Origin of the sequence: Flavobacterium gilvum (assembly GCF_001761465.1) — a bacterium.
Classification (GTDB): Bacteria; Bacteroidota; Bacteroidia; order Flavobacteriales; family Flavobacteriaceae; genus Flavobacterium; species Flavobacterium gilvum.
In genome coordinates this window covers 1,209,939-1,267,609 of sequence record NZ_CP017479.1, presented here as the reverse complement: position 1 = coordinate 1,267,609, position 57,671 = coordinate 1,209,939, and the positions used below count along the sequence as shown (strand labels likewise).

The 57,671-nt window shown below is 35.9% G+C and carries 48 protein-coding genes, 1 tRNA gene and 1 pseudogene (2 of these 50 cut by a window edge); 28 read left to right on the top strand and 22 right to left on the bottom strand.

The genetic code is table 11. The annotated features are described in order from the left end of the window. From nuoL to EM308_RS05305, 9 genes are all read left to right on the top strand, one after another. Window positions 1–914: the final stretch of an NADH-quinone oxidoreductase subunit L gene (gene nuoL / locus EM308_RS05345; RefSeq protein ID WP_035634411.1), read on the top strand. It extends 970 nt beyond the left edge of the window; only the last 914 of its 1,884 coding nucleotides appear in the window; its start codon lies beyond the left edge, outside the window; the stop codon is at window positions 912–914. 9 nt (window positions 915–923) lie between these two features. Beyond that, complete coding sequence (locus EM308_RS05340; RefSeq protein ID WP_035634081.1) at window positions 924–2,363, top strand: complex I subunit 4 family protein; 1,440 nt, start codon at window positions 924–926, stop codon at window positions 2,361–2,363. Window positions 2,364–2,550: 187 nt separating this feature from the next. After that, window positions 2,551–3,921, top strand: a complete 1,371-nt coding sequence (locus EM308_RS05335) for an NADH-quinone oxidoreductase subunit N (protein ID WP_035640325.1) — start codon at window positions 2,551–2,553, stop codon at window positions 3,919–3,921. Between the two features lie 373 nt (window positions 3,922–4,294). Continuing rightward, on the top strand, window positions 4,295–5,140 hold the full coding sequence (gene dinD, locus EM308_RS05330; RefSeq protein WP_035640322.1) for a DNA damage-inducible protein D: 846 nt from the start codon (window positions 4,295–4,297) through the stop codon (window positions 5,138–5,140). Window positions 5,141–5,253: 113 nt separating this feature from the next. Beyond that, entirely contained in the window at window positions 5,254–5,706 is a 453-nt protein-coding gene (locus EM308_RS05325; protein ID WP_051877900.1) for an ArsR/SmtB family transcription factor, read from the top strand. Window positions 5,707–5,785: 79 nt separating this feature from the next. Then, complete coding sequence (locus EM308_RS05320; protein ID WP_035640319.1) at window positions 5,786–6,502, top strand: DsbA family oxidoreductase; 717 nt, start codon at window positions 5,786–5,788, stop codon at window positions 6,500–6,502. Window positions 6,503–6,509: 7 nt separating this feature from the next. After that, complete coding sequence (locus EM308_RS05315; RefSeq protein WP_035640316.1) at window positions 6,510–7,490, top strand: Gfo/Idh/MocA family protein; 981 nt, start codon at window positions 6,510–6,512, stop codon at window positions 7,488–7,490. Between the two features lie 275 nt (window positions 7,491–7,765). Continuing rightward, window positions 7,766–9,040 carry a Y-family DNA polymerase gene (locus tag EM308_RS05310; protein ID WP_035640314.1) on the top strand — a complete coding sequence of 425 codons (1,275 nt, stop codon included), beginning with the start codon at window positions 7,766–7,768 and terminating at the stop codon, window positions 9,038–9,040. After that, complete coding sequence (locus EM308_RS05305; RefSeq protein ID WP_035640312.1) at window positions 9,031–9,471, top strand: LexA family protein; 441 nt, start codon at window positions 9,031–9,033, stop codon at window positions 9,469–9,471. The genes EM308_RS05310 and EM308_RS05305 overlap by 10 nt, the downstream gene beginning before the upstream one ends. A 264-nt stretch (window positions 9,472–9,735) precedes the next feature. Here the strand turns inward: EM308_RS05305 and EM308_RS05300 are convergent, their stop codons facing one another. From EM308_RS05300 to EM308_RS05280, 5 genes are all read right to left on the bottom strand, one after another. Next, complete coding sequence (locus EM308_RS05300) at window positions 9,736–11,424, bottom strand: sodium/sugar symporter (protein ID WP_035640309.1); 1,689 nt, start codon at window positions 11,422–11,424, stop codon at window positions 9,736–9,738. A gap of 293 nt (window positions 11,425–11,717) precedes the next feature. After that, window positions 11,718–12,761: a UDP-glucose 4-epimerase GalE gene (galE, locus tag EM308_RS05295; RefSeq protein WP_035640306.1), complete on the bottom strand. Its 1,044-nt coding sequence runs from the start codon at window positions 12,759–12,761 to the stop codon at window positions 11,718–11,720. 2 nt (window positions 12,762–12,763) lie between these two features. Then, window positions 12,764–13,813, bottom strand: coding sequence for a UDP-glucose--hexose-1-phosphate uridylyltransferase (locus EM308_RS05290; protein ID WP_035640303.1), 1,050 nt, complete (start codon window positions 13,811–13,813; stop codon window positions 12,764–12,766). An 8-nt stretch (window positions 13,814–13,821) separates the two neighbouring features. Next, window positions 13,822–14,985 carry a galactokinase gene (galK, locus tag EM308_RS05285; RefSeq protein WP_035640300.1) on the bottom strand — a complete coding sequence of 388 codons (1,164 nt, stop codon included), beginning with the start codon at window positions 14,983–14,985 and terminating at the stop codon, window positions 13,822–13,824. Between the two features lie 11 nt (window positions 14,986–14,996). Next, window positions 14,997–16,007, bottom strand: a complete 1,011-nt coding sequence (locus EM308_RS05280; protein WP_035640330.1) for an aldose epimerase family protein — start codon at window positions 16,005–16,007, stop codon at window positions 14,997–14,999. 146 nt (window positions 16,008–16,153) lie between these two features. Here EM308_RS05280 and EM308_RS05275 point away from each other — a divergent pair, with 146 nt between their 5' ends. From EM308_RS05275 to EM308_RS05265, 3 genes are all read left to right on the top strand, one after another. Then, the gene (locus EM308_RS05275) at window positions 16,154–17,152 is read left to right on the top strand and encodes a GntR family transcriptional regulator (RefSeq protein WP_035640297.1); all 999 of its coding nucleotides are present in this window, start codon (window positions 16,154–16,156) and stop codon (window positions 17,150–17,152) included. A gap of 134 nt (window positions 17,153–17,286) precedes the next feature. Next, the gene (locus EM308_RS05270; RefSeq protein ID WP_051877899.1) at window positions 17,287–18,345 is read left to right on the top strand and encodes a glycoside hydrolase family 43 protein; all 1,059 of its coding nucleotides are present in this window, start codon (window positions 17,287–17,289) and stop codon (window positions 18,343–18,345) included. A 285-nt stretch (window positions 18,346–18,630) separates the two neighbouring features. After that, entirely contained in the window at window positions 18,631–21,246 is a 2,616-nt protein-coding gene (locus EM308_RS05265; protein WP_035640294.1) for an alpha-L-arabinofuranosidase C-terminal domain-containing protein, read from the top strand. A 114-nt stretch (window positions 21,247–21,360) separates the two neighbouring features. Here EM308_RS05265 and EM308_RS05260 read toward each other — a convergent pair whose 3' ends face one another. Next, window positions 21,361–22,053, bottom strand: a complete 693-nt coding sequence (locus tag EM308_RS05260) for an NUDIX hydrolase (protein ID WP_035640292.1) — start codon at window positions 22,051–22,053, stop codon at window positions 21,361–21,363. Window positions 22,054–22,500: 447 nt separating this feature from the next. On the opposite strand from EM308_RS05260, the gene EM308_RS05255 reads away from it, so the two are divergent. The 6 genes from EM308_RS05255 to EM308_RS05230 all read left to right on the top strand — a co-directional run bounded on the left by EM308_RS05255 (window position 22,501) and on the right by EM308_RS05230 (window position 31,671). Further along, window positions 22,501–24,048: an alpha-N-arabinofuranosidase gene (locus EM308_RS05255; RefSeq protein WP_035638616.1), complete on the top strand. Its 1,548-nt coding sequence runs from the start codon at window positions 22,501–22,503 to the stop codon at window positions 24,046–24,048. 213 nt (window positions 24,049–24,261) lie between these two features. After that, window positions 24,262–26,199 carry a glycoside hydrolase family 127 protein gene (locus EM308_RS05250; RefSeq protein WP_035638624.1) on the top strand — a complete coding sequence of 646 codons (1,938 nt, stop codon included), beginning with the start codon at window positions 24,262–24,264 and terminating at the stop codon, window positions 26,197–26,199. 165 nt (window positions 26,200–26,364) lie between these two features. Further along, window positions 26,365–28,056: a ribulokinase gene (locus EM308_RS05245; RefSeq protein ID WP_035638613.1), complete on the top strand. Its 1,692-nt coding sequence runs from the start codon at window positions 26,365–26,367 to the stop codon at window positions 28,054–28,056. Beyond that, entirely contained in the window at window positions 28,040–28,741 is a 702-nt protein-coding gene (locus EM308_RS05240; RefSeq protein ID WP_035638620.1) for an L-ribulose-5-phosphate 4-epimerase, read from the top strand. The genes EM308_RS05245 and EM308_RS05240 overlap by 17 nt, the downstream gene beginning before the upstream one ends. A 115-nt stretch (window positions 28,742–28,856) precedes the next feature. Beyond that, a complete protein-coding gene (araA, locus tag EM308_RS05235; protein ID WP_035638610.1) occupies window positions 28,857–30,368 on the top strand; it encodes an L-arabinose isomerase in 1,512 nt (503 codons plus the stop codon). 115 nt (window positions 30,369–30,483) lie between these two features. Further along, on the top strand, window positions 30,484–31,671 hold the full coding sequence (locus tag EM308_RS05230) for an aldose epimerase family protein (RefSeq protein WP_035638607.1): 1,188 nt from the start codon (window positions 30,484–30,486) through the stop codon (window positions 31,669–31,671). Window positions 31,672–31,921: 250 nt separating this feature from the next. On the opposite strand, the gene EM308_RS18020 is transcribed toward EM308_RS05230, so the two are convergent. Beyond that, window positions 31,922–32,356 (bottom strand): hypothetical protein, encoded by a 435-nt coding sequence (locus EM308_RS18020; protein ID WP_156101370.1) that lies wholly within the window; start codon window positions 32,354–32,356, stop codon window positions 31,922–31,924. Window positions 32,357–33,006: 650 nt separating this feature from the next. On the opposite strand from EM308_RS18020, the gene EM308_RS05220 reads away from it, so the two are divergent. The 6 genes from EM308_RS05220 (at window position 33,007) to EM308_RS05195 (ending at window position 38,355) form a co-directional block, all read left to right on the top strand. Beyond that, window positions 33,007–34,359: a site-specific integrase gene (locus EM308_RS05220; RefSeq protein ID WP_035633433.1), complete on the top strand. Its 1,353-nt coding sequence runs from the start codon at window positions 33,007–33,009 to the stop codon at window positions 34,357–34,359. Between the two features lie 134 nt (window positions 34,360–34,493). Beyond that, window positions 34,494–35,297: a hypothetical protein gene (locus EM308_RS05215; protein ID WP_035633436.1), complete on the top strand. Its 804-nt coding sequence runs from the start codon at window positions 34,494–34,496 to the stop codon at window positions 35,295–35,297. A gap of 109 nt (window positions 35,298–35,406) precedes the next feature. Then, entirely contained in the window at window positions 35,407–35,688 is a 282-nt protein-coding gene (locus EM308_RS05210) for a helix-turn-helix domain-containing protein (protein WP_035633439.1), read from the top strand. A gap of 5 nt (window positions 35,689–35,693) precedes the next feature. Then, entirely contained in the window at window positions 35,694–36,872 is a 1,179-nt protein-coding gene (locus EM308_RS05205; RefSeq protein WP_051877616.1) for an AAA family ATPase, read from the top strand. Window positions 36,873–37,036: 164 nt separating this feature from the next. Then, a complete protein-coding gene (locus EM308_RS05200; RefSeq protein WP_035633442.1) occupies window positions 37,037–38,080 on the top strand; it encodes a DUF6371 domain-containing protein in 1,044 nt (347 codons plus the stop codon). 47 nt (window positions 38,081–38,127) lie between these two features. Next, entirely contained in the window at window positions 38,128–38,355 is a 228-nt protein-coding gene (locus tag EM308_RS05195; RefSeq protein ID WP_035633445.1) for a helix-turn-helix domain-containing protein, read from the top strand. A gap of 176 nt (window positions 38,356–38,531) precedes the next feature. Here the strand turns inward: EM308_RS05195 and EM308_RS05190 are convergent, their stop codons facing one another. The 13 genes and pseudogenes from EM308_RS05190 to EM308_RS05135 all read right to left on the bottom strand — a co-directional run bounded on the left by EM308_RS05190 (window position 38,532) and on the right by EM308_RS05135 (window position 50,240). Continuing rightward, window positions 38,532–39,776, bottom strand: a complete 1,245-nt coding sequence (locus EM308_RS05190) for a hypothetical protein (RefSeq protein WP_035633448.1) — start codon at window positions 39,774–39,776, stop codon at window positions 38,532–38,534. A gap of 61 nt (window positions 39,777–39,837) precedes the next feature. Further along, window positions 39,838–41,103 (bottom strand): efflux RND transporter periplasmic adaptor subunit, encoded by a 1,266-nt coding sequence (locus tag EM308_RS05185; RefSeq protein WP_231926276.1) that lies wholly within the window; start codon window positions 41,101–41,103, stop codon window positions 39,838–39,840. Next, window positions 41,103–42,350 carry an efflux RND transporter periplasmic adaptor subunit gene (locus tag EM308_RS05180; protein WP_035633451.1) on the bottom strand — a complete coding sequence of 416 codons (1,248 nt, stop codon included), beginning with the start codon at window positions 42,348–42,350 and terminating at the stop codon, window positions 41,103–41,105. Before EM308_RS05180 ends, EM308_RS05185 begins: the two co-directional genes overlap by 1 nt. Window positions 42,351–42,352: 2 nt before the next feature. Further along, window positions 42,353–43,606, bottom strand: a complete 1,254-nt coding sequence (locus EM308_RS05175) for a TolC family protein (protein WP_035633452.1) — start codon at window positions 43,604–43,606, stop codon at window positions 42,353–42,355. Continuing rightward, window positions 43,593–45,530, bottom strand: coding sequence for an efflux RND transporter permease subunit (locus EM308_RS18310; protein WP_035633454.1), 1,938 nt, complete (start codon window positions 45,528–45,530; stop codon window positions 43,593–43,595). Before EM308_RS18310 ends, EM308_RS05175 begins: the two co-directional genes overlap by 14 nt. Before the next feature lies 1 nt (window position 45,531). After that, window positions 45,532–46,821 carry an efflux RND transporter permease subunit gene (locus tag EM308_RS18305; RefSeq protein ID WP_035633456.1) on the bottom strand — a complete coding sequence of 430 codons (1,290 nt, stop codon included), beginning with the start codon at window positions 46,819–46,821 and terminating at the stop codon, window positions 45,532–45,534. A gap of 14 nt (window positions 46,822–46,835) precedes the next feature. Further along, a complete protein-coding gene (locus EM308_RS18230) occupies window positions 46,836–47,081 on the bottom strand; it encodes a GDCCVxC domain-containing (seleno)protein (protein ID WP_051877621.1) in 246 nt (81 codons plus the stop codon). 24 nt (window positions 47,082–47,105) lie between these two features. Continuing rightward, window positions 47,106–47,435 (bottom strand): annotated as a pseudogene (locus EM308_RS18225) (MerC domain-containing protein); the annotation flags it as partial. A gap of 40 nt (window positions 47,436–47,475) precedes the next feature. Further along, entirely contained in the window at window positions 47,476–47,931 is a 456-nt protein-coding gene (locus tag EM308_RS05155) for a heme-binding domain-containing protein (RefSeq protein ID WP_035633459.1), read from the bottom strand. Between the two features lies 1 nt (window position 47,932). Further along, the gene (locus EM308_RS05150; protein WP_035633564.1) at window positions 47,933–48,499 is read right to left on the bottom strand and encodes a DUF3347 domain-containing protein; all 567 of its coding nucleotides are present in this window, start codon (window positions 48,497–48,499) and stop codon (window positions 47,933–47,935) included. 35 nt (window positions 48,500–48,534) lie between these two features. Next, complete coding sequence (locus EM308_RS05145) at window positions 48,535–49,149, bottom strand: heavy metal-binding domain-containing protein (RefSeq protein ID WP_035633461.1); 615 nt, start codon at window positions 49,147–49,149, stop codon at window positions 48,535–48,537. Between the two features lie 228 nt (window positions 49,150–49,377). Beyond that, window positions 49,378–49,743 (bottom strand): hypothetical protein, encoded by a 366-nt coding sequence (locus EM308_RS05140; RefSeq protein ID WP_035633463.1) that lies wholly within the window; start codon window positions 49,741–49,743, stop codon window positions 49,378–49,380. Window positions 49,744–50,006: 263 nt separating this feature from the next. Beyond that, on the bottom strand, window positions 50,007–50,240 hold the full coding sequence (locus tag EM308_RS05135; protein ID WP_035633466.1) for a helix-turn-helix domain-containing protein: 234 nt from the start codon (window positions 50,238–50,240) through the stop codon (window positions 50,007–50,009). Window positions 50,241–50,333: 93 nt separating this feature from the next. On the opposite strand from EM308_RS05135, the gene EM308_RS05130 reads away from it, so the two are divergent. Next, window positions 50,334–51,413, top strand: coding sequence for a hypothetical protein (locus EM308_RS05130; protein WP_035633469.1), 1,080 nt, complete (start codon window positions 50,334–50,336; stop codon window positions 51,411–51,413). A 1,084-nt stretch (window positions 51,414–52,497) separates the two neighbouring features. On the opposite strand, the gene EM308_RS05125 is transcribed toward EM308_RS05130, so the two are convergent. Further along, window positions 52,498–52,577 (bottom strand) — tRNA-Leu (locus EM308_RS05125). A 289-nt stretch (window positions 52,578–52,866) separates the two neighbouring features. On the opposite strand from EM308_RS05125, the gene EM308_RS05120 reads away from it, so the two are divergent. The 3 genes from EM308_RS05120 to pth all read left to right on the top strand — a co-directional run bounded on the left by EM308_RS05120 (window position 52,867) and on the right by pth (window position 55,592). Further along, a complete protein-coding gene (locus EM308_RS05120; RefSeq protein WP_035633473.1) occupies window positions 52,867–53,808 on the top strand; it encodes a ribose-phosphate pyrophosphokinase in 942 nt (313 codons plus the stop codon). A 115-nt stretch (window positions 53,809–53,923) separates the two neighbouring features. Then, window positions 53,924–54,535 (top strand): 50S ribosomal protein L25/general stress protein Ctc, encoded by a 612-nt coding sequence (locus EM308_RS05115; RefSeq protein ID WP_035633475.1) that lies wholly within the window; start codon window positions 53,924–53,926, stop codon window positions 54,533–54,535. A 382-nt stretch (window positions 54,536–54,917) separates the two neighbouring features. Beyond that, a complete protein-coding gene (pth, locus tag EM308_RS05110; protein WP_035633477.1) occupies window positions 54,918–55,592 on the top strand; it encodes an aminoacyl-tRNA hydrolase in 675 nt (224 codons plus the stop codon). Between the two features lie 52 nt (window positions 55,593–55,644). Here pth and EM308_RS05105 read toward each other — a convergent pair whose 3' ends face one another. Further along, a protein-coding gene (locus tag EM308_RS05105) for a zinc-dependent metalloprotease (RefSeq protein ID WP_035633480.1) crosses the window boundary here: on the bottom strand, window positions 55,645–57,671 show its 3' portion. 655 nt of this gene lie beyond the right edge of the window; 2,027 of the gene's 2,682 nt are visible here — the last part of the coding sequence; its start codon lies off the right edge, out of view; the stop codon is at window positions 55,645–55,647.

The following is a 57,671-nucleotide window of genomic DNA, read 5'->3' as shown; positions in this document are numbered from 1 at the left end:
TAGGTTTTGGTGCTTATGAAGTTGCCATATTTCACGTAATTACTCACGCTTTCTTCAAAGCTTGTTTATTCTTGGGATCGGGATCTGTAATACACGGTTTGCACGGCGAACAGGATATGCGTAAAATGGGTGGTTTGAAAAAAGCGATGCCTATCACTTTCTGGACAATGCTTATTTCATCATTAGCTATTTCCGGAGTTCCTTTGTTTTCGGGATTCTTTTCTAAAGACGAAATTTTGATGACCGCTTTCCACCATAACATTCCTCTTTGGGTTGTTGGCTCTGTTGCTTCTATAATGACTGCTTTTTATATGTTCCGATTGATGTTCCTGACTTTCTTCAATGATTTTAGAGGAACTGAGGAACAAAAACACCATTTACACGAAAGTCCGGCTTTAATAACATTCCCTTTGATTGTATTGGCAATTTTGGCAACCGTTGGAGGTTTAATTAGTTTACCCGGAAATAGCTGGCTTAACGAATATTTGGCTCCACTTTTTGCGAAAGCGGGAACAGAAGAACACGCATTGGGAACTACCGAATATATGCTAATGGCGATTGCTGTAGTTGGCGGATTAGTCGGAATTGGAATTGCTTATTCTAAATACATCAAACAAAACGCTGTACCAAGCGAAGATGCCGAAATAACCGGATTTTCAAAAGTATTGTACAACAAATACTATGTTGACGAATTATATGATTCCTTATTTGTAGCTCCTATAAACAGTTTGTCAAAACTATTCAGAGACTATGTAGAAACTGGAATTTCATCAGTAGTGTTTGGATTTGGAAAAATTGCCAGTGAACTTAGTTACCAAGGTAAAAAATTACAGAATGGAAGTGTCGGACTATACCTATTTGCTTTTGTTTTAGGCATGTGTGCCATTATTTCATTTTTATTTCTAGCTCAATAATTATATACCATGAATGTATCTCTAATATTAATCATCCTTTTAGTTGGCGCATTTGCAACTTATTTAGCTGGTGACAAACTCGCTTCAAAAGTGGCTTTATTTTTCGGGTTAGCGGCTACAGGTTGCTCAATTGTTTTATTAAATCATTTTAATTTAGGCGAAAACATCAGTTACAGCAGCCAATGGATAACGTTGCCAAAAGTTTCATTTGCTTTGCATGCCGATGGATTGTCATTGGCAATGATTTTGCTGACAGTTGCCTTAACTGCCGTTATAATCTTATCTTCTTTTGGCAATGAATTCAAAAATTCCAAAGCAATTTATTCCCTTATATTGTTTATGGCATTTGCAATGACAGGAACTTTCTTGGCAAGTGACGGCCTTTTATATTACATCTTTTGGGAATTATCATTGATCCCGATTTACTTTATCGCTTTGATTTGGGGTAACGGAGATGCCGAAGAACGCAAAAAAGCAGTCGTTAAATTCTTTATCTATACATTGGCAGGATCTTTATTCATGCTGGTTGCGTTTATTTATATGTACCAAAAAGCAGGTAGCTTCCTGATTGAAGATTTATATAAATTGGATCTATCCATAAATGAACAAAAATGGATTTTCACGGCTTTCTTCTTGGCGTATGCCATTAAGATTCCGTTGATTCCTTTCCATACCTGGCAAGCAAATGTGTACCAAAAAGCGCCAACCGTTGGAACCATGCTTTTATCTGGTATCATGCTAAAAATGGGATTGTACAGCCTTATCCGTTGGCAATTGCCTTTGGCGCCTTTAGCAGCCAAAGAATACATGTGGATATTCATAGGAGTGGGTATTGCCGGAGTAATTTACGGTTCGATTGTTGCTTTAAGACAAAAAGACCTGAAAAAATTATTGGCTTATTCTTCCCTTGCTCACGTTGGGTTGATTGCCGCCGGAACTTATGCTTTGAATCTTGACGGTTTTAGAGGAGCTGTTTTACAAATGATTGCTCACGGTTTTGTAGTAGTTGGATTGTTCTTCGCTGCCGAAATCATTTTCAGAAGATACGAAACACGATTAATTTCAGAAATGGGTGGAATTCGTTATCAATCTCCAAAATTCACTTCAATGTTTATGATTTTGGTGTTGGCTTCTGTGGCTTTACCAACGACTTTTAACTTTATCGGTGAATTTACGGTGTTATACAGCCTTTCGCAAGTAAATATATGGTTTGCCCTTTTGGGAGGAACAACAATCATTTTGGGGGCTTATTATATGTTGAAAATGTTCCAACATGTGATGCTTGGAGAAACAAATACTAAAGTTTTTGCTGATGTCACTTTTGCGGAAGCTTTGACATTGGTAATCATCATTGCGGTTCTGTTTTTCTTCGGATTGTATCCGAAACCAATCAATGACTTGATAACGCCAAGTCTTGAAAGTATTTTGAAGGTGATAAACAGAGTATAGAAATTTGATTTTAGAATGAAGATTAACGATTTTTGATTTAAGATCTAAAGTCTTTTTAAAAACCGAATCTTTCAATTATAAAAAGTATAGTATATAATAAAAACAAAATAGGTAGATGCAAGTTTGAAGATGACAACATTTGAAAATGTTAATCTAAAAGCTAAAATCCTAAATCAAAAATTAAAAAATGACAACATTAATAGCTATAATAGGATTAGGTGTTTTAAGCCTTATATTTGAAATCTTTGATTTTAGAAAAGCAATTATTCCAATATCAATTATTGGATTATTAGCCATTCTAGGACTTAACGTTTCCGAATTTAATTCTCCTGAAAGTTACTACAACAACATGATTGTTGTAAATAACTTTTCGGTTACTTTTTCTAGTCTATTTATCGTATTAACCTTGTTTTTGATTGCTTTAGGACATAGTTTTTACGAAAATCACCAAAGCAAGCTTTCAGATTATATAGCTATTAAAATCTTCTTATTATCTGGGGCAGTAGCCATGGTTTCTTTTGGAAATCTGGCCATGTTCTTTTTAGGAATAGAAATATTATCGATATCGCTTTATGTACTTGCTGCAAGCAACAGGGTAAATGTAAAAAGTAACGAAGCCGGTATGAAATACTTCCTGATGGGTTCATTTGCATCCGGAGTTATACTATTTGGTATTTGTATGATTTATGGCGCGATGGGATCATTCGACATTGTTGAAATTGGTGAAATGTCACAATCTGCAGAACTTCCTATTTGGTTCCCAATCGGTATTTCATTGGTTACTATCGGAATGCTATTTAAAATCGCTGCCGTACCATTCCATTTTTGGGCTCCAGACGTTTATGAAGGTTCCCCAACTTTGACTACTGCCTTGATGAGCACTTTGGCAAAAGTTGTGGCAATTGCAACACTTTATAAATTATTATCAGGTATGCATGCCGATATTAATTACTCGTTCCAACTTGTAGTGGTCGTTATTTCGATTTTGTCTATGACTGTTGGTAATATCATGGCATTAAGACAAGTCAATGTAAAACGTATGCTGGCATTTTCGGGTATTTCGCATGCCGGATTTATGCTAATGGCGTTATTGACTTTAGCCACTTCGGCCGGAAGTTTATTGTATTACACTTCGGCTTATGCATTATCTGGTATTGCCGCATTCAGCGTTATATTATATGTATGTAAGAACCGAGAAAACGAAGACATCGTAAACTTTCACGGCTTAGGAAAAACAAATCCATTGTTGGCAGCCATATTAACAGGATCATTGCTTTCGATGGCAGGTATCCCGATATTTGCAGGTTTCTTTGCCAAACTGGTTTTGTTCAGCCAAACGATTCAGGCGGGTTATTTAGTAGTGGTTATATTTGCGGTTATCAACTCTATTGTAAGTGTTGGTTATTACTTCAAATTGATTTTGGCAATGTACACCAAAGAACCAAACGAAACCCGTACTGGAAAACCATTCCTGATTTATGCAGTTGCGGTTGTTTCCATTCTCTTGAATATCATCATCGGATTATTCCCTTCACTGGTTTTGGATTTATTAGCATAAAATTAAGTTCAAAATAAAATATAGTAAGGCCGCTAACAAATTGTTAGCGGCTTTTTTGTTTCATGAAAAAGAACAAATGTTGATAACAAAATCTCACAAATACGCAGTAATTACTTATATTTATATTCTCTAAAAAAGTGTTACCAAATGCCATTATTCCGAAAACCCTTTGATTCAAATCGATAAAACTGATAAAGAAATTGATAAAATGGTGTATGAGTTGAGTGGGGAAGATGTAGGGATAGTGTCCTTGGATATAACGGTGACATAAGATTTAATAGAATTAATTATTGTAGTGGAAAACATTGCAACTAGCGTAGATGAGCAAATAAAAAAGCTTTAAGAAAGCAATCTAAAATTTAAAACAGCTATCATGAAAAACGAAATCATATATACTTTAACCAATAACTTTGAATCACATTCCAATCAAACTGAGGATGGAACAGAGTTTTGGTTAGCAAGAGATTTACAACACCTTTTGGGATATACCAAATGGGATAATTTTATAGGGGTTATATCTAAAGCAAAAACGGCATGTGAAATCTCTGGAGAGAACATTGAAGATCATTTTGCCGACGTCGGGAAAACGATACAAATGCCTAAAGGTGCTGAAAAAGAAATACAAGATATCATGCTTACGAGATATGCGTGCTATCTAATCGCACAAAATGGCGATCCGAGAAAGGAAACGATTGCTTTTGCACAGCGTTATTTTGCAATTCAAACAAGAAAAGCAGAATTAATAGAACAAAAAATATTGGAATATGAACGTGTTCAAGCCAGAAATAAACTCAAAGCAACTGAAAAAGAACTTTCTCAGGTGATTTTTGAACAAACGGGAGGCAATCAAAACTTTGCCTTAATTAGAAGCAAAGGAGACACAGCCTTGTTTAATAAAACAACACAACAAATGAAAGTAAAATGGGGACTAGCCGCTGCAAAACCCTTAGCTGATCATATGCCTACTATTTTATTAAAAGCAAAAGATTTTGCGACTGAAATAACAATTTTCAATGCAAAACAGCATAAAATGAAAACTGAAAATCAAATTTCTAAAGAACATATTACTAATAATAAATCTGTTCGAAGCACATTACTATCGCGCGGTATCGTCCCTGAAAATTTATCCCCAGAAGAAGATATTAATAAAATTGAAAGAAGATTGGCCTCTGAAGAAAAAAAGGCTTTAAAAAATCCAGACAAGTTAAATGAAAAATAAAAACAAAAAGTAAACAACTATCCAAAAAAACCATTGAAATAAAAAATTGTAGCCCCAACATGCTAATTATCAAATATAATCGTTAAATTACGATATTATTAAAATTGCAATTTATGGGAACTTCAAAGCACATAAATTTCGATGAGCAAACAAATGCAATTGCAGAAATTTGCAAAGCACTCGGGCATCCAACCCGTATGCAAATAATGACGCTGTTATGGAATAAAAACAATAGAACCTGTGGCGAAATTGTCGCTTTAATTCCATTGGCACAATCTACTATTTCCAAACATCTATCCGAATTAAAAAAAGCCAATCTTTTGAATGTAAAAAATGTTGGGAAGAAAACTATTTATTCTTTAGAAACAGATAAAATTCAATTACTTAAAAAATATTTGTCGAATTATCTTTCCAATAGATTAATTACGGCTGAAGAAAAACCAAAAGTTATTCCTGCTTCACCAAAAGTAAAGAGAGGAAACAAACCATATTTGAAACAGTACAACTACGAATTTGAACATAAAAACCCCGAAACTGACTTAGACAGCGAATCACTTCACAATTAAATCCAAAATTCAAAATCCTAAAATTTGAATTTCATACTTTTGTACTAGAAATTATTTGGCATCGCTTAACAAAACAAAGATGAAAAATCAATTAAAAGTACAAATCTGGTCAGATGTAATGTGTCCGTTTTGCTATATTGGAAAAAGAAAAATAGAAGAAGCACTCTCCCATTTTGAAAACAAAGAATCAGTCGTAATCGAATGGAAAAGTTTTCAATTGGATCCTAATTTTGTTGCAACTCCCAACGAAAATATTGTAGATCATTTGGCCGAAAAATACAGAAGAGACACTGATTGGGCTCAATCCATGATTGATAACATGACTGTAAATGCGAAAAATTCGGGCTTGGATTTTCATTTTGAAAAAGCCATTTTGGCTAATTCACAAAACGCCCATCGATTATTGCATTTAGCCAAAAAACACCAACTATCCGACGAGGTAAAAGAATTATTGTTCAAAGCCTATTTAACCGATGGTCTGAATGTGAATGATTGGAAAACATTACAGGAAATAGCCCAAATAGTTGGTTTACCCCTGGAAGAAGTCAATCAACTGATTAGTTCTGACAACTACCTAAACGAAGTAAGACAGGACCAACAAGAAGCTCAAGCTCTTGGTGTAACTGGAGTTCCCTTCTTTGTCTTTGACAATAAATATGCAATATCTGGAGCACAACCTGCTGAAACATTTTTGAAAGCACTTGAACAAACTTGGGAAGAAGGAGAATTTATTACTTCCATAAAAACGGATGTCTCTTCAGAAACCAATAGTTGTACAATAGATAGTTGTAAATAATTAAAAAATGAACAAAGAAACCAAAACTATCCGTTGGGGCATCATTGGCTGTGGCAATGTTACAGAAGTGAAAAGCGGTCCCGCCTACCAAAAAACTGAAGGATTTACTATATCGGCAGTGATGCGCAGAGATGCAGAAAAAGCCGCTGATTATGCCAAAAGACACGGTATAAACAAATATTACACAAACGCTGACGAACTGATTAACGATCCAGAAGTTGATGCCGTATATATCGCCACTCCTCCCGATTTCCATAAGTTTTATGGGCTAAAAGTTGCCGAGGCCGGAAAACCCTGCTGCATCGAAAAACCTTTGGCTCCGAATTATCAGGAAGCATTGGCAATTGCTGAAGCTTTTCAAGCAAAAGAAATTCCTTTATTTGTTGCTTACTACAGACGAAGCCTTCCAAAATTTGATCAAGTAAAAAAATGGATCGATTCAAAAACCATAGGCGAAGTAAGACACATCAGATGGCATTTAAGCAAAGCTGCAAACAACCTAGATCGTTCTGGTGAATACAACTGGAGAACTGACGCAAAAATTGCAAAAGGAGGCTATTTTGATGATTTGGCCAGTCACGGTTTGGATTTGTTCGTTCATTATCTTGGCCCAATAAAAGAAGTTTCGGGCATTAGCCTCAATCAGCAAGGTTTGTATTCTTCGAAAGATGCCGCGGTAGCCAGCTGGCTTCACGAATCTGGTGTTACCGGTAGCGGAAGTTGGAATTTTGGTTCTTTTGAAAGAGAAGATGTAGTAGAAATTTACGGAAGTAAAGGCAAAATCACTTTCTCTATTTTTGAAAATGACCCCTTGATTCTGAAAACCGCTGACGGGGAATCAAAACACATCATAGAACAGCCCGAAAACATACAATTGTATCATGTTGGACAAATGAGGGATGATCTTTTAGGGAAACAAAAACACCCTTCAAACGGATTCACAGCTGCCCATACCAACTGGGTAATGGATCAAATTATAGGCAACTAATTGTTAGCAAAATAAAGCACAAATTTCATGCTCTAGCGATTAATACCAGTAAGTTAAGAGATTTTAGATTAACGATTGTCGATTTCAGATTTGGTGTAGACAAATAGTAGATTCTCCGTTTTACAAGGTCTTTGACTTCTTAAATCAAAAATCGTTAATCTAAAATCAGCAATCTTAATTTTTTAGTTTAACCAAACCCAAACGATTTATCAACAGCACCAAAAATTAACCTACCTAATCCAAAAGCATATTCCGCTATTATGTAATTTTACATCATGTATGCTTTAGTCGATTGCAATAATTTTTATGCTTCCTGCGAACGTGTTTTTCAACCGAAACTCAACGAAAAACCTGTTGCGATATTATCCAACAACGATGGCTGCGTGATTTCTAGAAGCAACGAAGCTAAGGCTGCTGGAGTGCCAATGGGAGCTCCTGCATTTCAGATTAAGGAATTAATCAAAGAAAAAAACATTCAGATATTCTCTTCCAATTATCCGCTTTATGGTGATTTAAGCAACCGTGTGATGGCTATTTTGGGCCAGTTTACCCCCAACTTGGAAATTTACAGCATAGATGAAGCTTTTTTGAATTTTGACGGCCAAAACATTTCGGATTATCATGATTATGGTCTGCAAATGAAAAAACGTGTCCAAAAATGGGTAGGCATTCCTACATGCATTGGCTTTGCCGAAACCAAAGCATTGTCTAAAGTCGCCAATAAAATTGCCAAAAAATTCCAGGATAGAACAAAAGGTGTTTATGTAATAGACAGCGAAGAAAAACGCATCAAAGCCCTGAAATGGACCAAAATCGAAGACGTTTGGGGCATTGGTTACCGCACAATCAAAAAAGTAAAACTCCGCAAAATCAATACCGCATTCGACTTTATACAACCACAGCACGAAGCCTGGATTAAAAAAGAAATGGGTATTGTCGGCCTTCGCCTAAAATATGAATTGGAAGGAAAATCAGTTTTAGATCTAGAACCTATTACTGAACAAAAAAAGAGCATCTCCATCACCCGAAGTTTTCCCAAACAAATAGCCGATTTTGATTTGCTTCGAGAGCGCATAACTACTTTTGCCGCCGTTTGTGCCGAAAAACTGCGCAAACAACACTCCTGCTGCCACACCATCATTGTGATGCTAACAGTAGATAAACATTCGGTTAAAACGTCTCAGTACTATTTTAATATGGCGATGACACTGCCTTATTCCAGCAATTCAACTTTGACCATTTGCAATGTGGCTGTTGAAATGCTAAAAAAATTACACAAAGGCAACGAAGGAATCAAGTTCAAAAAAGCAGGTGTTATTGTGACCGAATTAATCGATGAAAACCGAAAACAGTTTCAATTATTTGAAGAAGAAAATCCAAAACACTTGGCTTTGATGAAAGTAATGGATCGACTGAACCACAAAATTGGTGATACCAAAATAAAATTGGCAAGTCAAAATTTAAGCCTGACCTGGAATATGAACCAAAATCATCTTTCGCCAAGATATACCACAAATTTCAAAGATATACTCAAGATACAATGTCTGTAAAAAAAGAACAAAAACTCACTTTTTTTCGCCCCGACTTGCAAAGCGACCTTCAAATTCCGTACATCGGCGATGGAGTTTCGGCAGGATTTCCCTCGCCTGCCAACGATTTTCTGGAAACCACCATTGATCTGAACAAGGAATTAAGCGAAAATCCTTTGGCCACTTTTTATATTAAAGTCAACGGCAACTCGATGATTGATGCGGGCATCAACGACAAAGATGTTTTGGTTGTAGATCGAAGCCTCGAACCGCAAAATAACCGAATCGCAATTTGCTCCATCGATGGCGAATTTACCGTAAAACGCATTCAGGTCGAAAAAGACTGTTTGTATCTAATGCCCGAAAATCCGAGTTACCAACCCATAAAAGTCACTGAAGAAAACCAACTTATCATTTGGGGAATGGTTACTTATGTTATAAAGAAAGTTTAAGAGTTTAACCGCAAGGTTCACAAAGAATTACGCTAAGTTCGCAAAGCTTTGTGCCCTTTGCGTAATTCTTTGTGAACCTTGCGGTAAAAAACATCTCATTGGTAAACTAAAAAATCCGTTCAATCAGTGACCCGAGCGATAGCGAACAGGCGAAGCACGTCCGTGGCCAATCAAGCAATCTGCATCATACCAAATTTTGGAATAAAAAAAAGTGTGAAACCGAACGAATTCAGTTTCACACTTTTTATATAACTTGTATTTTTTTTACCAGAATTTCACATACAAAGCAGTAATAACCAATAATGTTATTACGATCATAATCGTTGTTTGTGGTTTTATTTTGAACATTTCAGTATCCAATTCGAATGCTTTTGGATTCACTTTTGGTCCAGCCAAACTCACTAAAATCATCAAAATCATTGTAAACATAAACGATAACCCCATACAGATAAGGAACGGAATTTCATATATTCCTTTTGCATTCATATAAGCAGTGTACAGTATAGTATCGTTTCCAAATAATGATGGTGCAAATTCATTGAACAAAACAGACAATAAGAAACCTGCAATTACCCCAACGATAGCCGCTGCTCCAGTTGTTCTTTTCCAGAACATTCCTAGAATGAACATCGCGAATACCCCTGGACTGATAAATCCTGTATATTTTTGGATATAAGTGAAACCTCCTACTCCACCAATTCCTAGCAAATCATTCCAAGTAAACATAATAGCAAGAATCATAGCTCCAACAACAGCGTATTTTCCGATGCTTACTTGTGATCTGTCAGTAGCATCTTTTTGAATGTATTTTTTGTGTACGTCCAATGTATAGATAGTAGAAATACTGTTTACTTTACCAGCCAAAGAAGCAACTATCGCGGCAGTCAAAGCAGCTACAGACAATCCTTTAAGACCAGTTGGCAAGAATGTCAACATTGCAGAATACGCTCCGTCTTTTCCTCCAACTAGTTGTGGCAAGTGACCATTTTTATATAAAACAAAAGCAGCGATACCTGGCAACATTACGATAAGAGGCATTAATAATTTCAAGAATCCAGCAAATAAAATACCCGTACGTGCAGTTTGCAAATCAGCTCCCAAAGCTCTTTGAGTGATGTACTGGTTACAACCCCAGTAATTAAGATTTACAATCCACATACCTGCAGCATATGCCAATACACCTGGGATAGTAAGATATTTATCTACTTCCAATTGAGAAGAAGCAGCTGTAGGTTTTGGGAAAATCATTTTGAAATGCTCTGGTGCCTGATGCATCAATTCTTTGAAACCAGCAATAGCACCTTGACCAGAATCTGGCAAATATTCAGCAACTTTAGTCAAAGCAATATAAGAAGTAACTAATCCTCCAATGATCAAAACCGCTACCTGAATTACGTCAGTATAAGCAACTACCTTCATACCTCCTAATGAAATTAATAGGGCAAAAAGCGCAAGACCAATCATGATGGCGTGTAGGTATTCACCTCCTGCCAATCCGTTAATAGCAACAGCTCCCAAATATAAAATAGAAGTCAAGTTTACGAAAACGTACAAAAACAACCAGAAAACAGCCATAATCAATGCTGTTGATTCGTTATACCTCGTTTTCAAGAATTGAGGCATGGTATAAATTTTGTTTTTCAAATAAACAGGGATAAACCAAATCGCAATAATAATCAAAGCAACGGCAGCAAGCCACTCGTAAGCAGCAACGGCAACTCCCAAAAAGAATCCTTCACCACTCATTCCGATAAATTGCTCAGCCGATATATTTGAAGCAATCAAAGAAGCTCCAATAGCCCACCAAGTAAGTGTCCCTTCGGCAAGGAAATAAGCTTTGGCATCGTGCTCGTTTTTTTCACGCTTGCGATAAATCATGTATCCATAGGTAGATACGATGACAAAATAAATAATAAATACTGCGTAATCCGCAAAAACTAGGTTCTGGCTCATGAGTTAATAGTTTTATTTTTAAATTAATAATATGGTTGGTTGGTTGATTTTTATGTTTTGCAATCTACTGTTTTATACGTTAAAATCTGCTTATTTTTCGAAAAAATTTGCATTTTAACAATACACTCAATCCTAAAATATCATATCTGTTTTAATTCTGTTCTTTTATTACGAATTATTGAAGCCAAATGTAAAATAAAAATATTTATTTCCAATACTTATAAATGTGTATTTTACATTTATTTTAAAGTTTAGTTTCAAAAAACAAAAAACAGTACGATTATCCTGCTTAATTATACTTTTTTGGCGCTAAATTCAGTACTTGTCCGAATTTTTTGTTCCCATTTCCAAGCACTAGCCATGGCTTCTTCCAGTGTCGAAACCGTTTTCCAACCCAAAACAGTATTAGCCTTATCGGTATTGGCGTAAGCCTCGGTCACGTCGCCTTCTCTTCTTCCCACAATCTTATATGGCAATTTTTGACCGCTTACTTTTTCAAAAGCAGTAATCACTTCCAATACCGAACTTCCTTTGCCTGTACCCAAATTAAAAATCTCCAAAGGTTCAATATTCTTTTTACCTAATAATCGTTGTAAAGCGATGACATGAGCTTTCGCTAAATCGACTACGTGTATATAATCGCGAACACACGTTCCGTCAACCGTTGGGTAATCATTTCCATAAACCGACAATTCGGCACGCAAGCCCATTCCGGTTTGGGTAATAAACGGAACCAGATTTTGAGGTACTCCAATTGGCAACTCACCAATTTCGGCAGACGGGTGCGAACCGATAGGATTGAAATAACGAAGCAATATGGCGTTAATGTTGCTTACTTTCACAACATCTGAAATGATTTCCTCACCTATTTGTTTTGTATTTCCATAAGGAGACAAAGCTGGTTGAATTGGTGTTGTTTCGGCAATTGGCATCACTTCGGCCTGACCGTAAACCGTACAAGAAGAACTGAAAATGAAATGTGCATCTTCCTTTTTCTCTAATTCCTGCAAAATATAAACCAAAGCTCCAAGGTTATTTTCGTAATAAAGCAAAGGATTATGCACGCTTTCGCCAACTGCTTTGGAAGCGGCAAAATGAATTACTCCAGCAACATCATTATGTTCCTTAAAAAACTCCTGAACAGCTGCTTTCTCTCTTAAATCGATTGCGGAAAAAATTGGTTTTTTTCCAGAAATACTTTCAATTCCATCCAAAACTTCAATCGAAGAATTGGACAGATTATCTATTACGACTACTTCAAAACCTTGACTTTGCAACTCCACTACGGTATGAGATCCTATGAAACCCAAACCACCTGTAACAACTATTTTACTCATCACTATTTATTTTTATAATGAACTTCCGGTAATGCTTTCAAAACTGCGGCACTTTTTTCAGGAGTAATATCTCTTTGCGCCTCACCCATCATTTCGTAACCAACCATGAATTTCTTCACAGAAGCCGAACGCAATAACGGTGGATAAAAATGCATGTGGAATTGCCATTCTGGATGTGCTTCGCCGTCGGTCGGAGCTTGGTGGATTCCAGAAGAATACGGGAAAGAAGTTTCAAAAAGATTATCGTATTTTATCGTTAATGCCTTTAAAATTAAGGCATACGCCGAAACTTCTTCATTGGTAAACTCTGTTATTTTGGTGATATGTCTTTTGCTGATGATCATTGTTTCAAACGGCCAAATAGCCCAAAACGGAACCAAAGCCACAAAATGATCATTCTCTATTACGATACGCTCTTTGGCTTCCAACTCAGCTTTCAAATAATCCAGCAAAAGATTACTGTTATTTTTCTCGAAGTAAGCTTTCAGGCTGTTTTGCGTTTTTTCGACTTGCGTTGGCAAAGACGATTGCGCCCAAATTTGCCCGTGTGGATGCGGATTGCTGCAACCCATCACGCTTCCTTTATTCTCGAATATCTGAACGTGGTTGATGTAATCAACGTTTCCTAAATCTGTGTATTCTTTTTGCCAGGTTCTGATAATATTCTCAATTCCTGCAAGATCCATTTCTGGCAAAGTCAAATCATGTCTCGGCGAGAAACAAACCACTCTGGCGATTCCGCGTTCTGGTTTTGCCTTAAAGAAAGTAGGTTTTGTTTCTTCTTCAAATGCAATTGCTTCTTGTTTTACAGCTGCAAAGTCGTTTTCAAAAACAAAACTTGACTCATATTTTGGGTTGTTTTCTCCATTGGCGCGAACATTCCCCGGGCATAAATAACAGGTTGGATCATATTCCGGAAGTCCATCGGTATGGATTTTTTCGTTTTGTCCTTGCCAAGGTCTTTTTGCTCTGTGTGGTGACACCAAAACCCATTCGTTGATTAGCGGATTAAAACGTCTGTGTGGATCTTCGTTTATATCAAAATTTCTCATCTTCTTTCTTATTTATATAATGATGTACCGTTTCCAATTTTTACATCGTAAATTTTCAATTCAATATCAAAAGCCTCTCTGTATAATTTTGAAAATTTATCTTTGATTTGTTGCTCTTGTCCTTTTTTAACTAAGTTAATAGTACAGCCGCCAAAACCGCCTCCCATCAATCTTGAACCAATAACCGCAGTTTCTTTTTTGGCCAAATCAACCAATAAATCCAACTCTTCGCAGCTTACTTCATAATCTTTAGACAATCCATCGTGAGTTGCAAACATTAACTCTCCAAGTAATTCTATATTTCCATTGTCTAATGCTTCACAAGCCTGAATAACACGATTGATTTCTTTTACCACAAAAAGAGAACGTCTAAAAACATCATGACTCATTTTATCTTTCAAATCAATAATTGTTTGTTCGGTACAATCTCTGAAGCTTTTTATTTCCGGGAAATTTGCTTTTGCAATTGCAATTCCTTCTTCACATTGCTGTCTTCTTTCATTATAAGCCGATGTCATCAACGAGTGTTTTACATTCGAATCAAACAAAATCAACGAATAATCATTAAAATCGGCGGTGTGGTATTCGTATTCAAGAGATTTGCAATCAATTCTGATTACTTTATCCTCCAATCCCATCACACTGGAAAACTGATCCATAATTCCGCATTTGATTCCAACCCAATGTTCGGATTTTTGTCCCAATAAAGCGATATCGATTGGTTTAATATTCAAATTGAATATATCGTTCAAACCAAATAAAAACCCACATTCCAAAGCTGCAGAAGAAGACAATCCAGAACCTACCGGAATATTACTGCTGAAAACACAGTTTACGCCTTCAAATTTAAAACCGTTAATTTTCAACTGATTGATTACGCCTCGGATATAATTTGTCCAATCAACCTCATCTAATTTCACCTCGGCAGTAACGTCAATTTCAAACTCTTCATTAAGGTCAAGAGCAACTACTTTTGAAGTATTCGTATTATTTTTTGCAAAAGCAAAACAAATAATCTTATCGATTGCGGCTGGCAAAACATACCCGTCGTTATAATCAATATGTTCTCCAATAATGTTAATTCTCCCTGGAGAAAGCACTACTTTTTCAGGAGCATTTCCAAATTTATCCTGAAAAAATGCTGTTGTTTTTTTAATTAATATATCGTTCATTTTGTCAATTTTTATAAAGTTTCAAATTTATAAGTGGTATTATGCGAGTAAGTATCTCCTTTTTTTAGAATCGAATTCGGAAAATGTTTATGGTTTGGGGCATCGGGAAAGTTTTGAGTTTCAAAACAAATACCGCTCAACGTATGATAATCTGCGTTTTCTTTTCCTTTAATTTTATTAAAACAATTTCCTCCAACATAGATATGAACTCCGGGCTGATCCGTATAAACGGTCATTTTCAAATTATTTTTTTCGCTAAAAAGAATTGCTGCCAATTCCTCTTTACTTTTCAAAACAAAAGTATTGTCTATTGAAGTTGGACAATTTTTTTGTGTAAAGAAATCAAAAGGAGTATTATCTACTTCCAAAACCCTACCAGTTGGAATACAATCTAGTTTAACCTCCAGTACTTGTTTGGTATTTACTGTTAATTTCTGATTAACCACGCTACCGGAATGTCCGTCCAAATTAAAATAACTATGATGCGTCAGGTTTACCGCAGTATCCTCAGTAGTCTTGGCAACATATCCTATAATCAGTTCATTATCTTCAGAAAGGGTATAAGTCAATTCTATAGACAAATCGCCTGGATAATTTCCTTCATTGGCTGGGCTTAAATAAGTCAAAGTAATAGAAGGATTACTGCCTTCGTTTACCGCTTTTACGTCCCAAACCCTTTTGCTGAAATTATTATCTCCTCCATGCAGGGAATTTCCATTGTTATTTTTTTCCAAATGAATGGTTTCTCCGTTCAAAGTAAAAACAGCATTATTGATTCGGCCAGCATAACGCCCAACAGTCGTACCAAGATAAGGTGCACTTGGCAAATCAAAAGAGTTTATATAATTTTCCAGGTTGTCAAATCCCAAAACAACATCGACTAATTCTCCGTTTTTCAAAGGAATCTTCAAGGAAGAAACAGTTGCACCATAATTAATTACTTCCAGCTTTGCTCCTTTGCTGTTTATTAATTCATACGAATTCACCTCTTTTCCATCGGGTGTTTTTCCAAATAATTTCATTTTAGGATAAATTAAATGTGATATATATTTTATTTTGACTCTTTTTTTTAACATTTTGTAAAATGTCGGAAACAAAAATAGAGATAAAAAATTGATACTACATACCAGTACCTACCAGTTTTTGTATCTTTGTAAAAAAGGTCGCCATGAAAATTGTTAACGTTCAGAAAAACAGCGGTATTCCAAAGTACAAACAAATCATTTTTTCGATAGAAAAAACTATTGAAGAAGGCCTGTTGAATAAAGACGAAAAACTTCCATCGGTAAATAAAATCTGCCTTGATTTTTCGCTCTCGCGCGACACTGTTTTACTGGCCTATGACGAATTGAAAAAAAGAGGTATTGTCTACGCCATTCCTGGGAAAGGCTACTATGTAAAGAGTCTGGAAACCAATATAAAACAGAAAATATTTTTGCTTTTTGATGAGCTAAACAGCTTCAAAGAAGACCTTTACAATTCGTTTCTGCAACACATCGGAAAGAACGTTCAAGTAGATATTTTCTTTCACCATTTCAATGTTCAGGTCTTTCAAAAATTGATTAATGACAGTAATGGAAATTACACCAAATACATCATTATGCCGACTAATTTACCCGGAGTAGCATCGATGATTGAAACCCTACCAGCTAACGAAATTATCATTCTCGACCAAACCAATGACGAACTAAAATCGTATCCTGCCATCTACCAAAATCACAAAAAGGACATCTTTGAGGGTTTGTACAAAGGAAAAACAAGACTGGACAAGTATAAAAAATTCATTATGATTTTCCCGGGCTTTAGAGAACCATTGGGAATGAAGGCCGGTTTTGAAAATTTTTGCGCAAAATATTCCATTGATTACGAAATTATCAACGAATTTACAGACAATGAAATAACCCTTGGAGGGGTTTACATTATCCCAAATGACAGGGATTTGGTTCGGGTAATAGAAAAAGCCCAAAAGCAAAAATTAAAACTGGGAACTGATTTTGGAATTATATCCTACAATGAAACCCCACTGAAAAAAGTGGTTTCTTATGGAATTACCACCATTTCCACCGATTTTACCGCCATGGGAAAACTACTCGCCCAAATGGTTCTTACCGGAAAAAAAGAACATATCGAAAACAGAAGTGCGCTGATTATCAGAAATTCATTGTAATACTTTTTTTCTCATTTGTTTTTCTGAAACAATTTTATCTATATTTGTAAATGTGATTTTTACACTTATTTTTCTGTTCTAAATCACATTCCCTAATAACTATCAAGTTCAAAAAAAAACCAACATTACCACAAATGAAAAAATTTAATTTTCTACTTACTTTCAGCATACTGATTTTGGCCGGAAGTATTGCTTTGGCACAAAAAGCAAAATTTCCCAAAGAAAAAGACATGGGCGCATATCTGATGGTTTATTTTAAAGATGATACCCATGCACTCTATATGGCGTTGAGTAAAGACGGTTACAGCTTTACCGATGTAAACAATGCCAAACCCGTTATAGCCGGCGACACCATCTCGGAACAAAAAGGGATTCGCGATCCATACATATATCGTGCTCCAAACGGCTTGTTTTATATGGCGCTAACCGATTTGCATATTTATGCCCAAAAGGCAGGCTACCGAGACACCGAATGGGAACGTGACGGCAAGCAATACGGCTGGGGCAACAACCGCGGAATTGTACTTATGAAATCGCCCGATTTAATCCATTGGTCGCACACCGTTCTTCGTGTGGACAAAGCTTTTCCGGAATTGGCAGACATTGGCTGTGCCTGGGCTCCCGAACTTATCTATGACGATAAAGCCCAAAAGACGATGATATACTTTACCATGCACTTTGGCAACCAAAAAAACAAAGTGTATTATTCCTATATGAACAAGAATTTTACGCAACTGGAAACCTTGCCAAAACCTATCTTAGAATATCCGGATGGCAAAGAATACATCGATGCCGACATTACTAAGGTGGGTAATAAATACCACATGCTTATCGCGTCGCACAATGGCGGTTCGCATATCGAACAAGCCATTTCGGACTCGGTTAACAGTGGTTATCAACTCAATCCGCAACGCGTTGATGGCGAAAAAGTAGGATGCGAAGCTCCAAACGTTTACAAAATCATTGGCAAGGACAAATGGATGCTTATCTATGACATCTATCGCATCAACCCGCATAATTTCGGGTTCAGTGAAACTTCGGATTTTGTGAATTTTAACTATTTGGGACACTTCAATGAAGGCGTGATGAAATCGACTAATTTCACAATTCCTAAACATCCGTCTGTAATTCAAATTACCAAAAAAGAAGCCCAAAAACTGGCTGACAAATGGAACTGCGACATCAAATTTTAAACCTAAAATCTGTATTATAATTTATTTCACAAAGAAACACGAAGTTCCGCGAAATTTTTAAAATCGTTTTCAATAAGGTACTTTTTCTTTTGCGAATCTTCGTGTTTCCTTTGTGTGCCTTTGTGAAATTTATTTTATTGCTTAATTCAACTTAAAACAAAATTGTTTTCTCTTAAAACCATTAAGAAATTAAGATTCATTAAGGCTCAAAACTTAATTTTCTTAATCTCTTAATGGTAAAAAAACAATCCTTTTTTTGGTCTCCTTAGAAAATATTAATACGACATGAACACTTTTTTCAAATTTCAAAAACAAAAAAAATACTTTCTGGGTTTATTGATTGTATGTTTTACGGCAGTTTCCGCTTTCGCTAAAAATCCGACTGAAGCCTATATCTTCTCTTATTCCAATGGAAAAACTTTTGACGGCCTTCATTTTGCCTGGAGCACCGACAAAATCAACTGGCATCCCATAGGCCCGGAATACCACTACATCCATTCGGATTACGGAGCTTGGGGTTCCCAAAAAAGAATGGTCGCTCCTATTCTCTTTCCCGGCGCCGACGGATTATGGCATTGTTTATGGAGCCTGAATGAAAAAGACGGAACTTTTGCACATGCTTCGTCCAAAGACCTTCTTTATTGGGGACGTCAATCCTATCCTATTGTCATGAACGACAATAACTGCCTGAACCTCGAAGTGGCTTACAACAAAGAAAAAGACGAATATACCATCAGTTGGTTGAGTAATCTTCAAAGTGAAACAATAGCTTTTTGCACAACAACCAAAGATTTCAAGAAATTCTCGGAAACCAAAAACATTCCCCTATCCGAACATAAAAACACCCGCGAAAATGTTATAATTTCCGGCAAATCCGAAACAGGTTCAATCAACAAAGTGGCCTGGAGCGTTGTCGAAGGACTGATTAAAACCCAACAAACATCTGTCTATAGAAACCAACTTTGGTCGGAAACTACCAAAACAGACAATGAGCGTTTTACCGACTTAAAACCTGTCGAGGCAAAATTTACGGTTGATGCTTCAAAAAGCAAAAAAATCAGCAATTCGTTGATAGGAATCTTTTTTGAAGATATCAATTATGCCGCAGATGGCGGTTTGTATGCAGAACTGATTCAAAACAGGGATTTTGAATATATCATTGCCGACACCAAAGGCAGGGACAAAACCTGGAACAGTACCAAAGCCTGGAGTCTGAAAGGCGAAACATCAAAATTTGTTATTGATTCTATAAACCCTATTCATCCCAACAACAAACATTATGCAAAACTGACCATCAACCAAACTGGAACGGCATTAGTCAATGAAGGTTTTGACGGCATTCCAGTGAAAGCAGGTGAAAAATACGATTTCTCTGTATTTGCCCGAAGCACTAAAGGTAAACCAGGAAAACTTCTTATTCGGTTTACAGGAAAAAATGGCGAAATATACGGGGAAACAGCAATCCCAACCGCTGGCAAGGACTGGAAAAAATACAACACAATCATCACCTCCAAAACAACTATTGCCGATGCCAATCTGGAAATTGTTCCGCAAATGACAGGAACATTAGATTTGGATTTGATTTCGCTTTTTCCTCAAAAAACTTTTAAAGGACGCAAAAATGGATTGCGAGCTGACTTGGCTCAAACTCTTGCCGACCTGAAGCCCAAATTCATTCGTTTCCCCGGTGGCTGTGTTGCCCACGGCGACGGATTGGATAATATTTATAAATGGAAAAACACCATTGGTCCGCTTGAAAGCAGAAAACCGATGCGCAACCTTTGGAGGTATCATCAAACTGTCGGTTTAGGCTATTTTGAATACTTCCAATTTTGCGAAGATATTGGAGCTGTGCCACTGCCGGTAATCGCTGCCGGTGTTCCCTGCCAAAATTCATCTACAGGTGGCGCCGGACAACAATGCGGAATTCCAATGTCTGAAATGAAAGAATATGTACAGGATATTCTCGATTTAGTGGAATATGCCAATGGAGATATAACGACCAAATGGGGCAAAAAACGTGCAGAAGCCGGACATCCAAAACCATTTAACTTAAAATACATCGGTATTGGAAATGAAGATTTGATTACTGATATTTTTGAAGAACGTTTTACCATGATCTTTAAAGCTATCAAGGAAAAATACCCAGAAATAACCGTTATTGGAACCGTAGGCCCAACTTTTGAAGGAACCGATTATCAGGAAGGCTGGGATATCGCAACAAAACTCAATGTGCCTATGGTGGACGAACACTACTACCAACCTCCTGGCTGGTTTATCTACAATCAGGATTATTACGACAGTTATGATCGTTCCAAACCCAAAGTCTATCTAGGCGAATATGCTGCGCACCTGCCAGGGAAACCCAACAATATAGAAACCGCCTTATCCGAAGCGTTGTACCTCACCTCGATTGAACGCAATGGTGATGTGGTGAGTATGTCTTCGTATGCGCCGCTATTGGCCAAAGACAAGCATACACAATGGAATCCCAACCTGATTTATTTCAACAATACCGAAGTGAGACCAACGGTGGGCTACGAAGTGCAAAAACTCTACGGACAAAATTCCGGTGACCAATACATCCCGACAGAAACAGCCCTTTCTAACAATCAGGAGAATGTAAAAAATCGTATCGCCGTATCAATTGTCAGAGATTCCAAAACAGACGACCTTATTGTGAAACTCGTTAACTTATTGCCGGTAGTGGTAAAATCTTCATTCGATTTAAAAAATTATGGTTTGGAAAACAAAGAAGCTCTAAAAACCGTTTTGAAAGGAGACCCAAATGACAAAAACGCAAAACCGACAACTTCGATTTGTTCCGTTTCAGAATTAACGAATACCGAATTACCCGCCTATTCGTTTACTGTTTATCGCATTAAAGCAAAGAAGAAATAGGTTTTCTAAACCGTAGAGACGTTGCATGGCAACGTCTCCAACCTTTGCGAGGAAAACAAAAAAGGGAGCTTCCACTACAGAAGCTCCCTTTTTTGTTTAGGATTCTAATGCTTTCTAAAAATTGACTGCAAAATTATTCAAAAGTTTTGCATCGTATTTTTCCTTGTCAAAAGTATAGAGAAAGGAACCTTTTCTAGACGAAGTCATGTCTTTCTCGTCTAATTTTATTAAAATATCCAAGGAATTGATTTTGCTGATAAAGTTTCTTTTATCTATTTTCTTGTCCAAAATCGATTCATACAATTTAAGCAACTGACTCATTTTGAATTTTTCTGGCAAAAGTTCAAAACCTACCGGACGCATCGAAGTTCTGTATCTCAATCTTCTGATGGCGTGTTCTAGCATATTGTCATGGTCAAAAATCAATTTTGGCACTTCGGAGACACTAAACCATTTGGCGTGATAATTCTGAATCAATTCCGCATTATGATTTTCAATATTAATCAAGGCATAATAAGCCACCGATATGGTTCTTTCCACAGGGTCACGATCTATCTCACTATAAGTATACAGTTGTTCCATATAGATGTCCTGTAAACCGGTATAAGTATTCAGCACCCTAATGGCGGCATCATCCAACACCTCTTCTTTTTTAAGAAATCCACCCATCAATGACCATTTCCCTCTTTCTGGTTCAAAATCTCTTTTTATCAAAAGAATTTTTAAACCATCTACTTCATCAAAGCCGAAAATAATACAATCCACCGCTAGAATTACTTTATCTACAGTACTATAACTATTTAGCATCTTTACATTTAAAATTTACGGTAAATATAAGAACTTCCTCAGAACTACCAAATTTTTATTAATGTGCTTTTTACACTAATAAAACAAAAACAAGCTATCTCTGAAATATCCTTGTTGTGTTTGAAAATTTTAATTTTTATACGAAAAATCAAATAAAACCTCAAAAAATGGGCAAAATAAAAAAGTAACAACGAACAATTCTGATTTCTACAAAAACTGAAGAACTTTGAAAACGTAAAAAAATATTCAAGCTTTTTTTGCGATATCCGCTTCTATTTCACCGTTTTTACACAAAATTAATTTGTTTTTGTGATTTTTTTTTAATTACATTTACAAATGTTAAAACAACACTTATTTTAAATTATATGTAAACTGATTGCTATTACTAAATTAACCACTAATTGATTGAGGATTCCCCGAAATTGTCTATTTAAGAATTAAACTATCATGAAAAAAACCTTACTATTCTTATCAATTGTTGCACTTTGTTGTCAAAACACTTTTGCCCAAAAAGAAACTACCGTAATCTCCATAAAAAACACTGAAAACACGCCAACTATCAACAAAAACATCTATGGGCATTTTGCAGAACATTTAGGACGTTGCATTTATGGCGGATTTTTTGTGGGCGATACTTCCAAAATTCCCAATACCGCCGGAGTTCGTAATGATATTATCGCTGCCTTAAAAGATTTAAAAATCCCAAATCTCCGTTGGCCGGGAGGTTGTTTTGCAGATACCTATCACTGGAAAGACGGTATTGGTCCAAAAGAAAACAGACCAACTATCGTCAACAAATGGTGGGGTGGCGTTACCGAAGATAACAGTTTTGGAACCCACGATTTCCTGAACATGTGCGAACTTCTAGGTGCAGAACCTTATCTTTCTGGAAATGTGGGAAGCGGGACTGTACAAGAATTATCAGACTGGGTGCAATACACCAATTTTAGCGGCAAAAGCCCGATGAGTGATTTGCGTAAAAAAAATGGACGAACAGAACCCTGGAAAGTAAAATATTGGGGAATTGGGAATGAAGCGTGGGGTTGTGGAGGGAATATGACCGCCGAATATTATGCTGGAGAATACAGAAAATTTGCCACTTTCATATCGGATTGGGAAAACACGGGCGGTATTACCCGCATTGCTTCGGGATCAAACAGCGCCGATTATAACTGGACCGAAGTATTGATGAAAAACATTCCGCTAAATATGTTGGGTGGCGTTGGAGTTCATCATTATGCTGTAATCAATTGGAATAAAAAGGGAGACGGTGTCAATTATACCGAAGAACAATATTTCAAAACTATGAAATCAGCATTGAAAATGGAAGAATTGGTTACAAAACATTCTGCCATAATGGACAAATACGATCCTCAAAAAAAAGTAGCCATGATTGTTGACGAATGGGGAGGCTGGTACGAAGTTGTAAATGGAACAAATCCTGGTTTTTTGTATCAGCAAAACACCATGAGAGATGCAGTTTTGGCAGGATCTACCCTTAATATTTTTAACAATCACGCCGATAGGGTTCGTATGGCAAATTTAGCACAATGCGTAAACGTTTTGCAAGCAGTTATCCTTACTGATAAAACCAAAATGATTTTGACGCCTACTTATCATATCATGAAAATGTACAGCGTTCACCAGGATGCAAAATTATTGCCGGTTAGTTTTCAATCGCCTTTATATACCGTGAATGGAGAAACGCTTCCCGCTATATCGGCTTCGGCTTCTAAGGACAAAAACGGAGCGGTACACATTTCATTGGTAAATGTCGATGCAAAAAACAACAATAAAATTGAGCTCGATGTTAATGAACTTGGTATTAAAAACGTAACCGGAACGATTATAACTTCAGCCAAACTGCAAGATTATAATTCATTTGAAACACCAAATAAAATTGTTCCAACAGTTTTTAAAGATTTTGCAAACAAAAAAGGAAAACTTGAAATTAACATCCCTCCTTTTTCTGTTATTATGCTCGAAGGCAAATAAACCCAAATTATGATTTAAAGGACAAATTGCAAACACAAAAAAATTATTTAAGTTCTAAATATAACTCCCGCAAAGGCGATAAGACGCAAAGAAATAGGTTCCAAACTTTGCGCCTCTACGCCTTTGCGAGAAAACACAAAACTTAACTTAAGAAATCTATTTTTCGAAATACCAACACCATTTATGAAACTTTCGAATTTAAAAAATCATCTCTTGTACTTCTTCATCATATTTTTTCCCCTTTTAGGTAAACTAAATGCACAGAAACAGGATACAAAAAACACAGGATATATCATCACCCCCGTAAACATCCGGAATGTAAAAATAACAGATGCTTTTTGGTTACCAATCATTAAAAAAGTACAGGAAAAAACCATCGATTATGCCATCCATAAATGTGAGGAAGAAGGTCGATTGGACAATTTCCTGATTGCTGGCGGAAAAATGAAGGGAGAAGTAAAAGGACAAATGCCATTTGACGACACCGATGTTTACAAAATAATCGAAGGCGCTTCGAATACCCTAATCAGCGAACCTAATCCAAAACTGGAAAAAAAATTAGATTCCCTTATTGCGATTATCAAAGTGGGGCAGGAAAAAGACGGCTATTTAACGACGTGGAGAACCATTAATCCGGCCAAACCACCTGCAAAATGGGTTCCTGTCATTGAAGGAAAACGTTGGGAATCCCTTCAAATTAGCCACGAGCTGTACAATCCCGGACACATGATAGAAGCTGCAGTAGTTCATTTTGAAGCCACCGGAAAAAGAAATTTTCTTGACATCGCCATCAAAACTGCCGATATGCTGGTACGCGCTTTTGGCGACAATCCCGATCAGGTTCATGGTGTACCCGGTCACCAGATTGTAGAAACAGGTTTGGTCAATCTCTACAGAATTACCAACAATAAATCCTATTTGAAATTAGCCAAATACTTCCTTGACAACAGAGGAAATCCGAAAAATCATAAGTTGTATGGTGCTTACTCGCAAGACGATATTCCAGTGATTCGACAAAAAGAAGCAGTAGGCCACGCTGTTCGAGCTATGTATATGTACGCAGGAATGACCGATATTGCCGCAATATACAATGACAATGACTACCAAAATGCAGTGAATAATTTGTGGACAAATATGGTCAACAAAAAAATGTACATCACTGGTGGAATTGGTGCCAAACATGAAGGTGAAGCCTTCGGTAAAAACTACGAATTGCCAAATCTCACAGCCTATAATGAAACTTGCGCGGCAATTGGAAATGTATATTGGAACCACAGATTGCACAACCAAACCGGAAATTCTGAATATTTTGATGTAATTGAACGCTCTTTATACAACGGTTTAATCTCAGGATTATCATTGGACGGAAAACAATTTTTCTACCCAAATGCCTTAGAATCGGACGGGGTTTATAAATTCAACCGAGGAGCTTGCACCCGCCAATCCTGGTTTGACTGCTCTTGTTGCCCAACGAATTTGATTCGTTTTATTCCATCAATTCCTGGATTGATTTATTCTACAGGCAAAAACACATTGTACGTAAATTTATATGCTTCGAATACAGCAAAAATCACATTGGACAAAACCGAATTGCAAATCGCACAACAAACCAATTATCCTTGGGATGGAAAGATTACATTGACCGTTTCTCCAAAAAAAGAAGGTGAATTCACTATCAAATTAAGAGTTCCGGGATGGGCAAGAAACCAAGTTTTACCAGGAGATTTATACAGTTATAAGTCGGCATCAGCAGCAGTTTCTTCCCTGACAATAAACGGCACTCCTCTCCTCTCTCAAGAAAAAGAAGGTTACTTCACCATTACCCGAAAATGGAAAAAAGGCGACATCATCAATCTCAATTTCCTAATGGAGGTAAAACAAGTAGTGACCAATACCAAAGTAGAAAACAACATTGGAAAAGTGGCTTTGGAATACGGCCCGATTGTGTATGCTATCGAGGAAATTGACAACGCAACCGCCTTTGACAAAATCACGATTGCACCCCATGACACTTTCAAAGTAACCAAAGAAAACAACCTTTTGGAGGGAGTAAATGCCATCCAAAACTCCAAACTAAAAGCTATTCCGTATTATTCCTGGTCAAACAGAGGCATTGGAAAAATGAAAGTTTGGATAGATGAACAGAAATAAACAAAACACAAAAACACTTATCAAATATTATATTTTAAAAGACGTGTTTAACATTCTTTGCAACCTTAATCTTAAATTAAAGTTACGATAGAAATAAATTAAGTGTTTTTTATACACTTATTAAATAATTATTTTTATATTTGTCCGTAATTTAAAAGATTTGTGATGAAAAATTATGTAATAGGATTAGATTATGGCTCAGATTCTGTACGTGCAGTGTTGATAGACACTGAAAATGGACAGGAATTGGCCTCAAACGTTTGTGATTACAAGCGATGGAAAAACAAAGAATATTGTAACGCATCAATAAATCAATTTCGCCAGCATCCATTAGATCATATCGAAGGATTGGAAACAACGATAAAATATGTGGTAGAAAACAGCAAAGTCGATTCTACTTTGATTCGAAGCATTTGTATTGACACCACTGGATCTTCTCCTGTGCCAGTTGCCGAAGACGGAACTCCATTGGCTTTGACCAAAGGTTTTGAACACAATCCAAATGCCATGATGGTGTTATGGAAAGATCACACAGCCATAAACGAGGCCAACGAAATCAACGAATTAGCAGCCAATTGGGGTGGAGAAAATTTTACCAAATACGAAGGAGGAATCTATTCATCAGAGTGGTTTTGGGCAAAAATTCTACATGTTGCTAGAGAAGACGAAGCGGTAAAACAAGCGGCATACACTTGGATGGAACATTGCGATTTGATGACGTATCTGTTAATCGACAATAAAGATTTAAAATCATTCAAAAGAAGCCGTTGCGCAGCAGGTCACAAAGCGATGTGGCATGAAGACTGGAACGGTTTACCTCCCGTTGAATTTCTGGAAAAATTAGATCCATATTTAGCAACGCTTCGCGGAAATTTATATGATGAAACTTATACTTCAGACTTGGTTGCAGGAAATCTAAACCAAGAATGGGCAACCCGATTGGGACTTTCAACAGATACCGTTATTGCAGTTGGAACATTCGACGCCCATTCGGGTGCAGTAGGAGCCAAAATTGCGGAGCATACTTTGGTTCGCGTTATGGGAACCTCAACCTGCGATATTATCGTGGACACCAAAGAATCAATTGGAACAAAAACCGTTCGTGGTATCTGCGGACAAGTTGACGGATCCGTAATTCCGGGATACATAGGTCTTGAAGCGGGGCAATCTGCTTTTGGAGATGTATTGGCTTGGTACAAAGAATTATTACTTTGGCCAACCGAAAATTTATTGACTGCTTCTACCCTTTTGACCAACGAACAAAAAGAACAATTGAAAGCGGAAATCAGTAATAATCTTATCAAAGAATTAACTATTGAAGCTGAAAAAATTCCATTGACCGAAAGTATTCCATTTGCCTTGGATTGGATTAACGGGCGACGAACTCCTGATGCCAATCAGGAACTCAAAAGTGCTATTTCAAATTTATCATTGGGAACCAAAGCACCTCATGTATTCAAATCATTGGTTAATGCCATTTGTTTTGGATCCAAGAAAATCGTTGATCGTTTTGAGGAAGAAGGCGTTCGAATTGACACCGTAATCGGAATTGGAGGAGTTGCACGCAAATCCCCATTTATCATGCAGACTTTGGCCAATGTACTCAACAAACCAATCAAAGTAGCTTTATCCGATCAGGCTCCTGCTTTGGGAGCTGCCATTTATGCTGCAGTTGCCGCCGGAATTTATCCAAACGTAATTGAAGCGAGCCAAAAAATGGGAAGCCCTTTTGAAAGCGAATATTTCCCACAACTAGACAAAGTTGCCGCTTACAACAAATTGCTTTTGGCCTACGAACAATTAAGTGCTTATGCCGATCCATCTATTAAAAAACAACACAATGAGCTCTATATATAAAGATTTAAAACAGGAATGCTACGAGGCAAATATGCAGTTGAACGCATTGAATCTAGTAGTTTACACTTTTGGAAACGTTAGTGCCGTTGACCGCAAAAATGGCGTTTTTGCCATCAAACCAAGCGGCGTCCCTTATGAGGATTTGAAACCAGAAGATATCGTAATTGTCGATTTTGACAACAATATCATCGAAGGAAACATGCGTCCTTCTTCGGACACAAAAACACATGCTTATTTGTACAAAAACTGGCCAAACATTGGCGGTGTGGCACATACCCACGCAACCTATTCTGTGGCCTGGGCGCAATCACAATGTGACATTCCCATTTTTGGAACCACTCATGCCGATCATTTAACCGCCGATATTCCTTGTGCTCCGCCGATGGCCGACGCGCTTATTGAAGGAAACTATGAGCACAATACCGGAATTCAGATTTTGGATTGTTTCAAAGAAAAAAACCTTTCCTACGAAGAAGTCGAAATGATTCTGATAGGAAATCATGGTCCATTTGCTTGGGGAAAAAATGCTGCCAAAGCGGTTTACAACAGTAAAGTTCTTGAAGTTGTGGCTGAAATGGCGTACCTAACTTTGCAAATCAATCCGAATGCCCCACGATTGAAGGATTCATTAATCAAAAAGCATTACGAACGCAAACACGGAAAAGATTCGTATTACGGACAATAATGAGTTTATAGTTTTGGGTTTATGGTTTATAGTTTTAAAATACAATCTTCATAAATCCTCAAACGACAAACGATAAACAACAAACAATAAACGATAAACAATAAACATAATAACGATGAAAATAGATATATCTCAAAAGGAAGTGTGGTTTGTAGTAGGAAGCCAAGAGTTATACGGACCAGAAACATTAAAAAAAGTAGCGGAACACGCTGCAATTATGGCAAAAGGATTTGATGACGCGGCTCAAATTCCGGTAAAAGTAGTTTGCAAAGACACTTTAAAATCGCCTAAACAAGTATTAGATTTATGTTTGGAGGCAAATTCAGCCAAAAACTGTATTGGAATCATCACTTGGATGCACACTTTCTCTCCAGCAAAAATGTGGATTGGTGGTTTGAAAATTTTAAACAAACCATTATGTCATTTACACACACAATACAATGCAGAAATTCCATGGGCAACCATCGATATGGATTTCATGAACTTAAATCAATCGGCTCACGGAGACAGAGAATTTGGTTTCATGATGTCAAGAATGCGTAAAAAACGCAAGGTAATTGTAGGACATTGGCAAGAAGACCGTGTTTTGACCAAATTGGGTAACTGGACAAGAGTTGCTTTGGGCTGGAACGAATTGCAAAACCTAAAAGTAGCCCGTATTGGTGACAATATGCGTGAAGTTGCCGTTACCGAAGGTGATAAAGTAGAAGCTCAAATTCGTTTTGGAGTTTCTGTTAATGGCTATGATTCTTCGGATGTTACAAAACATATCGAAAAAGTAACAGACAAACAATTAGCTGATTTATTGGCAGTTTACGAAGCATCTTATAACTTAACAAATGATTTAAAAGAAGGCGGAGCCAAAAGACAATCTTTGGTTGATGCTGCAAAAATCGAATTGGGATTGAGAGCTTTCTTAGAAGAAGGCGGTTTCGGAGCATTTACAGATACTTTTGAAAACCTTGGTGCCTGGAAACAATTACCAGGTATTGCAACACAACGTTTAATGGCCGATGGTTATGGTTTTGGAGGAGAAGGAGACTGGAAAACTGCTGCAATGGTTAGAGCGTTAAAAGTAATGAACATCGGACTTGAAGGAGGAACTTCATTCATGGAAGATTACACCTATCACTTTACCCCTCAAAAATCGTATGTTTTGGGATCACATATGTTGGAAATTTGTCCATCTATCGCTGACGGAAAACCAGCTTGCGAAGTACATCCGCTAGGCATTGGAGGAAAAGAAGACCCAGCTCGTTTGGTATTCAATTCTCCAGCTGGAGATGCTATCAACGTATCATTGGTAGATATGGGAACTCGTTTTAGATTAATCGTAAACGAAGTGACTGCAGTAAAACCAATGGCCGATTTGCCAAAACTTCCTGTAGCCCGTGTATTGTGGGATTGTAAACCAAACCTTGACGTAGCTGCCACAGCTTGGATTCTTGCCGGTGGAGCGCACCACACGGTTTACAGCCAAGCGGTAACAACAGAATTTATGGAAGATTTTGCTGATATCGCCGGAATCGAATTAGTGGTTATTGATAACAATACGACTATCCGAAACTTTAAAGATACGCTTAACGCAAATGAAGCGTACTTCCATTTGTTTCAACACGGTCTGTAATTTTTAACAGAAACAATAAAGCCCTAAAGTCCGAAAAATAGAATTTAATTTTTATACTTTTGACTTTAGGGCTTTTACTTTTAGTCTTTTAATTAACTAAAAACCCAAATAATTTATGAATCTAGTAAAACGTTGTATTTATGGAATTTCCATTTTAAGTTTAGCAAGTATGAATGTACAGTGTAAAGGAGAAAAAAAAACGGATGGAGCAGAAACTGCTCTTGAGGCCAATGCTGCAGACTCAGTATCTATAGCAAAATCGGTATATGGAAAAACCGATAAAGGTGTACAAATAGACCAATATACCCTTAAAAACCACAAAGGAATGGAAGTTAGCATCATCACTTTTGGTGGCCGAATTTCTTCCCTAAAAGTACCTAACAAAGACGGTAAATCCGAGGAGGTGGTAATTGGCTTTAATTCATTGGAACAATACCAAAAAGACAATCCGTATTTTGGAGCTCTTATCGGAAGATTTGGAAACAGAATCGCAAAAGGAAAATTCACTTTGGACGGAAAAGAATATTCATTGGCAATCAACAACGAGCCAAATGCTTTGCACGGAGGCCCTCTAGGTTTCCACAATGTGGTTTGGACCGCCGAAGAAGCCAAAGGTGGAGACACCGCTTCATTGAAATTAAAATATGTTGCCAAAGATATGGAAGAAGGTTATCCAGGAAACTTAACCGTTTATGTAACTTATACTTTGAACAAAGACAATGCGTTGGACGTATCCTATGAAGCGACAACCGACAAGAAAACGGTGGTAAACTTAACACAACATTCGTATTTTAACCTGTCATCTGATTTCACTAAACCAATTTTGGATCACGAAATCATGATTGATGCCGATAAATTGGTTCCTGTAGATGCAACGCTTATCCCAACAGGACAATTGACTGATGTAACCAATACGCCATTCGATTTCAGAAAACCAAAATTAGTTGGAAAAGACATCAATGCCAATGACGATCAATTGAAAAAAGGATTGGGTTACGACCATTGCTGGGTATTAAATAATCAAAACAAAGGAGATCGTTTGGTTGCTTCTGCCTACTACCCTGCAAACGGAAGACTTTTGGAAGTGTACACAGACCAACCTGGAATTCAGTTCTACTCTGGTAACTTCCTTGACGGAACCTTGCCTATGAGAAATGGAGGAACTTACGCTCATAGAACCGGTTTTTGTCTAGAAACACAGCATTATCCGGATTCGCCAAATCAAAAAAATTTCCCGACTACAGTTTTAAGTCCGGGAGAAACTTATAAAACAAAAACAACTTTCAAATTTTCAGTTAAATAATAAAAACCCTTATCAGACTGTTGCTTCTGGTTGAACATTTAGTTTAAAAATAAACATTTGTTAATTTTTTACCCCGCAAGGCCTCATACTTTCGGGGTTTTTTATTTCTGAATTTTGGTTTACAACGCATTTTAAAATCTGTGCCAATCTGTTTAATACGTGACATCTGTACCCTATTAAAAGAATCTAATAAAAAAAGCACAAAAAAACCTGAGATTTCTCTCAGGTTCAATACCATCGTTACCGGCTGTTATAATTTCACGGTCAAGCCAATTGCAGGAGAAAACCCAGAAATGTTTCCACCGGCAAGCTCAACATATAGCCCCCATTTATCATTCCAGAACCAACGTCCTCCTACTTGAAGTCCAAGGTTTAAATCACTACTATTATCATGATCATTATCACCATTGTAGATTGAGTAACCAAGATTCAATCCTCCGTAAACATCCCATGCAGGATCAGAAATACCAAATGCATGATCAAAATAGTAGTTCCCTTTTACACCCAGATTAATCCAATCTAAGTTAAAATCGGTTCCAACACCTGGAGCAATCGTAATGTCTCTAGAAACTGGAATTTCATAATTAATACCAATAAGCCCAAAATTTAATTCTTTTCTAGCTTGACCAAAAACACTTGCACAACAAAATAATGCAAAAACGAAAAATAAGGATATTTTTTTCATAAAAATAATAGTATTAAAATTAAAAGAAAATTGTTTATACAAAGAACTCGATAATAACTTGAAATTTATTAAAAAAGTATTAAAAAAATAAGAATCCGTTTTATTTTTTATTGAATACGCAGGTAACTCACTAAAAACAAAGAATTTGGGTTTATAAAAAATCTGAAATTTTTTAACAACAGTATAATCTGCAATTATTAAAAAAGATACAAAATCATTTTTTGGTTCACAAAAAACCTTTACAAAACCGAAAGAATCCACAACATTCTTTTGATAATCAATTACAGGTTAAAAAAAACATAATCAAATATAGAAAATTTATCGATTGGATTGTATTTTCCTCGTAATAAAATATTTAGAAAGCCATTTAAAACAAAAAAACCTCTTCTTTCGAAGAGGTTTTGTACCCGGAGCCGGAATAGAAACCATTCGATTTGGCGCTTTTTACAAACTTTACAAAAACAGACAAAAACACATATAAAATTATTCAATTTCAATAGTTTACAACAAAAACTCAACCAAATTTTTACAGAATGAAATGGAATAAAATTTAAAGGAATTGTAAAAATGTTTGGCAAATGTTTGGCAACTTTTGGAAACGTCCTACATATTGAATATCTTTGAATTGTTCAACCGTTCAAAGTTAAAATATGGCATCAATTAATTTCAGATTAAGAAGTTCAGCAAACAAAAATGTTTCAATAAAAGTTTACACCTCCCTTGGACGTGGAAATATGATTGAGGTAAGCACTGGATTTACAATCAATCCAAAAGACTGGAGCGACAATACCGATCGTCCCAAACAGAACACCGCAGAAAACAAACTTCTCTTTAACAACCTCAAAAAACTAGAATCGTTCCTTTTTGACAGCATTAACGCCGTCATGAGTGAAAGTGTTGTAATTGATAATTTTTGGTTAGAAACAAAAATTAAAGAGTGTTTCAACCGTGTAAAAAAAACTGACGAGGGATTGATCACAAATTACATTCAAGACTTAATTGACAATGCAGACACCCGGAAAGTAAAAGTTAAGGGAGGTTTTAAACACGGTATTTCTTTGAGCAGAAAAAACAGTTTTATATCAACCAAACAAATGCTCAGTGAATACGAAAAAAAAACTAAAAAGAAAATTCATTTTATAGACATTACTCAGGGATTTATAGATGGATTTGAACGTTGGTTACTCAAAACCAAAAAGTACGCTGTAAACACAGCCTCAAAGCATATTGCAAACATTAAGACCGTTTGCAATGAAGCTGAAAAGAAAGGCATACAAGTTAATTCGTATGCAAAGCAAATTAACATAGTATCTGAAAGCGATGACGACAGATATATTCAAACATTGTCTTTTAATGAATTGGACGAAATACGCAAAGCAGACATAACAAGTGAAGCCTATCAAAACGCCCGAAAATGGCTTTTGATTGGGTGCGAGATTGGACAACGTGGTGGGGATTTGCTTAACATTACAAAAGACAATATTCGATACAAAAACGGGAAAATGTATTTAGATTTAATTCAGCAGAAAACAAAGAAAGCCGTTACAATTGGAATAATATCCCCGTACATCATTGACCTACTCGAAAATAGTTTCCCTTATAAAATTTCAACTCAAAAACTAAACGACCATATCAAAAAAGTATGTGAGATTGCCAAAATTAATCAAATGACAGAGGGCAAAATATTTGATGCAAAGACCGGGCGCAAAGAATTCAAGGAATACGAAAAATATAAACTCATAACCACGCATTCGTTTCGGCGCTCCTTCTGTAGCAACTACTATAAGAAAATACCCACACCTGTATTAATGGGAATTTCCGGACATTCCAAAGAATCCATCTTCCGCGTTTACATAAATGCCCCGGAGGACACCGACGAAAATGCCGATTTATTTATGAAGTTTTCTGATCTTATACAAAAACAAAGGGAGGCCGAGCAAAAAAAAACAGAGCAAGAACCAAAACCACAATTTACAGTTATAAAAAACGGAACCAACGAATAAAATAAACTTAAAATTAGAGTAAATAGCAGAGGACACAGACGAAAATGCCGTTTTGTTTATGAAGTTTTACAGCGACATACACAAAGACAAGGCTCCTGAAATGAAAGTACTATTTATAACACTAGGACAGAAAAATGAAAGAATCAGATTACTTAAGACTTATAGGGGAAACCTATTTTGAAACAATCTTTATGGTTGGTAGTGTGACTAAGGAACCACGAAACGAAGTCCGAAAAAAATTGTTTCGTCAAATTTTAATGAGAAGCCAAAAAGTTGCCCAAATAAAATACTTCGTTACAAATGATGAATTTCTGTTTCAGTGTCAAAAGGCAGTAGAAACGTTAAGGATATATTGTGAAAAAAAAACACAAGAAATAAGAAAAAAACTACCATTGCTTACGCAAGAAGAGATTGATGATCTCAAAAATGGTTGGTATTATATTGATATGGAATTTTTAATCCCCGAAACGGTAAAGAAAGTAAACGGAAAAACAACTTATACAAATGTAATTTTATGCAATAACGATTTTAAATTTATTGAAGAATGTTTTGAGAATTTTAGCTTTGAACCGTTAGACAGATACCGCCCCGAACCTCCTGATTTGTCTAACACCCCATCATTTGAATTTGCAAACCAATTCGACAGCGTAAATGAAACCATAGTTTATGAATATTTTAAAAAAAACCTTGTTGATACAAAATACTTATCAGCCAATGATTTAAATTTATTTTTAGAATTGGCTTTCGAAAAAATGAAAATACCACAGGAGAAAATGAGTTTTAATCTTAAAACACAAAACAGAATTGTCAAAATATTTTACAACTACTACAAAATAATAGCAGGAAAGCCATACGGCAAGCAACAAAAATACCTAAACTTACTCCGTGATTATTTTATCGGATTTGAGAATCTTGACTTAAAAAACTTCTCAAAATAATACGATTTCAATACGGAATTTACGGAATTGATATGTAATCTACGTATTGATTTACAACCACATACCATATAAATAATATTGCACCATATTAATTTTTAATCAAATTGTTATGAGTGCAACAGTTCAATTTATCCAGTACGACGCAGAAAAACTAGAAGCCAAATTAATGGCAGGAGTTGACAGCAAATTAGACGAATTTTTAAAACACTTCAAACCAGTACAACCCGCAGAATATTTGACACGTCAACAAGTGGCTCAAATGTTTGACGTGGATTTGTCAACGGTTCACAATTGGTGCAAGTCCAAAAAACTTAATCCCTTAGGGATTGGCTCCCGCGTTTACTTCTTACGTTCAGAAATCGAAGCCAGCTTAATTCCACTAAATAAATAAGGGCCATGAGTACGGATAATACTAATAGCCCAGAGAAATCTTTGGTAAATCGACCTATCAAAGATACAAAATTTAATGATTTAAATGAGCTTAGCACTGCTATTGATGAAGCAATGAATAGTAATTTAAGTGAAAATCAAGTTGTTGAACTACACTTACTTAATCGACTTAAATTCAAAATTGACTTAAAAGAAAAAATTCCGCCCCCAAAAATCGCTTGGAGTCTTAGTAGCTCAAAAAACGCAGGGGAAGATATTTTTGGAACTATGGGCAATTTTGGGTTAATAACTGGCAAAGCCAAGTCCAAAAAAACATTTTTTATTGGAATAGCATTGGCAACAGCATTAAACAACAACCGAAGCTTGCTGAATCGATTCAAAAGCCATCTACCAAGCAATAAAAATGAAGTTCTCTACATTGATACGGAGCAAAGCAAATATCACGTTCAGAACGCTGTCAAGCGTATATGCAAGCTAATTAATGTAGACGAACCTGCGAACTTACATGCATTTAATTTAAGAAGTTTAAGTCCAGCCGAAAGGTTGCAATTTGTCGAATTAGAAATTTACTTAAATGATAAAATCGGATTTGTTGTAATTGATGGAATTAAAGATTTAGTGACCTCCATTAATGATGAGACGGAAGCGACAATGATAGCTACGAAGTTATTGAAGTGGACAGAGGAAAGGGATATTTATATTTTAACCGTATTGCACCAAAATAAAGGCGATAATAATGCAAGGGGACATATTGGAACTGAATTGATTAACAAGGCGGAAATAGTTCTTTCTGTTACTGCCTTGGAGAATGATAAAGAAATTTCAATAGTTGAAACCCAACAATGCAGAAACCGTGAGCCTGAAAATTTTGCTTTTAAGATTGATGAAGACGGTCTACCTTTTTTGGTGCCAATGGATGAACTGCCAATTAAAAGAACATCCAGTTCTTTTAACCCAACAGATTTAGAAGACTATCAAAAATATAAATTATTAACTGAAGTATTTAGCCAGGATAAAGAATTTAAATATGGACAATTGATCATCCAAATAAAGCTTGCTTTAAAGAATCAATTTAATAAGGACATAGGCAATAATCGTATTAAGATTTTAACGACTGAGTGCTATAACAAAGGTTGGCTAATTCAGGAAGACAATAAAGGTCCCTACACTCTTGGAGAATATTAAAATTTTATCGGTTTAAGGTTTAGGTGTATATAGGTATCAAACCTTAAACCGATAATACAAAGTTCAAAAAAAAAATTTATCGGTTTAAGGTTTAAGCTATATACACACCTAAACCCTAAACCTTGAATTTGAAGTTTAATAAACTAGTTTAAACCGTTAAACTTATGAGAAATCTAAAACTTAGCAAAAGACGAAATTTAGTAAAATATTGCCGTTGTGGAAAAAGTAATAAAGATGGAAAATTTGTTCCCTTTGAAGGTTATACAGATTATGGACATTGTCATAGTTGCTGTAAAACTTTTTTTCCTGATGTTGGTACAATAGTTGAGCCAATTGATATAAAATATAAAAAAGAAATTCCTTTACCCCCAACTTATTACAGTCCTGAATTGGTGGAAAGTACCGTATTGGATGATGCTATAAGTAATTTTATCAAATTCAATAGAAAACTATTTCCTGATGACATAATAATTGAGAACATCAATAAATATTTTGTCGGCACATGGGGAGGAAAAGTAGTGTTTTGGGAAGTTAACCAACAATGGAAAGCGGTCTACGGCCAAGTGATGGAATATGATCCAGAAACAGGTAAACGTTCTTACCTGGAAAATGGCGATGCTGACATAACCTCTATGAGAGTTAGTTTGAAGTTATGGAAATTCAAAGATGATCGTTGTTTATGTGGATTGCATTTAATCAACGAAAACACTAAGATAGTAGCTTTTGTAGAAGCTTATAAAACACTCTTTATAATGAGTATGGTTAAGCGTGAAATTACATGGGTATCAGGAGGAAATAAAGGTAGTTTTAAATATGATTTATTGAAACCAATTAAGCATTGCACCATTATTGCTTTCCCTGATAAAGGGGAATATGATGATTGGGTGCAAAAAGCAATTGAGCTAAATAAAAAGGGTTTCAAGATAATAGTGAATGATTTTATAGAAAATAGGGATTACCCAAAAGGAACCGATTTGGCAGATGTATATATTGAATTAAGAACAAAATCAAATACAGTAACTGAAAGTACTATATCATATACCGAAAAATTTCCAGAAAAGAATGATGGTGAATTTTCAGAAGAAAGCCTTGAAGTATTTCGGATGTTTCAGGATCGGAAAATCAAAAGGTTAGAAATGACAAAAGAGGAATCTTATAAAGCAATCCAAGATTTTATTGACCACAATACGGATACGTATAGGTTATAATATAAATTATATAATTTTAATTATCTAATCCCACAACTTATTTAGTCATGTCAAAAGAAACCATTCAAGAAGCAATTGGTAAATTCATTTACAACGAGCGGAAAAAACAGAAGTTAAGCCTAACAGCATTATCTATTAAAGTATATAAAAACAAATGTTCGGCAACACGAATCGGAAATATCGAAAAAGGTAAAATAAGAGACTGCTCCGTAAATACCATTGCAGAACTAATTTATGCATTAGGCTATGACTTGAGAGAAATTTTCAAAGAATAAGATTACGAACATTCCTAGAATATAAATTGGTTCTTGTGCACCGACTGGAACAGCCGAACGGAACAAAGCGAACGAGCGGAGTGAGACCGCTTGATTGCTTCGCCTGTTCGAGCTAAAGCTCTCGGGTGCCCATGTTGTTTGAAATGGATATAATCTGGTAAATGATTAACTTGGATTTAAATTGATTTTGCAATTTTATCCATAATGGAATGGTCAGAACCAAATTTGCAAATGGCATCACAATTGGCTCTCAATTCGGAAAACAATATGTATTTAATAATCATTTTTGAATTTTTTATTGCTGGTCTGTTGAGTTGTTGGATTACATCTTTCTCTCTGCTGTCTGGAATGATGATATAGAAAACCTCATCGCCATCAGAAATACTAAAATATAAATCGGATAGGCGGAGAATTCCCGAATAAATACTCGTGCTTTTCTCTACTTCGAATGCTCCAATTATATTATTTGTCCCTTTTTCAAACCAAAGAACATCAATAAGTTTTATTGTGTTTTGGGTATCTTTATCACAAGGCAGTTCAGGAAACTTATTGATGGAAATAAATGAGAAGCTTTGACCATTGAATGATTTGCTTTTATCATTACTCGCTGGGGTTACATCAAAACCTAATGAAACTCCAATTTTCAATAAATGGTATTGCATTTCATTGTGAAGATTTTCTTCTTGCTTTTCCTCCTGTATTTCTTTTTGGCGTTTTAAGATATTTTTTTCAAACTTATTACGTTCTTCTTCACTCAAATATTCATCATTACCGATAAGCATTTTTTGCGTTCCGATTTCAAAACATAATCCTGCTATTGCTCCTAAATCGTTAGATAATTCTGATTTATGTTTACTGTTGATTTCAATTAAGGTTTCTCTAATTTTTAAGTATTCTGACCAACTGCCTAATTTCTTTTTGTCTTTGAATAAAAAGTTAAATCCATTGAGAATAGCTGTATTAAATGGCGGAAACCAAGTTGGATGCAAGAAATATAAAATACTGGCTACAGCAGGGCCCAACCCCTTTATTTTTAAATTATCCAATCTTACAATTTCCTTTACGACCTGTTCTTCGGTTTTGGCATTAATACAGTTTTCGAGAAATTGGCCAAAAGCGATTTTGTTGTTTTGGTTTTCGTAAATATCTGGAATTCGTAATTTGGGTTTCCAATAAAAAGGATGCGCCACACCAACAAATATTTGTTTTTGTTCAGCGATGCAACTCAATACAAATTCTAAGCTACTGCCCTTGAAATCGTTTGGGAAAGTTTTACTTTTAATATCATCAATGACTTGTAAAACACCACGACGGATAGTGCGAAATGCTTTTAATCGCTGGTCATTATCGACAAACCATGTATTGTGAACACTTTCTTTATCTGTTTTGTATTGTTGAATTATTTGAGAGAGGTTGTTCATTTTTTTTTCTACAGTATAATTTTTTTTAAATATTTCTTTTTTCTTGATTATTGCAAATGTATTACATTTTCATCCCCTCCATAGGGTCACTACCTTTACGGAATTTATATTCGCTGTTTATGGCATAGGCTCCTGTGATAACCACTTTTTTGGAGCTGTCTATTTCAGATTTAATTTCAATCATGCCCTCGACTTCGGCTCCTGTTTCTACCATAACATTTTCAAACACACCGGGTCTTTTTTCTACCCAAATATAAGAGGCATTTTCTTCCCGAATCACTGCATCTACAGGTATAAACAATCCTTTTACATTGGATTGGGTCAATTTAACTACGGCTTGCATTCCGGGTTTTAATTGGGAATCGTGATTGGGAATTTCCAATCGAACCAGAAGCAGTCTGGTGTCGGGATTGATTTCGGGATTAATAAATGAAACTTTTGCATTAATTATTTTATCAGGAAAATCAGGAAAAACAACTTTCGCGATTTGTCCAGGATGTACATTTTTGGCATAGGACACATTTACTTGGGTTTCGAGCCAAAGACTGCTTAAATCGGCCAATTTAATCACTGCCGAACCTTCCATCGCATAACTGCCTTCTGTTGCAATTATTTCAGAAATATAACCACTAGCCGTACTGTGAAAAATAGTATTGGGAGAAACTTCAGCCTTGGTCTTTATACTTTCAATTTGTGCATTGGTTAATCCAAAAAACAATAATTTTTGTTTGGCCGATTTGAGCATATTTTGGGCATTTTTGCCAAAATCCCCCGGCATGGCCAATTGTTTGTAGGCTGTTAAATAATCCTGTTTTGCAATAGCTATATCTTCGCTATATAAAGAATAAACCGGTTCATTTTTTTTGACATACTCGCCAATGGTTTTGAAAAACAACTTATCGATGCGTCCCATTGCTCTTGCCGAAACAGTATTGGCTTTTTCCTGATTAATGGCTAATACTCCGGTATAATTTTGCTCCAGACTGCTTTGGCTTTTTGAAATGGTTTGAGTAGTAATATTCCCTAGTCGGATTTGCTGTTTACTCAAACTTATTTCGTTGGCCTCGGAGTTATCATGCTTTATTGGCGTAAGCTTCATGTGGCAAATAGGGCATTTCCCCGGTTTGTCTTCCTTCACTTGCGGATCCATAGAACAAGTATAGAAAACATCCTCAGCTGTCGTTTTGTGTCCGCTGTGGTCTTCTTTGTTTTTAGTATTACAAGCTATCATTGTTGTAAAGAGTAATGATAGTAAACTGATTTTTTTCATTGTATTACTCATCATTTTGATTTTAATTGTATTGGTGAATACTTCGTATTTCATCATTATTCGGTTTTAATAAAGCTTTCGCTGTCGATTAGATATTGTGCATTTTGGGCTATTGTATCTCCCACAGAAAGCCCTTCAAGTATTTGAACAAAATCATCTATTTCCAGTCCTGTTTGGATGGCTTTTGCTTTGAAACCATTGTCCAATTTTATAAAAACAACTTTTTTGTTACCTAAACTAACCAAAGCTTGTTTATGCAACCAAATTGCCTTTGTGGAATTTAATTGCACGCTTCCCTGCAATCTTGTGCCTATGGGCAGTTTTATATTTGCATTATTCAGATATACCCGGACTCTATTGGTCTTGTCAGTTGGATTTAATTGCGTTTCCACAAAATTTATTTTTGCGTAAATAGTATTCTTTTCTTCCAATTCAGAAGTGATGTCAATGGACTGATTGATTTTAATTAGGCTACTATATCCTTGCAAAACATTGAAAATACCCCAAACTTTATCGGTATTCATCAACTTAAAAACAACTTCTCCTTTCTTGATATAACTTCCTTCTTTAACATCCAAAGCTTCTGTAGTATTGCTTACATTCTGCATCGAAGAAGTATCAGGATTAGTCATTTTTTCGGTTCCGGTAATGATTCCGTTAGCAGGACTATAAACAGCAATTACAGGATTTACTTTTTTAGCGGAAGCCAATGCACTTATCTGATTATTGGACATTCCATAAAGCAATAATTTCTGTTTTGCTGAATTGATAATCGATGTATTTTGACTGTCATTGGAAATCAAATAAATAAAATTTTGCTGTTCAGTCAATAATTCCGGGCTGTATAATTCAAATATTTTTTGTCCTTTCGTTACTCTTTGGTACTTATAATTGACATACATTTTCTCTATTCGACCATTGATTCTTGCCGAGATATTTACCGCAGAATTCGAATCGTAAGTGACAATTCCAGGCAAACTGATATTACTTCTTATAATGGTGTCTTTCGCAGTGGTGGTTTGATAATTTCCCACGACAAACTTATCGGTGGGTTTCAGAAGGTCGTCGATAGAATCATTTGTGTCAGAATGGTCTTCGGTTATTTTTTTTACCAAAGCCATTCCGCAAATAGGACAACTGCCCGGTTTGTCTTTAATCACTTCGGGATGCATCGAGCAAGTGTAAACTTCATTTTGATGTTCCATTTCAGAATGATTTCCTGATTTGGTTGCAAGGAAATAGATTGCAATTCCAACAATCAAAATAGCAATCCCAACTAAACCATATTTCGTGTATTTACTCATAATTATTTGACTTCTAGTTGTTTTTCTATTTCTACTTGTGTTGTTAAAATTGATTTTAATTTATCCAATGCATCGATTTGAGTCATATTCATAGCTTCCCAAGCTTCTAATGCAACGAATAAATCCCCGGTGTTGTTTTGCCAAGCTAAAATCGCGGTATCATAATTTCTTTTTAAAGCAGGAATAATGTTGTCTTGGGTAATTTGGTATTGTTTTTTCAGATTCAAAAATTCAGCATTCATGCCTTTTATCATTCCGTTTACTTCGTTGGCAATCATTTGTTTTTGCCAATCCAAACTTTCGTTTTTTAGACGATAACTTTCGATATTCGCTTTATTCATTTTAGTTGACCAAGACATCGGAATTGTCATCATTCCCATTAATGAAAACTGCTGTGGCTGATTCCCGAAAGCAAACATATGGTCGTACTTTACGCCAAATTCCGGTCTGGTTGATACTTTCTCCACCTCAATTTTATAATTATTGATTTCCTTGGTTTTGTCAATGGCTTTGATGTCACTGCGATTGTTGATATAAGAAGACAAATCGGTTTCAAAAAGATTGAAATCCTTAATCTCGTAGTTTGAATCAATGTCAAAATCCACATTTTTATCACGCGACATTAAAGTATTGAGCATGTATTTTCGCTGGGAAATATCATTTTCCAACATCACAATCATACTTTGCAAAGTAGCATATTGCGACTTGGCTTTATAATATGATGGCAATTTATCCATGTTGTACTGATAACGTATTTCCATGCTTTTAATCATATAATCAAGGAGCTGGAGATTGTCTTGGGCTATTTTTATTTTTTTTCTAATGATAATCCATTCGTAATAATAAGTTTTTGCCAATGCGTTTAACTGGTTCAGAGTGAAATTTTTATTTTCATTTTCGACCGATGACATCGCTTTCATCAAATTTTCATTGGCATTTAATTTAGAAGCATTCGGAATCATTTGGGTTACACCCAACATATAGCTTCCCATACCGGGGTTCATTTCATCTGCTTTCCACATTTTGGTATTATAGGGAGTCATAAATAATCCCGTTTCCACTTGTGGAGGCATCCAACTTCTGGCTCCTTTGGCCGAAGCATCCATACTTTGGATATCGGCATCATACATTTTCAATTGTGGATTATTTGTATTGATTGTACTCAAGACATTATCCAACGTAAGTGTTTGGGCTTTGCTGATTGCAACGCATAAAATCAAACAACTTAGGACGATATGAAATTTAATGTTTTGCATCTATAAGATTAATTTTTCCTTTTGTTCTTAATTCGTGAAGTTTTACCATTTCAAAAACAACAGGGGTTACCAATAATACATAAATCGTTGAAGTAATTGTCCCGCCTATGAGCGGAACTGTGATAGGAAGCATTACATCAGCTCCTGTTCCTGTTGCCCAAAGAATGGGAATCAGACCAAACAAAGAAACCGAAACGGTCATCAGTTTTGGGCGTAATCTCTTGGCGGAACCGTCAATAATATATTCTCTTACTATTTCTTCAGTCAAGGTTTCGTTGCTGTTGCCGTATTTTTCGACCATTTTATTCATTGCTTCGTTCAAATAAATGGTAATCAGCATCGCCGTTTCGACAGCCAAACCAAACAAGGCAATAAAACCGACAGCCACGGCAACCGATAAATTAATTCCATAAAAATAGACCATAAAAATTCCGCCAATCAATGCAAACGGAACCGTTATCATAGTAATCAAGGCCTCTTTCATAGAATGATAAGTGAAATATAAAATGAGGAAAATAATCACGACAACAATCGGGAGAATTATACCCAAAGTTTTATTGGCTCTAATTTGATTTTCCCATTGCCCGCTCCATTCCACATAATAGCCTTTTGGCATTTTAGTAATCATTTCATTCAATTTTCTTTGTGCTTCTTTGACCGTACTTCCTAAATCCCTATCCCGAACATTAAACAATACACTGCCTCGAAGCATCGCATTTTCGCTGTTTATCATAGGCGGGCCATCACTTATTTTTACATCGGCAACCGTTTCTAATGGTATGGGGCCAAATTCCATTGTTTGTACTTGCAGTTTTTTCAAGGCTTCAATGCTGTTTCGGTATTCTTGTGCATATCGCGCATTGACCGAAAAACGCTGTCTTCCCTCAATAGTTGTGGTGAGTTTCATTCCACCGATAGAAGCTTCCACAACAGCGTTTATATCGTCTATTGAAAGTCCATATCTGCCTATAACTTCTCTTTTAGGCTCGATATCAATGTATTTTCCACCTGTAATGGGTTCGGAATACAAATCTTTAACCCCCGATGTTCCATCCAATGCCATTTTTATTTTTTGTGATAAAGCATTAATCGTATCTAAACTTTCGCCGTAGATTTTTATACCTACATCGGTTCTAATGCCTGTGGAAAGCATATTGATACGGTTAATAATAGGTTGCGTAAAACCATTAGTAACTCCTGGTATTTGCAGTTTATTATTGATTTCATTTATGATATCGGCTTTCGTCTTGCCTTCTCTCCATTCGTTACTGGGCTTTAGCAAAACAATAGTTTCAATCATACTTATGGGGCTGTTATCGGTTGCAGTATTGGCTCTGCCTGCTTTCCCTAAAACGTGAGCCACTTCGGGAATTGATTTTATCAATCTGTCCTGAATCTGCAAAATTCGTTTCACTTCGGAATTGGAAACATCAGGCAGAGTTACAGGCATAAAAAGAACAGAACCTTCATCGAGCGGAGGCATAAATTCTGACCCCAAACGAGTAAACATCAATATGCCTATTAACAGTGCCACAATGTTGACCGCCAAAACTGTTTTTCTCCATTTTAAACAAAGGGTCAAAATAGGAGTGTAAATGCTTTCCAATTTCCTGTTTATTGGATTTTTGTTTTCTGGACGAAGTTTTCCTTTTAGTAAAAGACTAATCAGCACTGGGGCAAGTGTAATGGCTAAAAAAGCATCAACTATCAGTATGAACGATTTTGTCCATGCCAATGGGCCAAATAATTTACCTTCCATTCCCGTTAGCAGAAATACGGGCAAGAAAGATGCAATTACGATTATTGTCGAATAGAACACACCCGGGCCAACTAATTTAGAAGAGGCTTCTATTAGCTTTCGTTTCTCTTCTGAAGATAATGGGTCGTTTTCTTTTTTGAATATATTTTTGAGTTTGTCTTTCATTTTAAGTAAGATGTTGGTTATTGTCCATTTCTTCCTGTTTTTCCGAAATTGTTCTATAGGCATTCTCTACCATTACGATACCATCATCTACGACAACTCCAATTGCCAAAGCAATTCCCGTCAATGACATAATGTTTGATGAAATACCAAATGCTTCAAGTAAAATGAAGCCAATAGCAACCGATATGGGTAATTGGATGAGTATTATCAATGCGCTTCGCCAATGAAAAAGAAATAGTAAAACCACTATTGATACTGCAATCATCTCTTCGATTAGCGTTCCTTTGACAGAATCGATTGCTTTTTCAATCAATTCACTTCGGTCATAGGATGTTTTAAAAGTCACACCCTCCGGCAGTCCTTTCTCCACTTCTTTCATTTTTGCTTTGACAGCTTTAATGACATTATCGGCATTTTCTCCGTATCGCATCACTACAATACCGCCAACTACTTCGCCAGAACCGTTTTCGTCAAAAATTCCTAAACGCAAATCGCCACCCATTTGCAGGGAGCCAATATCTTTTATTCGAACCGGAATAGAATTGTAATTTTTAATGGCTATGTCCTCGACGTCCTTTATGTTTTTTATATATCCCAATCCCCTTATTATGTATGACATATCACTCATTTCGAATTTCCGTCCGCCTACATCATTATTATTGGCTTTTACAGCGTTCATCACTTCCATCATACTGACTTTGTAATGTTGCATTTTCAAAGGGTCTAAAACCAATTGGTATTGTTTCTCAAAACCACCAAACGAAGCTACTTCGGCAACTCCCGGAACAGTTTGCAATGCAAATTTCACGTACCAATCCTGTAATGCTCTTTGTTCTCCCAAGTCCATACCATTCGCCTTGAAATGGTACCAAAAAACATGACCTACACCTGTTCCATCTGGGCCAAGAGTTGGAACCACACTTTGAGGCAAAAGGCGCTGGGCATAATTGAGTCTTTCCAAAACCCGGGTTCTTGCCCAATAGATATCTACATTGTCCTCAAAAACAATATATACGAAGCTCATCCCAAACATAGAAGCACCACGAATATTCTTGACTTTTGGTATTCCTTGTAGATTGGACACCAAGGGATAGGTTACTTGTGCCTCGATAACCTGCGGACTTCTTCCCATCCACTCCGTAAATACAATTACTTGATTTTCGGATAAATCAGGAATGGCATCTATGGGATTTTGTTGCACAGAATAAACACCCCAAGCAAATAGACCGGCTGAAATGAGCAGGACTATAAATCTGTTTCTTAATGAAAATGATATTAATTTTTCTACCATCACGTTTTAATTTTTTAACAACATTTGTCTCCAGCTTGTATTGGCGGACATTTTATATTCCCATAGCTACAAAAAACACAACAATCGCCTTGTTTGGGTCTCAAAACTGTATTACAATTTTCACATTCATAAAAAAATTGACAAGCATCTGTTGGCATCATTTCATCTTTTTTATGTCCACAGTTTGGACAAGTCAGAGTTGATTTTAGCTCCACAGATTTACCGTTGAATACGATACAAGTTTTACAATTACTTACCATTTTATTTGAGTAATAATTAATTACAGTTCCAATTAATAAACCAAACATCCCTATATAAACATGTGAATAATTAATACTGAAATAGTATCCGAATAAAATAATTATTCCACTTGGAATAGCTATCAATAAAGGATAAAGATTCTGATGTTTTCTATACGAAATAACCAAGCCTGAAATTGATACTAAAATCATTGTCTGAAATATCCACATTGTCCATCCACCAAACAATTCGAAACTACCCAATCCAAAAACTGAACCGATGAATGCAAAAAGAGGAAAACAGCATGGAGAAAATACTGCTGTTAGGAAAAGTCCAAGTGTGCCTAATTTATCTATATTATTGTTGATATTCATTTTGTTTTTTAATTTATAAAGAATAATTCATGTTTGATTATTAGTTGTCTTTAAGGCTATTAATCCAATTGATTACTTCCTGTTTTTGGCCAGTGGAAAGCATTGCATTTTTATGAATTAAAGTATAAGACCTCAAAGGCATTTCATTCAACTTAATTTGTTTACTTATAGCTTTCAATTTGCTATTTTGCTTGCGTTTTGAATAAGTTCCAAATTCATCGAAATTCAAATCTTTTTTCCCATTTTGTATATGGTTTTCCAAAAAAAATCTAACAGGCTGAATATTGGAGTACCAGGGATAATTAGTGTTATTGCTGTGACAATCATAACAAGAGTTTCGCAATATCGTCTCAACTTTAGAAGGGACATGATATGCTTTTGAAAAATCAGCAGTTAAATCCTGCTCGAAAGCAACGTTTCGAGCAGGCTGATATAACTGCAAGAGCAAAAAAATAATTAATCCAATACCTAATATCTTTTTGAAGATATTTTTCATCTTAGAACTCCTTTCTCACAGAACCACAAGTAAGCATTTCAGAACCGAAATAAGGGTTTTTAATTTCTTTTGATTCGCTTATCCAAATTGCACCTTTACCATTATCGGCCATTGGGCAAAAATCCTGATACAGTTTTTGTTCAGATTGAAAATTTTGTACCAAGTCGTTGATGTCTTTGCTCATTAAAACAAAATGTTCTCTTTGGTGGGCAATCTTTCCGGCGTTATCTCCAATATGCTCGGCATGTTCTTTAAGGTCATCGGCAATATCCATATAGGTTTTCATCTGTTCGCCAGACAATTTTTTCATATCCGTTTTCCCTAAAGTTTCCACCAATTTTTTTCCTGCACTTGAAGCTCCATTAGAATCATCTTTGGTCAATGCATTTTTTAAAGACAAATAATCCGTAACAATATCTTTAACGGAAAATGCATTTGGGTCGACTTTTACAGTTGCAGTCTCAGTATTTTCTGTGGCTGGATTAACTGTTTCCTCTTGTTTGTTTTTTTGGTTACAAGAAACTAATGCTAATGATAGTACTACGGCTGAAAGAATTAATTTTTTCATCTTTATTTTTTTTAGGTTTATAAAACTTTGATTAATTATTTGTTGTTTTCTTTTTGAATCATTGCCATCCCACATTTAGGGCATTCCCCTTTGGTGTCGGCAGTTGTGCCGTCCATTGGACAAACATATTTTGTCACAGTTTTAGTTTTAGGCTGGCTACCTTTTAGCGGGTGTAAGTCCACTTTTTCGGTAATTTTTACCATTTCAGTTCCGCATTTAGAACATTTTCCTGCAGTAGCTGAAGTTGTACCGTCTACTTGACAAACATATTTTATCACAGTTTTAGTCTTAGGTTGGCTTCCTTTTTGAGCGTGTGTGTCTACTTTTTCAGTAGTTTTTACCATTGCCATTGCACATTTGGAGCATTTTCCAGGTTTATCCGAAGTTGTGCTGTCCATTGGACAGACATATTTTATTATCGTTTTGCTTTGAGGCTGACTTCCTTTTGTAGCATAGGTCGGTATTTTTTCGGTAACTTTTTTCAATTCCATTCCGCATTTTGGACATTTTCCGGAGCTTAGATTCGTTTCGTCTGGATGCATTGGACACACATACACAATTTTTTGTTCTTCTTCTTTTGTAGCTATTTGTGCTGATGCTACGGTAGTAAATGCAAAAACTGCACTTAATACTATAATTAAATTTTTCATTTTTTTGGATTTTTATTAAACAGAGAATTGACTTCATCGAAAGAATCGATTCAGTGAATTTCCATTTTATTATACGTTTGAAATAATTATGAATTCTATAGAGTTGTAAATAATTGTAAATAAGAGTCTTAAGCTATAAATTTACAAATAATTTTAATCGATAGAATAAATGATTTTAAAGCAAGAATTGCTTTGAATTTGACACACTTATGGCTGTCAAAATTTGATTTAGCTTATTTTAGGTATAAGCCATAAAGAATTGAAACCGGAAGAAATGGCGGTTTCATAGTTGTAAAAATTTGGTTTTTCTGAAGAGAAATTAAAACAATTGGTAGTAATGTACCATTCATTTATAGAAACAGATGAATTGCAAGTAGAAGCACAACCACAATTCGAATGGTTGCATTTACCGCAACCTTGGTGTTTTTTGTTTTTTGAATGACCATCATTTTTACAACAATCTTCATTACAGGTATTTGATGAAACTGCTTTTTGAGAAGAATGTTTTGCAGAATTATTTTCACACGCAAAAGAACTACTTGGCATCAATAAAAAGCCAAATAATACGATTACTATTATGTGAAATTTGTTCATTTTAGTCTTAATTTACACCAAATTTAATCAAATTTTATGGATTGATTATTAATACCGTGTTAAAACTGGTACTATCTATCTTTAGTCAGCTACTTTAATAGTAAATTTTAAAATTATAATTTAAATACTTAAGAAGTAGTCCAGAAGGTGCTTTTAACTAGTTTTCTGAATACTTTTATTAATTACTTTCGACAATTTATACAATTATTACATAAGTCTTATTCGGATTATTAATCAAATTGATTTTAAGATCATTAGCTGTGTTACTTTTTAACATTGAAATTTACTAACTCACTCATTGAAATTTCCAACGCTTCACTTAATCTATAAAGACTATAAACTGTTGGATTTGTTCTGCCAGCTTCAATTCTCGAAATGTTTGTAGTATCAATGTTTCCTTGCATTTTTGCTACTAAATCAACTTGAGACATTCCTCTTTCTAATCGTAGTTCCTTTATCCTTTTTCCTAATAATTCCAATAAATCTGATTTTTCCATTCTTGACATATTTGACAAGGCAAGGAATTGTATATATTAGCATCTTGTAATGCCATATATGACAATATTTACAAATATTTAAAAGAATGGAGTATGAAGGATTATGAAATACATATTGACGAAGATTTAGATGCTAAATCTAAACAGATGCTTAACGATTATTGGCTTATTCAGGATGGTATTTTCTTAAATAAAGTCGCGGGAATTATCAAAATGCATGGTATCAAACAAGGAGAACTTAACACACTGCTTGAAAAACATGCTCATTGTGAAATAAATCATGGCAATTGTTGTGAATGTGATAAAGAAATGAAGGACAAAATTTTCTTAAGAAGCGATTTTAATTACACTTTTAAGAGCAAAGTTAATAACTGTTCAGAATGTAGAGAAGAATTTCGTAGAAAAAATGAAAAGGAGTGGAAGGAACATCAAAATAGGCAGGAAGAAAAAAGAAAAGAAAAGCTCGCGTTTTTTGATGAAGTCGTAAATGAAAAAAAATGGCTTGAATTACCTAAAAATGAGTTAAATATACTTTATAAACTTATTGAAAACAAAACAATGAATAAGATTTTTGCCAATGTTTTTAACGGAAATAGAGGTGATAAATCAATGTGGCGATATGTTTATAAATTTGAAAGTCTAGGTTTTTTTAATGCAATTAGAAATGGTATTTGGGTTGATAAATTAGAATTTGACGAAAGAATAAATGAAGCAATTAAAAACTTATTTCTCAACAAAGCAGATTCTGATAAGGATCGAGAACCATCTACTGCATTGGATGAATTACGTTTTTCACTTGCTAGAAAGGAATATAAGCAAACAATTAACCATCCAGATTATAGTGGGGCATTTACATTACAAAGGGACGTAATATTTAGAGCAAAAGAGAAGTATATTTATAGTGGGTGGATCCAAACCGATGGTTCAATAAATTTAAGATTTACACCAGTATCAAATTTGCAAAGCAGCAATGTAATTCAAGAAAATATAAAAAATGAGCCTCAATTAGTGGGTGAAATTGTGAAAAATATGTTTAACGAAATTCGGAATGATACTCGTGAACTTCCAACCTATGAAGAAGCTTTTGGAATATTGGACTCCAATTCTGATGAAGATGAAGATAAGGATGATGAGAATTGGGATGAGGATGAAGATTGGGATGTTCCATTTTAATTTAAAAAATCTTTTTACAAGGGGTTAAAAATAAGATTAACTGAAAAGGTAGACACCGATGACAACTACAATTAAGCATCCTTGTGACATGTGGAAATATTCCACGCAGTAAATGGCAGGAGAAAATGATAAAGATATCCTGCTGCAAACTTTCTAACTTCGACAAGGATCAGAATGTTGCGTTAAATATTCAGTGAGGAATATTTGGATACAATATTATACCCCTGCATTAACAACAAAACACAAAAAATAAAAGTCGATTATGATTAGTGGTGGGGGTGTTTTTTAATAGGTCTCGTTTGCAAAACTTTTGACTTTTTTACTTGCCTATTTGATTATAAAAAAGGAAGCTATTGGCGATGTTACTCTAGGCAAGAGTACCTTTTTTAAAACTAACTAATTGATAATATGAATAATACTGTGTTTGTCTCTTGGTTTTACCCGACTATTACCCGACAACTCATTAATTAGATTATTAGGTGTAGTGTTTTACTTATAAAAATATTTATGGTGAGTTACGCTATTCAAATCAAAAATACATTCAAAAGTGTTAACGCAAAATAGACGAATTGCGGTAGCAGTTATGTAACCTGATGCAACAAATAAAATAATTTCTATAGGTTTGGATTTAGCTTAACACCATACCCCCATTTTTTTAGCATTCTTTAAAAAAGGGTTTTTATTAATTTTAATAACCAGGCTTAAAACAGCATTTATTTTGATTCAAAAATAAATTGAAAACCCAGTATTCATTATAATAAAAACAACATTTTGTATAAATCACTTTTGGGTTAACTTTTTTTGGAAGAAAACAAAAAAGTAATTTCTGATTTTTAAATCATTTTGATTTTGTGTTCCTCTATGTGGTACTAGATATATTACGAAGAACATTACATAAAAAATAGAAATATAAAAAACGGGAGTTGTTCAGGCTCCCGTTTTACGTTTTTCAAACGTTGGTTTATAATTGGCATCGTAAACCAATACAAATGTATGTTTTTGAAATGGTTTGGCAATAGTTTGGCAACTTGAATAAAAAAAAGCCTGTAATACTTGAAAAACAAGTGATTACAGACTTTTTAAGTACCCGGAGCCGGAGTCGAACCGGCACGGTTTCCCACAGGTGTTTGAGACCAGCGCGTCTACCAATTCCGCCATCCGGGCTTAGCAGACATGAAATAATAAACAATTATTTCAAACGCAATAAAGAGATAAATTGTGTTACAATTATCTTTTCCTTTAACACGGTGCAAATGTAGAAAAAAATTTTAAACATTCTAATAAAAATACTGAAATTTTTCCTTTCAGTGTTGATTTTATTTTCTAAATTTGCACCTCGTAAAAAACATCACACACAACTAACTACATTCGAGGTATTTATATTTTTTCAGGCCAAACAATATTGTATAGCCGAACTCATATAAACCGCAACGAAATAAAAACAACAAATTAAATGTCACACCTAGAACCAGAAGCTAAAATTTTTGCCTGTTCAAAAAGTGAATATCTTGCAGAGAAGATTGCAAAAGAATATGGAATCCCATTGGGAAAAATGACTATGTCTACTTATAGCGACGGCGAATTTCAGCCTTCATATGAAGAGTCCATACGTGGATTACGAGTTTTTATCGTTTGTTCCACTTTCCCTTCTGCCGATAATTTAATGGAGTTGTTACTAATGATAGATGCAGCCAAACGCGCCTCTGCCAGACATATTACAGCTGTTATCCCATACTTTGGTTGGGCAAGACAGGATAGAAAAGACAAACCAAGAGTGCCGATTGGAGCCAAATTGGTAGCCAATCTCTTAAATGCGGCCGGAGCAACCCGAATTATGACAATGGACTTGCATGCCGATCAAATACAAGGATTCTTTGAAAAACCAGTAGATCACCTTTTTGCATCGACTATCTTTTTACCATACGTAGAAAGTCTTGAGCTTACCGATTTAACTATCGCTTCGCCAGATATGGGAGGATCAAAAAGAGCTTATGCTTATTCTAAATTCCTAAATTCTGAAGTAGTTATCTGTTACAAACAAAGAAAAGCAGCCAACATAATCGAAACTATGGAGCTTATCGGAGAAGTAAAAGGCAGAAACGTAATCCTTGTTGACGATATGATTGACACAGGAGGAACATTGGCAAAAGCAGCCGATTTGATGATCGAAAAAGGAGCCTTGAGCGTAAGAGCAATTTGTACTCACGCTATTTTATCCGGTAATGCTTACGAAAAAATAGAAAATTCAAAATTATCAGAATTAATCGTAACCGATTCTATTCCGTTAAAAAAACAATCAAGCAAAATAAGAGTGGTAAGTTGCGCCCCACTTTTTGCCGAAGTAATGTACATGGTACATCACAACAATTCCATTAGTGGAAAGTTTTTAATGTAGATTTTCTTAGTCCTCAGCGATTAGTCCTTGGTGATTAGTCAGCTACTATGGACTAAAAAACTAACCACTGAGGACTAAAAAAAGAGTTTAATTAATAACTATATAAATATTTAAAATGAAATCGATTACAATTAAAGGATCAGAAAGAGAAAGCGTGGGCAAAGTTGCTACAAAAGCCTTACGTAATGCTGGATTGGTTCCTTGCGTATTATACGGAGGAAATCAGGCAGTTCATTTTTCAGCGGAAGTTATAGCTTTCAAGAACTTGGTTTACACTCCAAACGCACACACAGTTGTGATTGAACTTGGAAACGGTAAATCTTACAATGCAGTTTTACAAGACATCCAGGTACACCCAGTATCAGACAAAATTTTACACATTGACTTCTTTCAAATCCATGATGACAAAGAAATCACTATCGAAGTTCCAGTAAAAATTATTGGTAACTCAAAAGGAGTTATGGCTGGTGGAGATTTACGTATGAACAACCGTAAATTAAAAGTGAAAGCTTTACCAAAAAACCTTCCTGATTTTGTTGAGGCTGATATCACACCTCTTGACATGGGTAACAAATTATACGTTACTAAAGTGCCAACTCCAAACTTCAAAATCATGCACCCAGACAATACAGTAATTTGTCAAGTGAAGATTTCTCGTGCGGCGATGAAAGCTGCTCAAGAAGCTGCAAAAGCTGCAAAAGCTCCTGCAAAAGGAAAGAAAAAATAATACTTTTTCAATCACTATACCAAAAGCATCAGTTTCACAACTGGTGCTTTTTTTTTGATTTGAAGCGAATGATTAGGCATCTTCAAAAAACATGGATTCCCGCTGTCCGCTACAATCTCTCCTCTCGTCCCAAAAGACGAGATGCGAGGATTTTCACTCCCATCGGGGCTAAAGAGGTTTTATGGTTTTGTTCTTGTCATCATTTACAAGATTGAGAAAAACCACCCCGCCCTTTGGGCACCCCTCCAAAGGAGGGGAACACAAGCGACTTCCCCTCCTCTGGAGGGGTGCCTGAAAGGCGGGGTGGCCCCGGTGCAACTCCCCAAACCATTTTCCAACACACAAGTTTCTTAAATTAACAGATTAAACCTATTTTTGCAGCATGATAAAATGGATGCAAAACCTGTTTTCATCACCAAAAACAGAAGAGAACACAAATAACATAAAACCGGAGGTTCACGAACACCAAAAAAACAATATAAAAAAAGTGAGTAATAAATTTCTAATCGTCGGTCTAGGAAATATAGGTTCCGAATACGTAAACACCCGACACAATATTGGTTTCAAAGTCCTTGATTTCCTTGCCAAAAAAGAAGGAATCCCATTCGAAACCGTAAAACTGGGAGCGCTCGCCGAATACAAATTCAAAGGAAGAACCTTTTTTCTTTTAAAACCAAACACCTATATGAATTTAAGCGGTAAAGCCGTAAAATTCTGGATGGACAAAGAAAACATTCCTCTGGAAAACATATTTGTCATCACCGATGATTTGAATCTTTCATTCGGGACCATTCGTATCCGCAAAAAAGGAAGCGACGGAGGTCACAACGGACTCAAAAATATCAATCAAATTCTGGGTACGCAAGAATACACCCGCTTCCGCTTTGGTATCAGTGACGAATTTAAAAAAGGCCAACAAATCAATTACGTACTGGGAGATTGGGACGAAAACGAACAAGCCAAACTTCCTGAAAGGCTCGAACTTGCTTCTGAAATCATAAGATCATTCGGAACAGCAGGAGTCGAAAACACCATGACTACTTTTAACGGAAAATAAAAAAGGGGAAACAATTTACAACTGTTTCCCCTTTCTTTAGATTATAACAAATCTATTTCACAATAATTTTAGAAACTTCTTTTCGATCACCGTCTACAACCGTTACAATATAAGTTCCCGCTGCAGCATTCTTCAACTGAATATTCTGATTGAAATCGCCTGTGTTTGCAAATTTTTTATCATAAATCTTTCTTCCCGACAAATCGGTCACCAAAACCTGAATATCGGTCGTATTGGAACTTGAAAAACGAATATTAAAATTCCCTTTGTTCGGATTTGGGTACAACACAAAATCATTGGTTTCAAAATGCTTAGTTGCCAAAGTAGTATATGAACTCGAGCATATCGTTACAGAAGCCGAATTGAGTGTTCCCGAATCGCCAACGCCGTTATCCCTAAACCTTAATATCCAGGTTCCACTTGGATTTTCGCCATTAAAAGCAGACAAATTTCCGGCAGGGGTCACTGTTTGGTTCGCAGTCATACCGCAGGTTAAAGCTCCTCCCGTATCGTCATAAGTCAAGTCTAAACTACTGTTTGTCGACCCGCAGGCCTTGTCAAACAATTTCACAACAGTCCCTTTTGGGCTTACCAACTCAATTTGAACATCTGAAATATATGTATGGGTAAATTTCACATTAACATTAACATCACTAATTTCCGAAGTAGTTGCAGGCACATCAATAGTTCTCTCTGCATAAGTTGTTGATTCGGGTATTGCTGCAGGCAATCCTGTTGAATAGGCAGCCGTATTACACGTAGTCGAAATCGAATATCCCAAAGCAAAAGGCTTACTATTTATGGCATAAAAAACATTTGCTGTTGGCTCAATCAAAATCCTGCAATTCTTGGCTGCGGTTAAAGGAGCTGTAACAACTTCAGAACCATCATTTGGTGTATTAGGTGCCAAAACAATCGGAAAAGTCAAACCACCATCTGTAGACATTTTTATATTCACATTGGATGCCCCCGCCAAAACATCAGATCCATTTACACTCCAAGTAATAGTTTGCGAAGAACCCAAAACCCAACTGGAATCAGCGACATTTTGCGATGTTATTGCAAATGGCCCTTTAGTTGCGTCAACAGTGAGTATCATCACATCTGAATTCGTTTGTCCTGAACCCAAAGCCGCATTGTCACGGACGGTAAATGCAAAACTCAAATTTCTTGCCACCGAAGGAACTGCCTCCCAGGTAGAAACCAACTGACCACCCAAAACTTTAGCAAAAGCCGGAAAATAACGATTGGTAACATTTACAGGTAAAAACGACCTGAAGTTAGGCCCATTGGTTTTTGTCGCATAAGCGATACTCTTGGAGTCACTTTCGGGCGAACTCGCAGAATCATTTTGTTCCCAACAATATGTCATTGTATTACCATCAGGATCGGTAGCAGTACCATTCAAAACAAAAGCGGTACTTTTAGGAATTGTATAATCCAATCCCGCATTGACCACAGGTTTTTGATTGAGAAATGTGGTACTGACGGGACAGGTTTTTGTACTTAAATTACTCTGTATCTGCACGATGCTGGCATAGGCAAAATAATCATCCGAATAATCCTGAACATCATAATCGGTTATTCCAGCATAACCCATAATAGTAGAACCGCTTCCCGGCTCTACACTTACGCCAGAACCTTCAATATCATAGGAAAAAGTATGATTGGCTCCCAATTGATGCCCCATTTCGTGAGCTACAAAATCGATATCAAAAAGATCTCCCTTTGGCGTACCATTGGATGGTGAAGTAAAACCGCTTCCTTTTCCTTTTGGTTCCGCAGTCGTTGGATTAACACAAACACACCCTATACAACCAGCATCTCCTCCACCTCCAGACGCACCAAACAAATGCCCAATATCATAATTTGCATCCCCAATAACCGAAGTTAAATTTTTCTGCAATTCTGTGTTCCATGCACCGGCAACTCCAGCCTTCGCATCAGAATAGGGGTCGGTAGCGGCATCTGTGTATATTATAATCGAATTGTTGGAAATAATTTCAAGTTTAGTAGCTAGGTCTCTATTAAAGATACCGTTAACGCGTGTCATTGTGGCATTCATTGCTGCCAGGGCAT

Coding starts and splice junctions, on each gene's coding strand:
- EM308_RS05340 (WP_035634081.1), top strand. CDS start 924: ATGAATGTATCTCTAATATTAATCATCCTTTTAGTTGGCGCATTTGCA.
- EM308_RS05335 (WP_035640325.1), top strand. CDS start 2,551: ATGACAACATTAATAGCTATAATAGGATTAGGTGTTTTAAGCCTTATA.
- dinD (WP_035640322.1), top strand. CDS start 4,295: ATGAAAAACGAAATCATATATACTTTAACCAATAACTTTGAATCACAT.
- EM308_RS05325 (WP_051877900.1), top strand. CDS start 5,254: ATGGGAACTTCAAAGCACATAAATTTCGATGAGCAAACAAATGCAATT.
- EM308_RS05320 (WP_035640319.1), top strand. CDS start 5,786: ATGAAAAATCAATTAAAAGTACAAATCTGGTCAGATGTAATGTGTCCG.
- EM308_RS05315 (WP_035640316.1), top strand. CDS start 6,510: ATGAACAAAGAAACCAAAACTATCCGTTGGGGCATCATTGGCTGTGGC.
- EM308_RS05310 (WP_035640314.1), top strand. CDS start 7,766: ATGTATGCTTTAGTCGATTGCAATAATTTTTATGCTTCCTGCGAACGT.
- EM308_RS05305 (WP_035640312.1), top strand. CDS start 9,031: ATGTCTGTAAAAAAAGAACAAAAACTCACTTTTTTTCGCCCCGACTTG.
- EM308_RS05300 (WP_035640309.1), bottom strand. CDS start 11,424: ATGAGCCAGAACCTAGTTTTTGCGGATTACGCAGTATTTATTATTTAT.
- galE (WP_035640306.1), bottom strand. CDS start 12,761: ATGAGTAAAATAGTTGTTACAGGTGGTTTGGGTTTCATAGGATCTCAT.
- EM308_RS05290 (WP_035640303.1), bottom strand. CDS start 13,813: ATGAGAAATTTTGATATAAACGAAGATCCACACAGACGTTTTAATCCG.
- galK (WP_035640300.1), bottom strand. CDS start 14,985: ATGAACGATATATTAATTAAAAAAACAACAGCATTTTTTCAGGATAAA.
- EM308_RS05280 (WP_035640330.1), bottom strand. CDS start 16,007: ATGAAATTATTTGGAAAAACACCCGATGGAAAAGAGGTGAATTCGTAT.
- EM308_RS05275 (WP_035640297.1), top strand. CDS start 16,154: ATGAAAATTGTTAACGTTCAGAAAAACAGCGGTATTCCAAAGTACAAA.
- EM308_RS05270 (WP_051877899.1), top strand. CDS start 17,287: ATGAAAAAATTTAATTTTCTACTTACTTTCAGCATACTGATTTTGGCC.
- EM308_RS05265 (WP_035640294.1), top strand. CDS start 18,631: ATGAACACTTTTTTCAAATTTCAAAAACAAAAAAAATACTTTCTGGGT.
- EM308_RS05260 (WP_035640292.1), bottom strand. CDS start 22,053: ATGCTAAATAGTTATAGTACTGTAGATAAAGTAATTCTAGCGGTGGAT.
- EM308_RS05255 (WP_035638616.1), top strand. CDS start 22,501: ATGAAAAAAACCTTACTATTCTTATCAATTGTTGCACTTTGTTGTCAA.
- EM308_RS05245 (WP_035638613.1), top strand. CDS start 26,365: ATGAAAAATTATGTAATAGGATTAGATTATGGCTCAGATTCTGTACGT.
- EM308_RS05240 (WP_035638620.1), top strand. CDS start 28,040: ATGAGCTCTATATATAAAGATTTAAAACAGGAATGCTACGAGGCAAAT.
- araA (WP_035638610.1), top strand. CDS start 28,857: ATGAAAATAGATATATCTCAAAAGGAAGTGTGGTTTGTAGTAGGAAGC.
- EM308_RS05230 (WP_035638607.1), top strand. CDS start 30,484: ATGAATCTAGTAAAACGTTGTATTTATGGAATTTCCATTTTAAGTTTA.
- EM308_RS18020 (WP_156101370.1), bottom strand. CDS start 32,356: ATGAAAAAAATATCCTTATTTTTCGTTTTTGCATTATTTTGTTGTGCA.
- EM308_RS05220 (WP_035633433.1), top strand. CDS start 33,007: ATGGCATCAATTAATTTCAGATTAAGAAGTTCAGCAAACAAAAATGTT.
- EM308_RS05215 (WP_035633436.1), top strand. CDS start 34,494: ATGAAAGAATCAGATTACTTAAGACTTATAGGGGAAACCTATTTTGAA.
- EM308_RS05210 (WP_035633439.1), top strand. CDS start 35,407: ATGAGTGCAACAGTTCAATTTATCCAGTACGACGCAGAAAAACTAGAA.
- EM308_RS05205 (WP_051877616.1), top strand. CDS start 35,694: ATGAGTACGGATAATACTAATAGCCCAGAGAAATCTTTGGTAAATCGA.
- EM308_RS05200 (WP_035633442.1), top strand. CDS start 37,037: ATGAGAAATCTAAAACTTAGCAAAAGACGAAATTTAGTAAAATATTGC.
- EM308_RS05195 (WP_035633445.1), top strand. CDS start 38,128: ATGTCAAAAGAAACCATTCAAGAAGCAATTGGTAAATTCATTTACAAC.
- EM308_RS05190 (WP_035633448.1), bottom strand. CDS start 39,776: ATGAACAACCTCTCTCAAATAATTCAACAATACAAAACAGATAAAGAA.
- EM308_RS05185 (WP_231926276.1), bottom strand. CDS start 41,103: ATGATGAAATACGAAGTATTCACCAATACAATTAAAATCAAAATGATG.
- EM308_RS05180 (WP_035633451.1), bottom strand. CDS start 42,350: ATGAGTAAATACACGAAATATGGTTTAGTTGGGATTGCTATTTTGATT.
- EM308_RS05175 (WP_035633452.1), bottom strand. CDS start 43,606: ATGCAAAACATTAAATTTCATATCGTCCTAAGTTGTTTGATTTTATGC.
- EM308_RS18310 (WP_035633454.1), bottom strand. CDS start 45,530: ATGAAAGACAAACTCAAAAATATATTCAAAAAAGAAAACGACCCATTA.
- EM308_RS18305 (WP_035633456.1), bottom strand. CDS start 46,821: ATGGTAGAAAAATTAATATCATTTTCATTAAGAAACAGATTTATAGTC.
- EM308_RS18230 (WP_051877621.1), bottom strand. CDS start 47,081: ATGGTAAGTAATTGTAAAACTTGTATCGTATTCAACGGTAAATCTGTG.
- EM308_RS05155 (WP_035633459.1), bottom strand. CDS start 47,931: ATGAAAAATATCTTCAAAAAGATATTAGGTATTGGATTAATTATTTTT.
- EM308_RS05150 (WP_035633564.1), bottom strand. CDS start 48,499: ATGAAAAAATTAATTCTTTCAGCCGTAGTACTATCATTAGCATTAGTT.
- EM308_RS05145 (WP_035633461.1), bottom strand. CDS start 49,149: ATGAAAAATTTAATTATAGTATTAAGTGCAGTTTTTGCATTTACTACC.
- EM308_RS05140 (WP_035633463.1), bottom strand. CDS start 49,743: ATGAACAAATTTCACATAATAGTAATCGTATTATTTGGCTTTTTATTG.
- EM308_RS05135 (WP_035633466.1), bottom strand. CDS start 50,240: ATGGAAAAATCAGATTTATTGGAATTATTAGGAAAAAGGATAAAGGAA.
- EM308_RS05130 (WP_035633469.1), top strand. CDS start 50,334: ATGAAGGATTATGAAATACATATTGACGAAGATTTAGATGCTAAATCT.
- EM308_RS05120 (WP_035633473.1), top strand. CDS start 52,867: ATGTCACACCTAGAACCAGAAGCTAAAATTTTTGCCTGTTCAAAAAGT.
- EM308_RS05115 (WP_035633475.1), top strand. CDS start 53,924: ATGAAATCGATTACAATTAAAGGATCAGAAAGAGAAAGCGTGGGCAAA.
- pth (WP_035633477.1), top strand. CDS start 54,918: ATGATAAAATGGATGCAAAACCTGTTTTCATCACCAAAAACAGAAGAG.